This window comes from Halomonas salinarum (assembly GCF_012062845.1).
Lineage (GTDB): Bacteria > Pseudomonadota > Gammaproteobacteria > Pseudomonadales > Halomonadaceae > Onishia > Onishia salinarum.
Map to the genome: position 1 here is coordinate 114,935 of NZ_WWNB01000001.1, position 57,129 is coordinate 172,063.

52 protein-coding genes (1 of these 52 running past the window's edge) are annotated in these 57,129 nt (G+C 62.2%); 28 read left to right on the forward strand and 24 right to left on the reverse strand.

The genetic code is table 11. The annotated features are described in order from the left end of the window. Nucleotides 1–175: the 3' end of a catabolite repressor/activator gene (cra, locus tag HF027_RS00485; protein WP_168011871.1), read on the forward strand. The gene continues 818 nt to the left of window position 1, outside the view; 175 of the gene's 993 nt are visible here — the last part of the coding sequence; the start codon falls outside the window, past its left edge; its stop codon occupies nt 173–175. A 47-nt stretch (nt 176–222) separates the two neighbouring features. On the opposite strand, the gene HF027_RS00490 is transcribed toward cra, so the two are convergent. The 7 genes from HF027_RS00490 to HF027_RS00520 form a co-directional block, all read right to left on the reverse strand. Next, complete coding sequence (locus HF027_RS00490) at nt 223–2,508, reverse strand: ATP-binding protein (protein ID WP_168011872.1); 2,286 nt, start codon at nt 2,506–2,508, stop codon at nt 223–225. 39 nt (nt 2,509–2,547) lie between these two features. Continuing rightward, nucleotides 2,548–3,063, reverse strand: a complete 516-nt coding sequence (locus tag HF027_RS00495; RefSeq protein WP_168011873.1) for a putative pterin-binding protein — start codon at nt 3,061–3,063, stop codon at nt 2,548–2,550. A gap of 72 nt (nt 3,064–3,135) precedes the next feature. Next, a complete protein-coding gene (locus HF027_RS00500; RefSeq protein WP_168011875.1) occupies nt 3,136–3,951 on the reverse strand; it encodes an MOSC domain-containing protein in 816 nt (271 codons plus the stop codon). A gap of 132 nt (nt 3,952–4,083) precedes the next feature. Then, nucleotides 4,084–4,899 carry a DUF2189 domain-containing protein gene (locus HF027_RS00505; protein WP_168011877.1) on the reverse strand — a complete coding sequence of 272 codons (816 nt, stop codon included), beginning with the start codon at nt 4,897–4,899 and terminating at the stop codon, nt 4,084–4,086. Nucleotides 4,900–5,189: 290 nt separating this feature from the next. Further along, the gene (locus HF027_RS00510; RefSeq protein WP_168011878.1) at nt 5,190–5,618 is read right to left on the reverse strand and encodes a universal stress protein; all 429 of its coding nucleotides are present in this window, start codon (nt 5,616–5,618) and stop codon (nt 5,190–5,192) included. Nucleotides 5,619–5,632: 14 nt separating this feature from the next. Further along, complete coding sequence (locus HF027_RS00515; protein WP_168011879.1) at nt 5,633–8,227, reverse strand: TRAP transporter permease; 2,595 nt, start codon at nt 8,225–8,227, stop codon at nt 5,633–5,635. A gap of 140 nt (nt 8,228–8,367) precedes the next feature. After that, a complete protein-coding gene (locus tag HF027_RS00520; protein ID WP_168011880.1) occupies nt 8,368–9,342 on the reverse strand; it encodes a TAXI family TRAP transporter solute-binding subunit in 975 nt (324 codons plus the stop codon). Between the two features lie 387 nt (nt 9,343–9,729). Between HF027_RS00520 and HF027_RS00525 the strand changes: the two genes are divergently transcribed. Beyond that, nucleotides 9,730–10,266 (forward strand): macro domain-containing protein, encoded by a 537-nt coding sequence (locus HF027_RS00525; protein WP_168011881.1) that lies wholly within the window; start codon nt 9,730–9,732, stop codon nt 10,264–10,266. Nucleotides 10,267–10,337: 71 nt separating this feature from the next. Beyond that, the gene (locus tag HF027_RS00530) at nt 10,338–11,237 is read left to right on the forward strand and encodes a histone deacetylase family protein (RefSeq protein ID WP_168011882.1); all 900 of its coding nucleotides are present in this window, start codon (nt 10,338–10,340) and stop codon (nt 11,235–11,237) included. Between the two features lie 64 nt (nt 11,238–11,301). On the opposite strand, the gene HF027_RS00535 is transcribed toward HF027_RS00530, so the two are convergent. From HF027_RS00535 to HF027_RS00550, 4 genes are all read right to left on the reverse strand, one after another. After that, entirely contained in the window at nt 11,302–11,757 is a 456-nt protein-coding gene (locus HF027_RS00535) for a DUF4124 domain-containing protein (protein ID WP_168011883.1), read from the reverse strand. An 88-nt stretch (nt 11,758–11,845) separates the two neighbouring features. Next, entirely contained in the window at nt 11,846–13,141 is a 1,296-nt protein-coding gene (locus HF027_RS00540) for a TRAP transporter large permease (RefSeq protein ID WP_168011884.1), read from the reverse strand. Further along, nucleotides 13,131–13,610: a TRAP transporter small permease gene (locus HF027_RS00545; RefSeq protein WP_168011886.1), complete on the reverse strand. Its 480-nt coding sequence runs from the start codon at nt 13,608–13,610 to the stop codon at nt 13,131–13,133. The genes HF027_RS00540 and HF027_RS00545 overlap by 11 nt, the downstream gene beginning before the upstream one ends. A 94-nt stretch (nt 13,611–13,704) precedes the next feature. Continuing rightward, entirely contained in the window at nt 13,705–14,712 is a 1,008-nt protein-coding gene (locus HF027_RS00550) for a DctP family TRAP transporter solute-binding subunit (protein WP_168011888.1), read from the reverse strand. Nucleotides 14,713–15,015: 303 nt separating this feature from the next. Here HF027_RS00550 and HF027_RS00555 point away from each other — a divergent pair, with 303 nt between their 5' ends. Then, complete coding sequence (locus HF027_RS00555; RefSeq protein ID WP_168011890.1) at nt 15,016–15,876, forward strand: DMT family transporter; 861 nt, start codon at nt 15,016–15,018, stop codon at nt 15,874–15,876. Nucleotides 15,877–15,879: 3 nt separating this feature from the next. On the opposite strand, the gene HF027_RS00560 is transcribed toward HF027_RS00555, so the two are convergent. From HF027_RS00560 to modA, 4 genes are read right to left on the reverse strand one after another with little or no spacing between them, the layout of a single operon-like run. Continuing rightward, nucleotides 15,880–16,467: a DUF192 domain-containing protein gene (locus HF027_RS00560; protein WP_245184381.1), complete on the reverse strand. Its 588-nt coding sequence runs from the start codon at nt 16,465–16,467 to the stop codon at nt 15,880–15,882. 16 nt (nt 16,468–16,483) lie between these two features. Next, nucleotides 16,484–17,641 (reverse strand): ABC transporter ATP-binding protein, encoded by a 1,158-nt coding sequence (locus tag HF027_RS00565; protein ID WP_168011892.1) that lies wholly within the window; start codon nt 17,639–17,641, stop codon nt 16,484–16,486. Then, complete coding sequence (gene modB, locus HF027_RS00570) at nt 17,634–18,299, reverse strand: molybdate ABC transporter permease subunit (RefSeq protein ID WP_168011894.1); 666 nt, start codon at nt 18,297–18,299, stop codon at nt 17,634–17,636. The genes HF027_RS00565 and modB overlap by 8 nt, the downstream gene beginning before the upstream one ends. Further along, nucleotides 18,299–19,135: a molybdate ABC transporter substrate-binding protein gene (modA, locus tag HF027_RS00575; RefSeq protein ID WP_168011896.1), complete on the reverse strand. Its 837-nt coding sequence runs from the start codon at nt 19,133–19,135 to the stop codon at nt 18,299–18,301. The genes modB and modA overlap by 1 nt, the downstream gene beginning before the upstream one ends. Before the next feature lie 215 nt (nt 19,136–19,350). Here modA and HF027_RS00580 point away from each other — a divergent pair, with 215 nt between their 5' ends. From HF027_RS00580 to HF027_RS00595, 4 genes are all read left to right on the forward strand, one after another. Further along, complete coding sequence (locus tag HF027_RS00580; protein ID WP_342448690.1) at nt 19,351–21,081, forward strand: bifunctional diguanylate cyclase/phosphodiesterase; 1,731 nt, start codon at nt 19,351–19,353, stop codon at nt 21,079–21,081. Between the two features lie 256 nt (nt 21,082–21,337). Then, nucleotides 21,338–22,927 carry an ABC-F family ATPase gene (locus HF027_RS00585; protein ID WP_168012242.1) on the forward strand — a complete coding sequence of 530 codons (1,590 nt, stop codon included), beginning with the start codon at nt 21,338–21,340 and terminating at the stop codon, nt 22,925–22,927. Nucleotides 22,928–23,072: 145 nt separating this feature from the next. Further along, on the forward strand, nt 23,073–23,702 hold the full coding sequence (locus HF027_RS00590) for an ABC transporter ATP-binding protein (RefSeq protein WP_245184383.1): 630 nt from the start codon (nt 23,073–23,075) through the stop codon (nt 23,700–23,702). Next, a complete protein-coding gene (locus HF027_RS00595; RefSeq protein ID WP_168011898.1) occupies nt 23,693–24,505 on the forward strand; it encodes an ABC transporter permease in 813 nt (270 codons plus the stop codon). Before HF027_RS00590 ends, HF027_RS00595 begins: the two co-directional genes overlap by 10 nt. A gap of 113 nt (nt 24,506–24,618) precedes the next feature. On the opposite strand, the gene pdxR is transcribed toward HF027_RS00595, so the two are convergent. Further along, nucleotides 24,619–26,130, reverse strand: a complete 1,512-nt coding sequence (gene pdxR, locus HF027_RS00600; RefSeq protein WP_168011900.1) for a MocR-like pyridoxine biosynthesis transcription factor PdxR — start codon at nt 26,128–26,130, stop codon at nt 24,619–24,621. A gap of 86 nt (nt 26,131–26,216) precedes the next feature. On the opposite strand from pdxR, the gene HF027_RS00605 reads away from it, so the two are divergent. Genes HF027_RS00605 through HF027_RS00615 form a run of 3 tightly spaced genes read left to right on the forward strand, consistent with a single transcriptional unit; the run spans nt 26,217 to nt 28,095 of the window. Then, a complete protein-coding gene (locus tag HF027_RS00605; RefSeq protein ID WP_168011902.1) occupies nt 26,217–26,678 on the forward strand; it encodes a GNAT family N-acetyltransferase in 462 nt (153 codons plus the stop codon). Between the two features lie 14 nt (nt 26,679–26,692). Continuing rightward, a complete protein-coding gene (locus HF027_RS00610; RefSeq protein WP_168011904.1) occupies nt 26,693–27,442 on the forward strand; it encodes a GNAT family N-acetyltransferase in 750 nt (249 codons plus the stop codon). Nucleotides 27,443–27,480: 38 nt separating this feature from the next. After that, on the forward strand, nt 27,481–28,095 hold the full coding sequence (locus tag HF027_RS00615) for an FMN-binding negative transcriptional regulator (protein ID WP_168011906.1): 615 nt from the start codon (nt 27,481–27,483) through the stop codon (nt 28,093–28,095). A gap of 117 nt (nt 28,096–28,212) precedes the next feature. Here HF027_RS00615 and HF027_RS00620 read toward each other — a convergent pair whose 3' ends face one another. Continuing rightward, nucleotides 28,213–28,602 carry a phasin family protein gene (locus tag HF027_RS00620; RefSeq protein WP_168011908.1) on the reverse strand — a complete coding sequence of 130 codons (390 nt, stop codon included), beginning with the start codon at nt 28,600–28,602 and terminating at the stop codon, nt 28,213–28,215. 169 nt (nt 28,603–28,771) lie between these two features. Continuing rightward, entirely contained in the window at nt 28,772–30,760 is a 1,989-nt protein-coding gene (locus HF027_RS00625; RefSeq protein ID WP_168011910.1) for an ATP-binding response regulator, read from the reverse strand. A 186-nt stretch (nt 30,761–30,946) separates the two neighbouring features. Here HF027_RS00625 and HF027_RS00630 point away from each other — a divergent pair, with 186 nt between their 5' ends. From HF027_RS00630 to HF027_RS00645, 4 genes are all read left to right on the forward strand, one after another. Next, nucleotides 30,947–31,249, forward strand: a complete 303-nt coding sequence (locus HF027_RS00630; protein ID WP_168011912.1) for a pentapeptide MXKDX repeat protein — start codon at nt 30,947–30,949, stop codon at nt 31,247–31,249. A 137-nt stretch (nt 31,250–31,386) separates the two neighbouring features. Then, nucleotides 31,387–32,238 carry a cytochrome b/b6 domain-containing protein gene (locus tag HF027_RS00635; protein WP_168012246.1) on the forward strand — a complete coding sequence of 284 codons (852 nt, stop codon included), beginning with the start codon at nt 31,387–31,389 and terminating at the stop codon, nt 32,236–32,238. Then, on the forward strand, nt 32,219–32,989 hold the full coding sequence (locus HF027_RS00640; protein WP_168011914.1) for a molybdopterin-binding protein: 771 nt from the start codon (nt 32,219–32,221) through the stop codon (nt 32,987–32,989). Before HF027_RS00635 ends, HF027_RS00640 begins: the two co-directional genes overlap by 20 nt. Nucleotides 32,990–33,171: 182 nt before the next feature. Then, on the forward strand, nt 33,172–34,248 hold the full coding sequence (locus tag HF027_RS00645) for a type I restriction endonuclease (RefSeq protein WP_168011916.1): 1,077 nt from the start codon (nt 33,172–33,174) through the stop codon (nt 34,246–34,248). A gap of 392 nt (nt 34,249–34,640) precedes the next feature. Here the strand turns inward: HF027_RS00645 and HF027_RS00650 are convergent, their stop codons facing one another. The 3 genes from HF027_RS00650 to HF027_RS00660 are packed head-to-tail and all read right to left on the reverse strand — an operon-like array spanning nt 34,641 to nt 36,404. Beyond that, nucleotides 34,641–35,207, reverse strand: coding sequence for a hypothetical protein (locus HF027_RS00650; protein ID WP_168011917.1), 567 nt, complete (start codon nt 35,205–35,207; stop codon nt 34,641–34,643). Next, a complete protein-coding gene (locus tag HF027_RS00655) occupies nt 35,194–36,198 on the reverse strand; it encodes a hypothetical protein (protein WP_168011918.1) in 1,005 nt (334 codons plus the stop codon). The genes HF027_RS00650 and HF027_RS00655 overlap by 14 nt, the downstream gene beginning before the upstream one ends. 26 nt (nt 36,199–36,224) lie before the next feature. Beyond that, the gene (locus HF027_RS00660; RefSeq protein WP_168011919.1) at nt 36,225–36,404 is read right to left on the reverse strand and encodes a S24/S26 family peptidase; all 180 of its coding nucleotides are present in this window, start codon (nt 36,402–36,404) and stop codon (nt 36,225–36,227) included. A gap of 337 nt (nt 36,405–36,741) precedes the next feature. On the opposite strand from HF027_RS00660, the gene HF027_RS00665 reads away from it, so the two are divergent. The 4 genes from HF027_RS00665 to HF027_RS00680 are packed head-to-tail and all read left to right on the forward strand — an operon-like array spanning nt 36,742 to nt 40,062. Continuing rightward, the gene (locus HF027_RS00665) at nt 36,742–37,524 is read left to right on the forward strand and encodes an ABC transporter ATP-binding protein (RefSeq protein WP_168011920.1); all 783 of its coding nucleotides are present in this window, start codon (nt 36,742–36,744) and stop codon (nt 37,522–37,524) included. Beyond that, nucleotides 37,521–38,240, forward strand: a complete 720-nt coding sequence (locus HF027_RS00670; RefSeq protein ID WP_168011921.1) for an ABC transporter ATP-binding protein — start codon at nt 37,521–37,523, stop codon at nt 38,238–38,240. Before HF027_RS00665 ends, HF027_RS00670 begins: the two co-directional genes overlap by 4 nt. 2 nt (nt 38,241–38,242) lie before the next feature. Then, nucleotides 38,243–39,112 (forward strand): branched-chain amino acid ABC transporter permease, encoded by an 870-nt coding sequence (locus tag HF027_RS00675; RefSeq protein ID WP_168011922.1) that lies wholly within the window; start codon nt 38,243–38,245, stop codon nt 39,110–39,112. Further along, entirely contained in the window at nt 39,112–40,062 is a 951-nt protein-coding gene (locus tag HF027_RS00680) for a branched-chain amino acid ABC transporter permease (RefSeq protein WP_209316373.1), read from the forward strand. Before HF027_RS00675 ends, HF027_RS00680 begins: the two co-directional genes overlap by 1 nt. Nucleotides 40,063–40,245: 183 nt before the next feature. On the opposite strand, the gene HF027_RS00685 is transcribed toward HF027_RS00680, so the two are convergent. After that, the gene (locus tag HF027_RS00685) at nt 40,246–41,466 is read right to left on the reverse strand and encodes an ABC transporter substrate-binding protein (protein WP_168011923.1); all 1,221 of its coding nucleotides are present in this window, start codon (nt 41,464–41,466) and stop codon (nt 40,246–40,248) included. Between the two features lie 200 nt (nt 41,467–41,666). Further along, a complete protein-coding gene (locus tag HF027_RS00690; RefSeq protein ID WP_168011924.1) occupies nt 41,667–42,377 on the reverse strand; it encodes a glutathione S-transferase N-terminal domain-containing protein in 711 nt (236 codons plus the stop codon). Between the two features lie 273 nt (nt 42,378–42,650). On the opposite strand from HF027_RS00690, the gene HF027_RS00695 reads away from it, so the two are divergent. The 5 genes from HF027_RS00695 to HF027_RS00715 all read left to right on the forward strand — a co-directional run bounded on the left by HF027_RS00695 (nt 42,651) and on the right by HF027_RS00715 (nt 49,085). After that, nucleotides 42,651–44,351 carry an L-lactate permease gene (locus HF027_RS00695; RefSeq protein ID WP_168011926.1) on the forward strand — a complete coding sequence of 567 codons (1,701 nt, stop codon included), beginning with the start codon at nt 42,651–42,653 and terminating at the stop codon, nt 44,349–44,351. 266 nt (nt 44,352–44,617) lie between these two features. After that, nucleotides 44,618–46,117 (forward strand): glycolate oxidase subunit GlcD, encoded by a 1,500-nt coding sequence (glcD, locus tag HF027_RS00700; RefSeq protein WP_168011928.1) that lies wholly within the window; start codon nt 44,618–44,620, stop codon nt 46,115–46,117. Between the two features lie 128 nt (nt 46,118–46,245). Further along, a complete protein-coding gene (glcE, locus tag HF027_RS00705) occupies nt 46,246–47,358 on the forward strand; it encodes a glycolate oxidase subunit GlcE (RefSeq protein ID WP_168011930.1) in 1,113 nt (370 codons plus the stop codon). A 29-nt stretch (nt 47,359–47,387) separates the two neighbouring features. Then, complete coding sequence (glcF, locus tag HF027_RS00710) at nt 47,388–48,620, forward strand: glycolate oxidase subunit GlcF (protein WP_168011932.1); 1,233 nt, start codon at nt 47,388–47,390, stop codon at nt 48,618–48,620. A 63-nt stretch (nt 48,621–48,683) separates the two neighbouring features. Continuing rightward, entirely contained in the window at nt 48,684–49,085 is a 402-nt protein-coding gene (locus HF027_RS00715) for a GlcG/HbpS family heme-binding protein (RefSeq protein WP_168011934.1), read from the forward strand. Between the two features lie 103 nt (nt 49,086–49,188). Here HF027_RS00715 and HF027_RS00720 read toward each other — a convergent pair whose 3' ends face one another. Continuing rightward, nucleotides 49,189–50,085 (reverse strand): LysR substrate-binding domain-containing protein, encoded by an 897-nt coding sequence (locus tag HF027_RS00720; RefSeq protein WP_168011936.1) that lies wholly within the window; start codon nt 50,083–50,085, stop codon nt 49,189–49,191. A gap of 114 nt (nt 50,086–50,199) precedes the next feature. Between HF027_RS00720 and betC the strand changes: the two genes are divergently transcribed. From betC to HF027_RS00740, 4 genes are all read left to right on the forward strand, one after another. Then, a complete protein-coding gene (gene betC / locus HF027_RS00725) occupies nt 50,200–51,729 on the forward strand; it encodes a choline-sulfatase (protein WP_168011938.1) in 1,530 nt (509 codons plus the stop codon). Beyond that, complete coding sequence (locus tag HF027_RS00730; protein WP_245184387.1) at nt 51,729–53,378, forward strand: SulP family inorganic anion transporter; 1,650 nt, start codon at nt 51,729–51,731, stop codon at nt 53,376–53,378. The genes betC and HF027_RS00730 overlap by 1 nt, the downstream gene beginning before the upstream one ends. 164 nt (nt 53,379–53,542) lie before the next feature. Continuing rightward, nucleotides 53,543–55,192, forward strand: coding sequence for a BCCT family transporter (locus HF027_RS00735; RefSeq protein WP_168011940.1), 1,650 nt, complete (start codon nt 53,543–53,545; stop codon nt 55,190–55,192). Nucleotides 55,193–55,414: 222 nt separating this feature from the next. After that, complete coding sequence (locus HF027_RS00740; protein WP_168011942.1) at nt 55,415–57,064, forward strand: BCCT family transporter; 1,650 nt, start codon at nt 55,415–55,417, stop codon at nt 57,062–57,064. Nucleotides 57,065–57,129: the final 65 nt, after the last annotated feature.

The window sequence follows — 57,129 nt, forward strand, 5'->3', positions numbered from 1 at the left end:
CGATGACCGACTGCTGGATTTCCTGCCACTGCCGGTCAACTCACTGCCTCAGCAACACGAACGGATTGCTGAACTGACGCTGGATCGCGCCATTGCTGCCGCCCAAGGCGACTACCGACCCGGCCAGGTGGTCGTGGAGCGTGCTCTGCACCGGCGGCTCCCCCCCGGTGGATAAGCGACAAGAGGTAGCAGTAAGCAAGACATCGATACGCGAAACACCGGTCATTCCGCGTTACTTTCCCGCGAGTCTTGCATGTCAATGGGACGGAGGCTGGTGCCATCAAGCCAGGCTTCGAGGTCATCGAGCGATGGTGACAGGCAGTTTTCGAGCGCATCCAGCAGCATCGTCAGGTGATCGTGAGGTGCACGCTGAGCCGCACTCTCAAGCTCCCTGGCCCGCTCTCCCACCTGACAGAGTCCCAGACTCAGCGCTTCGCCTTTTACCAAGTGAGCAAGCTGCATCACCTGATCGACTTGTCCGTTATTGATAGCGAGTGACAGTGCTTCGAGACGCCCCGGCATCTGGCGGCGATAGACATTTACTAGCTTTCTGACATCCTCAAGCGCCAGATGCTCATGCAACTCATCCAGCACATCCAGCGCAAGTCTTGGCTCATTCCCTGAGTCAACAGCGCTGGCCTCGATAGGCTCGGATGCGCTTTCTTCTGACGCACCGTCCTCCCCGGCTCGTCCATCCTCCGACGGTATGCTCGTCGTCTCGTCCATACCGCCGATATGGTGATGCAGCGTCGCCTGTAGCTGAGCACTGGAAAGTGGCTTGATCAGATAATCGTTCATGCCAGCAGCCAGGCAACGAGCATGTTCATCACCAAAGGTGCCAGCCGTCATGGCAACGATCGGTACTCGGGCACACCAATCGGCCCTTCTGCGCAACTGGCGAGTCACTTCAAACCCATCCAACAGAGGCATCTGCAGATCCATGAAGATCAGCGCAAAGGGATCACCCTGAGTGATCCTCAGCGCCTCCTCGCCGGACGAGGCAATCTCGACTCGACAGCCCAGGCGAGTGAGCATGATGCGCGCCACCTGCTGGTTGATCGCATTATCCTCGACGACCAATAGCCGCTGACCGGATGGTAAGGCGGGCCAGAAGTGCGGCTCAGCACTCTTATTCGTCTGCTCCGGAGGGTTGGCGCGGCGCAATGGCACCTCGAACCAAAAGCGGCTGCCCTCGCCCACGCGACTGATAAACTCGATGTCCCCGCCCATGGCACTCACCAGGCGTCTGCAGATCACCAGTCCCAGACCACTACCACCGAAGCGACGCGCCGTGGATGCATCACCCTGCCGAAAAGGCTCGAATAGACGATGACGCTGCTCGTCGGAAATGCCTGAGCCACTATCTCTGACCGAGACCAGAAGCCGCTCATCTGCGGAGTAGCTCACTTGCACCGAGACATCACCGTGCTCCGTGAACTTGATGGCGTTGGAGAGCAGGTTGAGAAGCACCTGGCGAAGCCGGCCTGGATCCCCCTGCAACCGCTCGGGGACGTCATCAGCCAGTTGTGAGGTCAGTGTAATGCCCTTGTAGGCGGCTCGTGGCTCGAAAAGTCGCACGGCTGCTTCAATCAGTTCCTGTAACGAGAAGTCGACATGCTCAAGCTCAAGATGACCCGACTCGATACGCGAGAAATCGAGAATATCGTTGATCAACCCCAGAAGCTTGTCGGCACTGTCATGGATGATCTCGGCATAGCGTCGCGAAGAGGGATCAAGCGGACGACCTCGCAGCATCTCACTCATGCCAATGACGCCATTAAGCGGAGTACGAATCTCGTGACTGACGGTCGCCAGAAACTCGGATTTAGCTTCATTGGCGTCCTGCGCCTTTTGAGCAGACTCTTCGAGGCGACGTCTCAGCACCTCCTGAGCACGCCGTGATTCGGCATTTTCCCGGGCCTCGCGGAACAAGAACCGGGTTACCATCAGAATCGACAGACTCATCAACCCAAGCAGGCTCAGCAGCATCCAATGCAGCCATTGGAGTGCCTCTCTTTCCTGCTGCTTGGCCTTGCCCAAATGCGTATTGGTGGCGATCACCAACCGCTGGCTAAGATCGATCAAGGGATCAAGTGCTGCCTGCAAAGAACGCCGGGAGGCCTCATCCAAGCGTTCTAGTCCCCCGAACTGCAGGTCGAGAATATCCATCTGGCTGGCAATGGCGGGTATCAGCTGTGTCTGATCGTCAATACGCTGAAAAAGCTCACCGATATCGCCGCGTTGCAGAATATTGAGTCGACTGTAAAGCAGCTCAAACTTGATCCGTAACGCATCAAGATCATTGACCTCGTCGAGCTTATCACGCAACTGAATGGCCTCACGATCCAGCTTGTAGGCCGCCCAGGTAACATCTCCCCCAACACTGTTTGCCAGACTCTCCTGGCGCCATACGATCATACCGGCCACCACCAACGCGGCGATAAAGAAACCAAGCACTGCGGCAGCGCCGAGCTTCAGACGCAACGGGTAGCGAAGATAATTCACCATCACGTCGACTGCCACTGGGAAAGTCGATGGCAATCAGTCTTAATGGACATGGATCTTGGCAACCTGCCAGACACTGCGATAGCGGATATCCTCGGTATTGAGGTCAGGATTCTCGTCGAAGGGGTACAATACGAATAGTGGGCCGAAATTGCGGATCACCAAAGGCTTACCGTCCATCGACATGGCGAGAATGACATCGTAATCCACAACATCACTGATCGGGATCAGCCCGATATAACCGTTCATCGCCTCGACTCGCAGCTCGTCGCCATCAGCGCCGACCCGGGAAAGTACGTCCCGGATCAGCGGGCCGCGGAATTGCCGTTTCCCATCCGTCCAAGGGGTGTGAGTGGTCAGGACGTGGGTCGGCAAGGTATGCAGCATCTTCCGGTCGAATCGAGCCTTGTCGCCAGCATTGGTATAACGAATGTCACCGCTAACCTCGAGCAGGACGTTGCCCGTCGGTTGCGGTAAAGACAATGAACCGGCATGAGCAGGCAGAAAGCTGAGGCTGACAAGCAGGAACAACGCCAGTGAATAGGTAATCGAATTCATGAAAGGCCTTAAGATTTTCTAAGAAGAGTGATCCTTACGTGCGCGATTATCGTGTGCTTTTGAGTAACCAGATCACGCCAGGATCTCGACCTTGTCAGCAAGAGATAAACGGCCTTCTTTCACTACCACCAGGTTCTGTCCAAACAGCACCTTGCCGTTATTACCGCGCCGATAGGTCGCCAGTGTCTTGAGCGGTTCCTTGCCAGGCAGGAATGTTCCGGTAAGCGGATCAACAGTAATCATGGCGCAGCGTGAGCAGGGTTCCATCACGGCAAGCTCCACTTCACCGATACGCAGGCGCTGCCAATTGTCCTCGGCGAAAGCGTCGCTGCCTGCTACAACCAGATTAGGCCGAAACTGCGCCATGCTATGGGGCCTGGCCTGGGACTTGGCCATGCGCTCGTTGAGATCATTAAGCGACCCTTCACCTATCAGCAGCAGCGGATAGCCGTCGGCAAACCCGACCGACTGCTCAATCGATTGCCGGTAACGCGGGGACTGCTCGCCGATACATAGCAAATGCGCCGATTCACCCAGCACCTCGGTGCACCAGGCATCAGCTTCTCGCGTCGTGGTCAAGGCATCGAAGCGATCCCCCCAGACCTCGGTGCCAAAGGGCGTCAGGTCAAAATCAACCCTTGAGAGTGCTAGATCCGGGTGGCCGGGAAAACTCAGTGTCACGGTGTCTACACCCAATTGCACCTGTATCAGTTCGAGCCTTGGGTGAGTGCGGGCCGTGATAAAGCGGCCATCCGGGCGCGACATCATCATACGCCGATCCCCGACAATTCCCTCCCGTTGCACATCAGCATGTTCGAGAATCTCTCCCGCACAGGACTTTAGGGGATAGCGATAAAGAGCAGACACATGCAGGGGGGTGGCGATCATGGCAGGCGGTCCGTGCAGGCAATGGTTTGCATAGCGAGAGGTGATAAAACCTCTCGCTACATCACTTGTTAAACGTGATTCACCTGCACAGCTTACCGAAGATCGCCAATAGCGGACCAGCGGTCGCGTCAATCAGTTCTTGGATTGTTCAATGATCTCAACATTGACCAAATCTTCGTAGGCATGCCAGCTGGCATGGCCCAGCACCGGCAGGATCACGGCCAGGCCGATGTAGAAGGTCACCACGCCAAGCAGTACGCTGCCGGTAAGGATCACGGCCCACAGCAGCATGGGACGGAAATTCTGCGCAACCGCCTTTAGGCTCGCCTCGATGCCTTCCATGAAGGTCAGATCCTGATCCATCAGGGTGGGGATGGCCACCACGCTGATCGAGAAGGCACCGAAGGCCAGCACCGCCCCTACCGCCGTGCCCACCAACAGCATGCTCAAGCCCTCGGAGGTCGTCAGCAGTGCCGTATAGAGGGTATCGGGGCTTGGCACATCGAAGCCAAAGAAGAGCGCGAACAATAACGTGGCCAGACGAATCCAGGCGAGGAAGAAAATCATCATCATGAGGCCCATCATCGCCAACTGGCCTGTATGAGCGCTCCAGGCACCGAAGGCGTCCCCCATGGTCGGTGACCGGTTTTCCTCAAGGGCGCGGCTGATACCGTAGGAGCCAACCGCCACCAGGGGACCTAAAAACATGAACCCGGCAACCAGCGGCAGCAACCAGTGCCAGAGATCGAGGGTGAAGGCAGCCAGGGTTATGGCCAGGCTAAGTCCCACCCAGAACATGCCATAGGCCAAACTGACGGCCGTGGCATCACGAAAGTCCTGGAAGCCAGCAACCAACCAGCTTCTGGGCTTGTCCATACCTACCGAGTTGATGCTGATTTTAACGTTGTAGTCTGAAGGCTTCGGGCCCTTCGATGTGACTGCATTCATGGCATTCCCCTTAACCGTTCGCGGTAATGGTGTCCATCGAGCCTTGGCCGTGCTCCGCATCCTGCGATATCAATTAAACGCGTTGGCCAGTACGGCAAGATGCCTTAATGCTTGTTCCCGTTACTCTTCTCTCAATGTAGACGAGAGGGAGAAAGCTTGCCCCTGCAAAGACTTATCCTCTTCTACGCTCAAACCACGCTTCTCTGGCGAGTCGTGCAGAAAGGCCAACCCCCGACTGGCAAAACCAGTCGGGGGTTGGCGGCATGCAGAGACAGAGTGGCGTCGATGAATCAGCGTACGACCATCACCGACATCTTGCTGTGGTGCACCACATGTTCCGCATTGGGTCCCAGCAGATAATCGGCAAATTTGCGCTTGTTGTGCGAGGCCATCACCACCAGATCGATCTCCAGTTTCTTGGCGACATCGATGATGGCTTCCCAGGGTGAGCCCTCGGCGATAACACATTTTGCGCTGACGTCACTTGGTACGTGCTGCTTGACGAACTCCTGCTGAGCATCACTTATGGCCTGATGCGCCTTCTCACTGAAGTCGGCAGGAAAATAGGACCCCACCAGGGGCATGCGATAGTCAGGCAGTACTGTCACGAGATACAGCGACGCATCGAAAGTACGGCACAGCGCCAAGGCGGTGGGCAGCGCCCTTTCCCAGGACGCTTCCTCATTCAGATCCACCGGCAGCAGGATTTTCTGATACATGGTCTAGCCCTCCGTTACGCGGTAGCCGGCTTGGTTGAGGTGTCTCGACGGCGCCGCTGTAGCAGCACAATCAGGACAAAAAGCCCGAACGCCGGAATCCACATCCATTCCTTCGACCAACGATCCACCGGCGCCAGCACCTCGATGATTTCCTGATCGAAGTCGAAGCCAAGCTTCTCCGCCTGGCTGCCGAAGGCAACCATATCGACGATGACGCTCTCATCCTCGATCAGCAGCTCCAGGCCGAAATTAGCCAGACGCTCCTCACCCGTTTCGCCTTCAGGTACCGGCAATGTCATGTAGGTGGTCAAAGGATCACCGTAGGGATCTTTGCCTGACACCTGCAGGCGCAGCGTGCTGTCGTCATCCATTTCACCAAGCTGCTGCACGAACTGGGTCGGCGGCACCGACTGGTAAGGATCATGGATCATGTCCATCCAGAAACCCGGGCGGAACAGGGAAAAGGCCACCAGCAACAGCAGTACGCTTTCATACCAACGGTTACGGGTCAGCATGAATCCCTGTGTCGCCGCCGCAAAGATCAACATGGCAAGCGTCGATACAACGAATACCACAATGCCCTGCAGGAAGGTCACATCGATCAGCAGCAGGTCAGTATTGAAGATGAAGAGGAACGGCAGCGCTGCGGTCCGCAGGCTGTAGTAGAACGCCTGGAAGCCGGTTCTCAGCGGATCACCGCCCGATACGGCAGCAGCGGCAAAGGATGCCAGCCCCACCGGCGGAGTAACGTCGGCCATGATGCCGAAATAGAACACGAAGAGGTGCACGGCGATCAGCGGCACCAGCAGACCATTCTGCTCACCCAGCGTCACGATCACCGGCGCCAGAAGCGCCGACACCACAATATAGTTGGCAGTGGTCGGCAACCCCATGCCGAGGATCAAGCTGAGCACTGCCGTGAGCATCAGGATCAGCATCAGGTTGCCCATCGACAGGATCTCGACCACGTCGGCGAGCACAAGACCTACGCCGGTCTGCGACACGGCACCCACGATGATGCCTGCGGTAGCCGTCGCAATACCGATACCGATCATGTTGCGCGCACCGGTCACCAGCCCATCCCACAGGTCCAGGAAGCCTGACTTGATGTTCTCGACAAGCTCGCTCTGCCCCCGGAATATTCCCGAAATAGGACGCTGGGTCACAATGATGAAGGTCATGAACACCGTGGCCCAGAAGGCCGAAAGCCCTGGCGAAAGCCGCTCGACCATCAGACACCAGACCAGCACCACGACAGGCAGAATATACTGTAGCCCTACCATCACGGTCGGCCGCGTCTGGGGCAGCGTGATCACTGGCGAATTGGGATCGTCGATCTCGAGCTCAGGATAGTTGGCCCCCACCTTGAGCAGGCCAACATATATAGCTGTCAGTCCAGCCGCCACCACCCAGGGTGTCGCATCGCCGAGTATTGGCTTTAGCCACCCCAAGCCGTAATAAACCACCAGAGCGGTGATCATCATCAACAGCAGACCACCCAGAAATCCGACGGCCTTGCGGACCAGCGGCTTGGGCGGGTTGCTGCTCTGAAGTCCCTTCATGTTGGCCTTGAGGGCCTCGAGGTGGACGATGTAGACCAACGCGATATAGGAAATGAGCGCCGGCAGGAAGGCATGTTTGATGACGTCTACATACGAGATGCCCACATACTCGACCATCAGGAAGGCCGCTGCCCCCATGACCGGCGGCATGATCTGACCATTCACCGAGGAAGCGACCTCGACGGCCCCAGCTTTCTCGGAGGAAAAGCCGACACGCTTCATCATCGGAATCGTAAAGGTGCCGGTAGTGACGACGTTGGCAATGGAAGAACCCGAAATCAGGCCGGTCATGCCCGAAGCGACAACTGCAGCCTTGGCTGGACCCCCCTTGTAGTGGCCGAGTAACGAGAAAGCGACCTTGATGAAATAGTTACCGGCACCCGCCTTGTCGAGCAGGGCACCAAACAACACAAACAGGAAAACGAAGCTGGTCGACACCCCCAGCGCAATGCCGAATACCCCCTGGGTCGTCAGCCACTGGTGGTTGATCAACCCGGGAATGCTGACACCGCGGTGCGACAGAATGCCCGGCATGTAGGGACCTGCCAGCGAATAACCGATAAATACCATGGCCACGATCATCAGCGGCGGGCCAAGCGCCCGGCGGGTGGCCTCAAGCAGCAGCAGGATACCAATGACGCCGACAATCACGTCCTGCATGACCGGCGCCCCAGGGCGTTGGGCCAACTGCTCGTAGAAAATAAACATATAGGCCCCGGCGAGTGCCGCCAGCAGGCCCAGTACCCAGTCCTGGATAGGAATACGATCCCGCGGAGAATTCTTGGAGGCGGGATAGGCCATGTAGGCCAGGAAGAGGGCGAAAGCCAAGTGAATCGAGCGCGATTCTGTGGCGTTGAACACCCCGAATTCGAGTATGAAAGGTAGCGGTGAAGCAATCCAAAGCTGGAAAAGCGACCAGACCGCCGCCGTTACCACCAAAATTTTGCCGGGCATCCCGGGCGGCTTACGCGAACCGGAATCCGAGGACGCAACCATATCCTCGAGATCGGCACTCGAAGCCGAGGCTCTTGTCTTGTCTTCGCTCATGAAATCATCCTGATTGCCATCATCACCGGAAAAAGCCTAGTCGCCCGGGCCATGCCACGGGTCTAAAACCAAGATGCGCGACCTCCCTTTTGGAACGGCCGCGCACCGAGTCAAGAGCTTAAGCTCCTGTCAGGCCTGAATCACTCGATCCAGCCACGCTCACGATAGTAACGGGCAGCCCCCGGGTGCAGCGGCGCTGACAGCCCTTGGGTGACCATCTCTTCTTCCTTCAGGTTAGCGAAGGCGGGGTGTAGGCGCTTGAAGCGATCGAAGTTATCGAACACTGCCTTGACGCTTTGATAGATGATGTCCTCGTCCACAGAGGCCTTGGTGACAAAGGTTGCCGCCACACCGAAGGTAGTGACATCTTCATCATTACCCTTGTAGAGGCCGCCCGGGATCACCACCTCGGAATAGTACGGATACTCCTCGACCAGCCCCTCGATGGCGGGGCCATCCAACGGAATCAGGTTGGCATCGACGGTAGTGGTGGCTTCCTGAATGGAGCCGTTCGGGTGACCGACCACATAGACCATGGCATCGATGTTGTTATCGGCAAGGGCAGCAGCCTGCTCGGCGGCATCCAACTGAGAGGCCAGCGAGAAGGTGTCCTCGGTCCACCCCTTGGCGTCCATGACCTCTTCCATGGTGTTGCGCTGGCCAGAGCCCGGGTTACCGATATTGACACGCTTGCCCTCAAGGTCATCGAGGGTTTCGATGCCGGAATCGGCGCGAGCCAACAGGGTTAGCGGCTCCCCGTGTACGCGGAAGACCGCGCGCAGCTCGGGGTAAGCATCGCCATCGAAGGTGCCCGTACCGTTATAGGCTTGATATTGCACGTCGGACTGGGCAACACCCATGTCGAGCGCGCCGGACTTGATGCCGTTGATGTTAGCGACGGAACCGCCGGTCGACGGTGCGTTGCACTTGATATCAGAGTCTTCAAGACGGTTCACGAGACGACAGATCGACTGACCGACCACATAGTAGACGCCGGTCTGACCGCCGGTACCGATGGTGATGAAGCGCTCCTGAGCCACGACCGGCGAGGAGAACATGGCAGCACCCGTCAGCAGGCCCGTTACGGCTGCAGCAGTGATTGCATGGCGTTTCATTCAGACACCTCTTGATAGTGTTGATGTTGGATGGCTATGCCACCTCTGCGACATCTTCGCTCAGCCCTTTCGTCGGCGGGCATACCCGAATGGCGATATCTTTCTGCTTTTTGGCGATCATCGCATTCGTTGTATCAGTTATAGCTTGCCTGCGCGGGTCTGGCGACGTTGCGCTTTCAGCGTTTCCTGCCAATGATGCTTACAAGCAAATGAGTATGCACTACTTTAGATCATAGCGACCATACGATTCAGGTGTTTACACTAACTAGCCTAGTCATCCTTCGCGTTGAATCATGTAAAATCATGTCAACTCTCTTCGCGATAGTCGGATAGACCTGGATATTGCCGTTAGGCTTGATAGCACCCAAGAGGATTAAGGAGGACAGCATGACACCCACCGTCGAGATTGAATGCCGTCAGGGTGACATCGCCAACCAGCCCGACATGGACGCGGTGGTTAATGCCGCCAATGCACAGCTCATGTCGGGTGGCGGCGTCGCCGGCGCTCTGCATCGAGCCGCTGGCCCGGGCCTCGCCCATGAGTGTCAACCAGAGGCACCGATCCGGCCCGGTCAGGCGGTAATCACCGGTGCCCATGACTTGCCCAACCGCCATGTCATTCATTGCCTGGGGCCCGTCTATGGTCGTGATGAGCCCTCGGACGCCCTGTTGGCGTCCTGCTACCGGGAGGCCATCAGACTGGCCGAGGAACAGGAACTGGCCTCGATCGCCTTCCCTGCCCTATCCACTGGCGCTTTCGGCTATCCCATGAACGAAGCGACCCGGGTGGCGCTGACCACGGTCTTGAAGGAGACCCAGCACTGCGATCACCTTCGACAGGTGCGTTTCATCCTGCACGATGGCGAAAGCCTGGCGCTCTATCAGCAAACGCTGTCGATGCTTAAGGATGCCGAATCGTCCTGAGTGGCCTCGTCCCGGGGTGATGGGTAGAGTGGTAGCGACCTCGAACTAGCCACATCATCCTGACACCCGCCATGCTGCCACTGATTCACCACCCGGGTTACACCATCGAGATGCCACCACGGCATCCCTTCCCGATGGCTAAATTCCGGGTGCTGCGCGAGACATTAGCCGCCGAGAAGCTCGAGCATCTTGCCGAGTGGATCACCCCACAGCCAGCAAGCGAAGCCAGCCTGGCCCGCGTGCATACGGCCGACTATCTGCACGCCTTCCTTGGCGGCACCCTGAGTGAGTCGGCCCAACGTCGCAGCGGTTTTCGCTGGTCCGAGTCACTTGTCGTCCGCACGCTGCTTGAAGTGGGCGGCACCCAGGCAAGCGTCGAAGCGGCCCTTGATACCGGCCTTGCCTGCAACACCGCTGGCGGTACCCACCATGCCCATGCCGATGCCGCCAGCGGCTACTGCCTGATCAATGATCTTGCGGTCGCCGCGGCCCATGCCTTGGAGCGGAGATGGGTGAAGCGCATCCTGATCGTCGACCTGGACGTTCACCAGGGCGACGGGACCGCACGGCTTTTCCGCAACGATCACCGTGTCTTCACCTTCTCGATGCATGGGGCAGAGAACTTTCCGGCCCGCAAGCAGCATAGCGACCTGGACATCGCCCTGCCTCGTGGCACAGGTAATCTAGACTACCTGGCACGCTTGAGGGCGAGTCTGCCCCCATTACTCGTCCAGTTCGCCCCGGAGCTGGTGATATATGATGCTGGTGTCGACGTGCATGCCGATGACCGCCTCGGTCACCTGGCATTGTGCGATGACGGGCTGTTCGCTCGAGACCATTACGTGTTGGAGACCTGTCGAGACGCACAGATCCCGATAGCAGCGGTCATCGGCGGCGGCTATGATCGCGACCTAAAGGCGCTGGCCAATCGCCACGCTCAGCTACATCGCGCCGCCAGCACTCTGCTTTGAATCGACGTTGCCTATGTTCAAGCGATCCGCTCAGGCGTCACAGAAAAAGACATCATGATGGTGGTCAGGGCCCCACCAGGGAGTCGCGGCACTCACGTCGATGCGCGGCAGACATCTGGCGTCGACGCGCCCGCAGCCGATTGCCGCGAGGTTCCTGGTAGCCGGCGCGCAGCTCGCGCTGAACGGCCTCGAGACGGCGTTCGAGGCTATCGCAGCGAGCGTCCTGCCCACTTGCCGAGCGTTGCGATCGTTGGGCGGATGACCTGGGTGATGGCGGCTGATAGGGTGAGTCTTCGGGAGGACGCATGGTGTTGAGATCCGGCAGATCATCAAGCGCACGGCGCTCGGCCCCACCGACGGGGGCATGGTCGGCGAAGTGCCATTGGCCCTGGTCATCCTGCCAGGAATAGACCTGCGCCTGAGCGACCATCGCCCACACTGTCAACACAAGGCAAAGCCCTAGCCGACTCAGGCGCAGGCATGTCATTGCCTCATAACGCACTCGCGTCACTGCTTTCATAGGTTCCACCTCCCTGTGGTTCCTGTCTTGCTGCTTTCACTGCAAAAGTGGGCTCCCCTCTTCCGTGGGGAGCCTTCTCGGCATCTGGCTAGACGTTATAGCCCAGAACCCCCGGCAGCCATAGGGCGATGGCCGGAAATATCGCGACCAGCGCAAGTGCCGCGCCCATGGCCACGACGAACACCAGCGCCCAGCCCACGGTCTGCTCGAGACGAACCTTTGCCACCTCCGTGGTAACCATCAGGTTCACCGCGACGGGTGGCGTGAACTGACCGATGGCGATATTCATCGCCAACAGAATACCGAACCACACCGGGTGCCAGCCGAAATGCTCCATTACCGGGATCAGGATCGGCATCATGATCAGATAGATCGAGATCGCATCCAGCACCATGCCGGCGAGCAACACCGCCAGCATGATCAGTACCAGCAGCCAGACGCCGTTGTCGGAAAGACCAATGATCCACTCGGCCAGGTGCCGGAAGGTACCGAGCATGGTGCCGGCCCAGGCGAAAATGCCTGCAAGCGCAATGATCAACATCACCACTCCGGTGATGACCGCAGCCTCGCCGAACAGCCGCCACAACTCACGCCAGTCAAGCTCACGGGTCAGGAAGACGCCCACGATCACACCGTAGGTGACCGCCGCCACCGCCGCCTCGGTGGGCGTAAAGAGGCCCGAGCGCAGCCCTCCAAGGATCAGCACCGGCGCGAACAGCGCCGGTAGTGCCTGGCGGAAGCTCTCGCCCAGTGCCGGTCGCACCACGTTCTCCGGCGCCTCCCAGCGATAGCGCCGCGACAGCCACCAGGCCGGCACCAGCAGGGCCGCGCCAGCCAGCATGCCCGGGAAGAGCCCGGCCGCGAACAGCGCCCGCAGATCAACGCCGGGCACCACGATCGAATACAGGATCAGCGCCACCGAGGGCGGAATCAGGATCGCCGTTGAGGCGGATGCCGCAATCAGTGTTGCCGAGAAGGGCTTGGGGTAACCCGCCCGGGTCATGCTCGGCAGCATCACCATGGCCACGGCCGCCGCATCGGCAGGTCCCGAGCCACTCATGCCGCCCATGATCATGCACACCAGCACCGCCACCAGAGCGAGTCCCCCATGGCGCGGGCCTATCAATGCCTGGGCGAAACGCACCAAACGGGCGGCCACCCCCGCACGCTCAAAGATCAGACCCGTGAGGATAAACAGCGGTATGGCGATCAAGGGGTATTTGGCGACGCTGTTGTAGGTGTTGGTGCCAAGCGTCGCCAGCATCGTCGCCGGCAGCCCCAGCACGATACCCAGCGCCCCGGAGAGACCGAGCGAAAAAGCCACCGGCACGCCGGCGATCAGGAGACCGACGAAGGCCAGGATCATCCATACATCAGGACTCATCTTGGATGCCTCCGCGTAAGCGATCCAGGCACTGCTGACTGAGGCGTAACAGCATCAACGCGGCAAGCACCGGCAACCAGATGATGTACCACCATTGCGGCAGGCCAAGCCCCGGTGACAGCGATTGCCAGTGGTATTCCTCCCAGGCAAGCTTGCCACCGAACCACACGATCAGCCCAAGCACCGTGGCGCCACATAGCCACTGAAAGACGATCAGTGCCTTGCGCGGCCCCGCCGGCAGGGCACACTCGAGCAGGCTGATACGGATATGACCGTTGCGCCGCAGCGCCACCGAGGCACCGGCAAAGGTCAGCACCACCAACAAGAACACCGAGAACTCCTCGGTAAAGGCGAAGGAGGCATCGGTCACGTAGCGCACCACGACATTGGCCAGGCTGATCAGCGCGATGATCACCAGCGACAGCGTGGCCAGCACCCGTTCGGGCCGGGCATCAGGGAAATGTTTCATGGAGACCTCGAGCATCAAAGCAACGGCCCCCTCAAGGGGGCCGATCAATCGGACACACGCCTTTATCTCTTCACAACGGCAGGGAACCTGATCTTCAGTTGGCCGCCATGTCGTCGCGGGCAGCCTGTACCAGCTCCTCGCCGATCTGCTCATTCCAGGTCGCATAAACGCTCTGGGTCGCCTCGACGAAGGCCTCGTGCTGCGCGTCGGTGAGCTCCACGATCTCGACGCCACGTTCCTCGATCGCCGCCCGACGCTCGCTCTCTTCGTCGCGCGTCATGGCGATCTCCCACTCGCCGGCGTCAACGGCGGCCTCGCGCAGCAGGGCCTGATCCTCGGCGGAAAGCGAGCCCCAGACCCGCTGATTGGCCGCGAACACCAGGGGGTCGTTCATGTAATTCCACAGCGTCAAGTTTGTCTGGCCGACCTGGTCGATGCGTGCCACGTCGAAGACCGAGAGCGGATTCTCCTGTCCGTCGACGGCGCCGGTGGTCAGTGCCGGCTTGGCATCCGCCCAGCTCATTTGCGTGGGGTTGGCGCCCAGTGCCTCGAAGGTATCCTGAAACAGCGGCGAGCCCACCACACGAATCTTCAGGCCCTCGAGATCACTCGGCTCATCGATGAGGCCTTGTGAGTTGGAAAGCTGGCGAAAGCCGTTTTCGCCCCAGGCAAGCGGTATCACACCAGCCGATTCGATCGCCGCGAAGACCTGCTCGCCGGCTTCCCCACCGGTCACGGCATCGACCGCTGCGTTGTCGGGCATGAAGAACGGCAGCGAAAACAGGTTCAGCTCCGGTACCTGTGGCGACCAGTTGATGGTCGACCCCACCGCCAGGTCGATCAGCCCCGAGCGCATGGCCGAGAACTCGCGGGTCTGATCGCCAGACACCAGTTGGGCATTGGGGTAGACGCGCAGTGTCAGGCGACCGTCAGAGCGCTCCTCGACGAGCTCGGCCCATTTCTCCGCCGCCTGGCCCCAGGGAAAAGCATCCGACAGCACGGTCGAAACCGACAGTTCCCGAGCCTGAGCAGACAGTGCCGTACACAGTAGCGCCGTACCGGCCAGGGCCGTGGTCAGGCGAGAAAAGCGAAACGTCATCATGTCGTGTCCTTATTGAGGCACCATGACACCCGATGGCCAAGCCTGAGGTGCGGGCCTTCATTATTGGTATGGATTCATTAGCGAGTCCACTTGCAGTGTAAATAGAAGCCGAACGAAATGATGCCAAACCAAGGTATGAGGCAATCCTTCAAGGTGTCTCACCTGCTGGTCGCCTTTTTGGCGGACGCTGAACGCCCTCTCATCCATGCCTCGTCTTTTCCACACATACCACCTCGGGCAAACGCAGGCCGTAAACTGCTATGCTGCTAACTTTTGTCCGCCGACCACTCTTAAGGATGAGCCGTGCCACTCCGCGACCTGCTACTGGGCCTCTTCGTCATTGCCATCTGGGCGCTGAACATCATCGTCATCAAGCTTGGTGTGGCCGACCTGCCGCCCCTGCTGCTGACGACCCTACGCTTCGCGCTGGTGGCCGTGCTGCTGGTACCCTTTCATCCTGTGCCGCGCCACCAGATCCCTTTCTTGATGCTACTGTCACTGACCTTTGGCAGCCTGCACTTCGCCCTGCTGTTCATCGGCCTGGGTCAGGCCGAGGCCGGCACCGGTGCGCTGCTGGTGCAGATGGGTACGCCTTTCGCCACGCTGCTGGCGGTGATCTTCCTGCGCGAGCATCTGGACGCGCGCCGGCTGGGCGGCCTGTTGCTGTCCTTCGCAGGCGTCGTGGTACTGGCCGGCGGCCCTACCCTGCCCTCGCCGCTGCCGCTGGCTCTCTTGCTGCTCAGCGCCCTGGGCTGGGCGATCTCGCAGCTGTTGATCAAGCGCGGGCCCAAGATTCCACCACTGGCCCTGGCGGGCTGGATAGCCCTGTTCGCGGTTCCCCAGGTGGCACTTGGTTCCTGGTGGTTCGAGACCGGCCACCTCGACGCCCTGCGCAACGCCGGCTGGGCCGGCTGGGGAGCGGTGGGCTATACCGCGGTGATGTCATCCATCGTCGCCTACGGTATCTGGTACGGGCTGCTGCGACGCCACCCGGTGAGTCGTGTCACTCCGCTGACGCTGTTGATGCCGGTGGGGGCGGTACTGCTGGGCGCCTGGCTGCTCGGCGATAGCCTGGGCATCAACAAGCTAGCCGGCGGCGGTCTGGTGCTTGCCGGGCTGGCGTTGATCATCCTCCAGCCGGCACGCCGAAAAGCCACCTCTTGAGCGTCAGGGGCGGCACTGCTCATGCAAATGCTCGTCCGCCAGGTGCTTTGCCTGAGCGGGCAGGCTGACACAGTCTCCGACCTTGATGCCACGCTCGGCAAAGTAGCCGGCATTGACCTCCAGTGCCGCCAGATATGTCACACCGGCGCGATAGGCACGGCACTCTCCCGGCGCCTCAGAATTGCAGGGGGGCATCTGGCGGATGGCGGCGATACGCCCTTGGCTATCGATGAAGGCGATATCCAGGGGAATCAGGGTGCGATACATCCAGAAGCCGCTGTCCGGCGACTGGGGGCGAGAATAGAGAAACAGCATGCCGGCCCCTGGCGCCAAGTGTTCGCGTCCCATCAAGCCATTGGCCCGCTGCTGCGGGCTTTCCGCCAGTTCCACCTTGAGGCGCGACGGCCCATGAGCGCCGTGAATGGCCAGAGTCGTCGTCTCATAGTGGATTTCCTCGGCAAGCGCCACGCCCCCTGACCAGCCGGTCAGCGGCAGCAACGCACTCACGCCAAGGACGCCGCCGGCGGCGGCCGCCCCTGTCAGGAAACGACGACGGCTCATACCGATGGCAGTGGTGATGGTCTCGTTCATGCGTGGCTCTCTCGAATCATGATGATGCTCCTTGCATCAGGTGGATACCGCTCGCTAGCAGCGAAACCTGCACGATTTCGCCTCTCGCCAGCCCATTGCGACGGGCGGCATGAGTGGTGATATCAAAACGCAGCGTCTCTACATCATGCCCGAAGGCCAGGGTGATTTGCGTCACTCCCCCCAGCATCACCATTTCCTGCACGCGGCCTGCTACCGGGTTTTCTCGCTCGCCCCGTGATGGTCGGCCACGCCGATGCATCACCACATCCGAGGGAGGCAGGTACCAGCGCAGGGTCTGGCCGAGCGTTGCCTCCTCGAGGCCTTGATCGACTTCCAGCCAGTAGGAGCCCCAGGCCAGCCGACGGACACCGTTAACCTCGACCACCTCGCCACTGAAGATGTTGTGGCGATCCAGCAGCCGGGCGACCTGCGGCGAGGCGGGGGCCCGAAACAGGGTTTCCGGCGGCCCGCTCTGCAGCGTCCTGCCCCCGTGCAGCACGCACAGCCGGTCGGCCAGGGCGCTGGCCTCCTCGAGATCATGGGTGACCAGCACCATGGGAATGGTCAGGGTTTCACGCAACAGGGCCAGTTCGCGCTGCAGGCGTCGCCGAGTTACCTGATCCACCGCCGAGAAGGGTTCGTCGAGCAGCAACACTTGCGGCTTTCGGGCAAGGGCTCGGGCCACGGCCACCCGCTGGCGCTGGCCACCAGAAAGCTGGTGGGGAAAGCGGTCTTCGAGTCCCTCGAGGCGCACCCGGGTCAGCCAGGCGTGAGCCGTGGCTAACCGCGCGTCCCCAGAGCTCTCTTCCACCGCCAGCAGGACATTGTCACGGGCGCTCAAGTGAGGAAAGAGGGCATAGTCCTGAAAGACGAAGCCGATGCGTCGGGCCTGAACGCTGAGTGAATGCCCGCGCTCGGCATCGAACCAGGCCTCGCCACCGCAGTGAATATGGCCGCCATTTACCCGGGTCAGGCCGGCGATCGCCCGAAGCAGCGTGGTCTTGCCGCTGCCGGATGGCCCGACAAGTCCCAGAAGTTCACCCGGTGCGCAGCTAAAATCAGCCGCCAGCGGAATGGGGCCGGCCTGATGCAGCGAGACATTGAGCCCCTTGCAATGGCCCTCCTCGAGAACGGCTCCCCCGGCCTTCTGATCATCGTGTCCGCGCTCAGCCATGGCGACGCCCTCCTCGCCGGGAAAGCCCATAGACAATGCCGATGGTCAGAAACGAGATACCCAGCAACAGCAATGACATACGAGCGGCACCGGCCTCGTCGAAGGCCTGGACGCGGTCGTAGATAGCGATCGACAGGGTGCGCGTCTCGCCATCGATGGCACCGCCCACCATCAGGATCACCCCGAACTCACCCAGGGTGTGGGCGAACGTCAGGGCCAACGCCGACACCACGCCAGAGCGTACCAGGGGCAGCTCGATGCGCCAGAAGGTCTGGCGTGGCGATAGGCCACTGCACCAGGCAGCCTCACGCAAGGTATCCGGCACCGCTTCAAAGGCCCGCTGAATGGGCTGCACGGCGAAGGGCAGGTTGACCAGCAGCGAGGCCAGCAGGATGCCGGTAAAGGTGAAATTCAGACTGGTGCCGGTAAGCGACTGCCAGAGCCCGCCCAAGGGACCATCGCCGGCAAAGGCCAGCATCAGATAGAACCCGAGCACCGTCGGCGGCATCACCAGCGGCAGCGCCACTAGCGCCTCGAACAACGCTCGACGACGCTGTATCCGGGCCAGACGTCGCCCGAGCCACAACCCAACCGGCAGCAGAATCAGGCAAGTACCCAACGCCAAACGCAACGAGACAGACAGGGCGCTCCAGTCCATCAGGACGCGTCCAGGTCCGGCACGCCGAAGCCGTAGTCGCGCAACACACGCCTCGCAGCGTCACTCTGGAGGTAGGCATAAAAGGCCTCGGCGGTTTCCCCGGCTCCCTGCACAAGCGCCATGCGCTGATGCAGCGGCGCATGCCAGGCCTCGGGAATCAGCCTGTAGTCACTTTGCTTGGCAAGCATTGGTGAATGCACCAGCGAATAGGCCACCAGACCGCCGCGGGTGTCCGCGGAAAGCGCGAAGCGTGCCGCCTGGGCCACGTTCTCGCCCATCACTTGCAAGGGCCGACTGGCGTCCCATAGTCCCTCGTGTTCAAGGACTTGACGCGCCGCCACGCCATAGGGGGCATGCTCGGGGTTGGCCAGCGCGATGCGGGAGCGCGTGCCGTCAGCCCGCCAGGTCTTAACGGCTGCCTGCACCGCAGCAAGCGGAGCCTCTACGGGGGGGAGCTCGCTATCCTGGTCCTCGCCTTCTTGCCCCTGCCGCCCCTGGCGTTGCAGCCAGACCAGACGACCGCGGGCATAACGCACCCCGGCATCACGGGTCTTGCCTGCCTCATGAAGGGCCTGAACATAACCTTCGTTGGCCGACAGAAAGAGCTCGAAGGGCGCGCCCTGAGCGATCTGGCGGCGGAAGTTGCCCGACGAGCCCATGTTGAGGATCACCTGGCGTCCGCTGGCGTCCTGGAAATCCTCGGCAATTTCGGTCAGGGCGAACTGCAGGCTCGACGCCACGGCGATGCGCGGCACCTCCTCGGCCATGGCGGCTGGCGCGACGGCCAGACCCGCGATCATCAGCCACTGTGCCAACCGCCGCATCAACGAGCGCATAGTGAAATCCTTGTCTGAGGCTCAAGGGGGAAAATGGAAAAACCGCAGGTGCATATCATCACAGCGGCTCTGCGGCAGCAACGCGGCCGGCAACGCTGAGCGGCAAGGTCACGGCATGCTGTCACGTCAATGCAATGAGACTAATACAACCTGGCAGTCATGATGCCAACTCACGAGAGTCTCAATTTCCCCGCATGCCACGTCCCGCTCAACCCATGATGCAGCAAAGCGACGCTCACTGGCTTGATGCCATTATCAAGGCCGAGGCGCTGACGGTGCTCTTTCAACCCATTGTCGATGGCGAAAGCCAGTTGATCTTTGGTTACGAGGCCCTGGTGCGTGGGCCGTCGGATTGCCCACTGCACTCCCCACTGATGCTATTCGGCGTTGCCGAACAAGAAGGGCGACTGGTTGAACTCGACCTCCTTTGTCGACGGTTGGCCATCCAGCACTTTGTCGAACAGGACCTGCCAGCGCACCTGTTTCTCAATGTGATGCCGGCGACCCTCCTTGAACGGGATTTCCGCGAAGGCGCCACCATCGAGTACCTGGGACAACTCGGCCTTTCTCCACAACGGGTGGTCATCGAACTGACCGAGCACGCACCGATCCACGACTACGATTTGATGCGTCGGGCCGTCGGCCACTATCGGGACATGGGCTTCCAGGTGGCGCTTGACGATCTCGGCGCCGGCTATTCGGGACTTCGCCACTGGGCCGAGCTGCGTCCGGATTTCGTCAAGATTGATCGCCACTTCATCGAAGGCATCGATAAGGACAGCCCCAAGCAGCAGTTCCTGCGTTCGATCATCGACGTCGCTCGCAACCTGAACTGCACGCTTATCGCCGAGGGCATCGAAACCCGCGAGGAATATCATACGCTGTGGGGCATGCAGGTAACCTACCTGCAGGGCTATCATTTCGCTCGTCCCAGCGACCAGCCACCCCAGAGCATCGCAAATCTCATGCCCACTGGCGGGCGCCACTACAACAAGAGCGTCACAGCTGCCTCGATCTGCAAGCCGATTGCGGCAATCGATGCCAAGGCCAAGCTGCAGGCGTTGCTTGATCGCTTCAAGAGTGAACCCAATCTTCGCTGCGTGGCACTGGTCAGCCAGGGCCGCCCGACGGGTATCATTCGTCGCAATACCTTTCTGACGCTATTTGCCAACCCCTTCGGTCACTCGCTTTATGCCAAAAGCACCTTGGACGAGCTGAGCGAAAAGCACATGATCCTGGCCCGTCTCAACACTCCATTGGAACAGTTGAGCCAATGGATCACCGAGACAGAAGGCGAGCGCCATGAAGATGTCGTGATCGTCGACGATGCCGGTGAATACCAGGGGATGGGCAATATCATCGACCTGCTGCGTGAAATCACGGCCTATCAGGTACGCCTAGCCCGCCATGCCAATCCCTTGACCGGTCTACCCGGCAACGCCCTGATCAATGACGCCCTGGCGACACGACTGAACGATGGACGTGACTTCGTCGCGGCGTACTGCGACCTGGATCAGTTCAAAGCGTATAACGATGGCTACGGCTATGCCCATGGCGACGAGGTTATCATTGCCGTGGCGAACCTGCTGCAGGACACCCTGCGGGAACATGGCCACTTCGTCGGTCATATCGGCGGTGACGATTTCATGCTGCTGCTGAGCGGAGACGACTGGCAACAACATTGCCAGCAGGTGTTGGACCGCTTCGAGGCGATGACACCAAGCTTCTACCGACCCAGTGATCGACAGGCCGGCGGACTGACAGGCGAAGATCGTCAGGGCCAGCGACGCTTCTTTCCCTTTATCAGTCTCAGCATCGCCGCGCTGCCGGTTGACCCACAGCACTTCAAGAGTGCCGTGGCCATCTCCGACAGGCTCTGTGAACTCAAACGCCATGCCAAACGCACACCTGGTAATTACCTGCTGATCGAGCGCCGACGCCAATAACCTGCCATGGTGGCCTTCAGAGGCACGCTCTCACCTGCCAGAGGACTCCCCAGGGAGGCCTGGGTAACCAGACGCCAGTTCGGGACTCCTTCGCATGCCCATGAGCCCTGCGTGGCGGAGTCGCTCGGCGATCCGCGGGAAGATCGCGATCCAGCAGTGAATCGATTGTGAAGAAGCGGGCGCGAACCGGTACAATACGCGCCCACTCTTTTGCCACTTGCTCGGCCACGCTGAGCCCTTTCGATTGGACCGCCTTTTGATCTCCACCGCCAATATCACCATGCAGTTCGGGGCCAAGCCCCTGTTCGAGGATGTCTCGATCAAGTTCAATAACGGCAATCGTTATGGACTGATCGGCGCCAACGGCTGCGGCAAGTCGACCTTCATGAAGATTCTCGGTGGCGATCTCGAGCCGTCCGGCGGGCAGGTAATGCTCGATTCCGGTACCCGCCTGGGCAAGCTGCGCCAGGACCAGTTCGCCTATGAAGACCACCGGGTGATCGACACCGTGATCATGGGCAACACCGAACTGTGGGAGGTCGCAGACGAGCGCGAGCGGATCTACTCGAACCCGGAGATGAGCGAAGAAGACGGCATGCGCGTCGCCGATCTCGAGACCCGCTTCGCCGAACTCGACGGCTACACCGCCGAGGCCCGCGCTGGCGAGCTGTTGCTGGGGCTCGGCATTCCCGAGGCCCAGCATTTCGGCCCGATGAGTGCCGTATCGCCGGGCTGGAAGCTACGTGTACTGCTGGCTCAGGCCCTTTTCGCTGATCCCGATGTGCTGCTGCTCGACGAGCCCACCAACCATCTGGATATCAACACCATCCGCTGGCTGGAAGACGTGCTCACCGCGCGCAACAGCACCATGGTGATCATTTCCCACGATCGCCACTTCCTCAACAGCGTCTGCACCCACATGGCCGACCTCGACTACGGCGAGATCCAGCTGTTCCCGGGTAACTACGACGACTACATGACCGCGGCCACCCAGGCTCGCGAGCGTCTGCACGCCGATAACGCCAAGAAGAAGGCCGAGATCGCCGACCTGCAGGCCTTCGTCAGTCGCTTCTCGGCCAACGCCTCCAAGGCCAAGCAGGCGACATCTCGCCAGCGCAAGATCGACAAGATCCAGCTCGAGGAGGTCAAACCCTCGAGTCGCGTCAGCCCCTTCATCCGTTTTGAACAGAACAAGAAGATCCACCGCGGTGCGGTACAGGTCGAATCGCTGGCCAAAGGCTTCGACGAAGGCCCGCTGTTCAAGAATCTGGGCATGCAGATCGAGGCCGGCGAACGCGTGGCGATCATTGGCCCCAACGGCGTCGGCAAGACCACCCTGCTGCGCTGCTTGAGCGGTCACCTGACACCGGACGAAGGCGAGGTGAAATGGACCGATAGCGCCGAGCTTGGCTACTTCGCCCAGGATCACGCCGACGACTTCGCCAACCCGGCCACCCTCTATGAGTGGATGGCCCAGTGGACCGACGGCGGCGAACAGATGATCCGCGGGGCCCTTGGCCGCATGCTGTTCTCCAACGACGAGATCGGCAAGTCAGTGAAGGTGATCTCCGGTGGCGAGCAGGGCCGCATGCTGTTCGGCAAGCTGGCCCTGCAGAAGCCTAATGTGCTGCTGATGGACGAGCCCACCAATCACCTGGACATGGAATCCATCGAGGCCCTCAACTTGGCCCTGGAGCACTACCCGGGCACCCTGGTGTTCGTCAGCCACGACCGCGAGTTCGTGTCCTCGCTTGCCACCCGCATCCTCGACATGAGCGGCGAGCGGATCGTCGATTTCAGCGGCAGCTACGACGACTACCTGAAGAGCCAGGGCGTCTACGGCTGACCGACAGGAGCTGTCGGACTGTCACGCCAGCGCCATGCGGCATCGGGTATGCTGAGCGACAGTGGCTCGGTGATCGACTCGGCTCGCGAGATAAAGGCCCTGTCGAGAACCGAGCCGACACCCCATCGTCACGGGAGCCTGCTGGATGCCCGCTGCGCCCGATCTGAATAAAGCGATGCCCCTGAGCCTCGAAGGCGTCGCCATCGGCGCCCTTGAGGACATATCCCTGTGCCTTGCCCCGGGCGAGATCACCTGCCTGTCCGGCGTCAGCGGCTCGGGCAAGAGCCGCCTGCTGCGTGCTATCGCCGACCTCGAGCCTCATGAAGGCGAGATTCGGCTGGGCCATCAACCCCAGACGGCGCTGACCGGCCATGCCTGGCGTCAGACAGTGATGCTGGTGCCGGCCGAAAGCCAATGGTGGGCCGAGGATGTCGGGGCGCATTTCACGCATGACTGCCGGGAAGGCCTTGCCGCCCTCGACCTGTCCCCGGAGACGCTCGACTGGCCGGTGGATAGGCTCTCTTCCGGCGAGAAACAACGGCTTGCCCTGCTGCGGGCCCTCTCCCGTCGCCCCCAGGCTCTGCTGCTCGACGAACCCACCGCCAACCTGGATCACACCACGACGCTTGCCTGCGAGGCCTGGCTCGTCGAGCAGGCGCGCCAACATGGCATGCCGGTGCTGTGGGTTGCCCATGACCCCGAGCAGATCAAGCGGGTCGCTCGGCATCATGTCCGGATCACGGGATCGCGCCTGGAGGCGGCATCATGGACGTGATCACACTGGAATGGTGGCAGCTGGGCCTCGCCGCCGCGATGGTGGTGGCGCTTTCAGCCTGTACGGTCGTCGCGCGCCTCGGCGTCGGCCGGTCGTTACTGATCGCCGCCGTGCGCACAGCGGTACAGCTGACGCTTATTGGCCTGGTGCTGGAAGCACTGTTCGCTTCATCCCGCTTTCAGTGGGTGGCGCTGATGGCCCTGGCCATGGTGCTGATCGCCGGGCGCGAGGTGATGACGCGCCAACAGCGACGCCTCAGCGGCGGTTGGGCCTTCGGCATTGGCACCCTGGCGATGTTCCTGTCGTCCTTCAGCGTCACGGTGCTGACCCTAACGGTGATCGTCGGCCCCACCCCCTGGTACGCCCCCCAATACGCCATCCCGCTGCTTGGCATGCTACTCGGCAACACCATGACCGGCGTGTCGCTTGCAATGGACAGGCTAACCACAGGCGTCTGGCAACAGCGCAGCGTGATCGAGAACCGGCTGATGCTGGGTCAACCCTGGCAGGAGGCCATCAGTGACGTGCGCCGCGAGGCCATGCGCAGTGGCATGATCCCCACCATCAACGCCATGGCCGCGGCCGGAGTGGTCAGTCTACCCGGCATGATGACCGGCCAGATCCTCGCCGGCAGCCCCCCGGCACTGGCGGTGAAGTATCAGATACTGATCATGTTCACCATCACCGCAGGTACCGGCTTCGGGACCCTGGCCGCCGTCGCCGCGGGCAGTCGCCGGCTGTTCGATCATCGAGAGCGGCTGCGCCTGGACCGGCTGCATTCACCCAAAAGTCATGGCCGTTGAAGCGGCGGCCCGGCGGTCCGGCGGTCCGGCGGCCTGGCGACATAGCGATTCCTCACACTAGCCATTCTCGCGCAGCCGGGTGGAGAGCATCCTGATGGCGCGGCGACGGACGCCTAGTGCCTGAGCGCCAGCCATTCCCGACACAGCCAGCCGCCGGCCCGGGCAATCTCCGCCTCGCTCGCCCCGGCGTAGCCCAGCACCAGGCCGGGCCGGCCAGGGGGCGTCAGGTAGTACGCCGACAGCGGCGACAGCCCGATCCCATGGTCGACACCGCGGGCCACCAGCGCCGCCTCGCTGGCGTGGTCGTCGAGCCAGGCCACCAGGTGCATGCCGGCCTGCCCCTCCGACAGCTCAAGCCCCGCACTGACGGCCGGCGCCAAGGCCTCGCGCAGTCGCGCCTGGCGGTCGCGGTAGCAGTCGCGCATGCGGCGCACATGGCGCGAGAAGTGGCCAGCGGCGATGAACTCGGCCAGCGCCGCCTGCATGACGTACTGGCCCTCGCGATGCAGCCGGGCGTTGGCTCGCCGGCACGGATCCACCAGGGGCTCGGGCAGCACCACATAACCCAGCCGCAGTCCCGGGTAGAGCACCTTGCTGAAGGTGCCGACATAGAGCACCCGCCCACCGTCGTCGAGGCCCTGGAGCGCGGCGATGGGCCGCTGGCCATAGCGGAATTCGCTGTCGTAGTCGTCCTCGATGATCCAGGCCCCATGCCGCTCGGCGGCTTCGAGCAGGGCCAGACGCCGCCCCAGGGTCATGGTCACCCCGCTGGGGTACTGATGCGAGGGCGTGACCTGGATCAACCGCGGCGCGGGCAGGTCCGCCGCCACCCGCAGGCCCTCGTCATCCACCGGCACCGGCAGCATCTCGAGCCCAGCGGCCTCGAAGCAGGCCTTGGCGCCGCCATAGCCGGGCTCCTCGACCCAGGCCCGATCGCCGGGGTCGGTGAGCAGCCGCGCGATCAGCTCGAAGCCCTGCTGGGCGCCCTGGACGATCAGCATCTGTTCGGGGCGGCAGCGCACCGAGCGCGACAGCCGCAGGTAGTCGCATAACGCCTCGCGCAGCGCCGGCACGCCGCCCTCAGCCTGATAGCCAAGCCAGTCAGTGGGCGCACGATGCAGATGCCGCCTCACCAGTCGCTGCCAGAGCGCCCGAGGGAAGCGATCCAGCGCCGGCACCCCCGGCGTGAAGACGCCGGGGCGCGCGTTCGGGCCGGCGCTGTAGCCGAGCAGCCGCGTGCCCCGTGCCGACAGCGCGGCGGCGGCCGTTGCCGCCCCGGCGCCCACCCGGGACGGCACCGATGCCGGCTCTGATGCCGGCGAAGCCCCGGCCAGCCGTTGCAGGTCGGCGACGAAGGTGCCGGCGCCGGGGCGCGTCTCCAGGAAACCCTCGGCGACCAGTTGCTCAAGGGCGGCCAGCACCGTATTGCGCCCCAGGCACAGCTCCCGAGCCAGGCGACGCGAAGATGGAAGCCGGCTGCCCGGGGCCAGGAACCCCGCCTGGATGCGCTCGCGCAGCCCCCGATAGAGCCGCCGGCTGAGCGGTGCCGGCGCGGCTTCGGCGAGTTCCATGGCGAGGGCATCGATGACCCAGTCCAGCGCGGCCTCTGGTGAAAGCGGTTCCATGATGTTCCCCAAAACTGGTTCTTATCCTGGAACCACTATGCCGCCAGACTGGTTCTCGGTCACCTCTCACCATCAGGAGAACCGCCATGCCCGTGCGCCCTGCTACCCATGATGACCTGCCCGCCCTTGGCGAGCTGGTCGACGGCTACCGCCGCTTCTACGGCCAGACCTCGGATCTCGCCGCCGCCCGCGACTTCGCGGCGAGCCGCCTGGCGCTCGGCGACTCGCACCTGCTGGTGGATGAAGGCCCTGACGGTGCGCTGCGGGGCTTGGTGCAACTCAACCCGACCCTGTCGACGGTGCGGTTGGCCGTGCGCTGGATCCTCGGCGATCTATACGTGGCGCCCGAGGCGCGCCGCCAGGGCGTCGGCCGGGCGCTGATGAACGCCGCCCGAACGCTGGCCGAGTCGCGGGGTGTTTCCCAACTGCGGCTGCAGACCCAGGTGGAGAACCATGCCGCCAAGGCGCTCTACGCATCGTTGGGGTGGCGTTGCGACGACGACTTCGATCACTACGCCTTGTCGCTTCCGGCCGCCACCACACACTAAGGGAGATGTTCAGGATGACGACGACCAATGCTTTCGGCCAGCCGGTGGGCCGGGCGCTGCCGGGCTGGCAGGGCGCCCGGGCTCTCACTCCTGTCACGCTGACGGGCCGCTGGGTTCGCATCGAGCCCCTCGATGCCGACCGCCACGCCGACGCCCTATTCACGGCCTGGCAATCTCCCAATGCGGCGCCTGAGCCCCCGCCGAACGATGCCCCGGCGGCGCGCTGGACCTACCTGGGCGGTCGGCCCTTCGACGATGGCCTAGGCTGTCGCGCCTGGCTGGCCGACCGGGCGACAAGCGCCGATCCACGTTTCTACGCCATCGTCGACGCCGCCAGCGGCCAGGCGCAGGGCGTCGCCGCCTACCTGAACATCGTGCCCGAGCACGGCAGCATTGAGGTCGGTCACCTGAACTTCTCGCCGCGCCTCGCGCGCACGGCCGCCGCCACCGAGGCCATGGTCCTGATGATGGGCCACGCCTTCGCCCTAGGCTATCGGCGCTACGAATGGAAGTGCGACGCCCTCAACGCGCCGTCGCGGCGCGCCGCCGAACGGCTGGGCTTTCGCTTCGAGGGCGTCTTCCGCCAACACCGGGTGGTGCAGGGCCGCAACCGCGACACGGCCTGGTTCTCGGTGCTCGACGGCGACTGGCCGGCACTGGAGCGTGCCTTCGCGCGCTGGCTCGCCCCCGACAACTTCGACGCCTGCGGCCGCCAGCGCTGCCCCCTCGGCGAGCTGACCGAGGCGGCGCTGGCGGCCACCTAACGACACGGCTAAGCTCCGTCACGACGAGGAGACGCTCGATGTACGTACCCCCCACGCTGCGAATGGCCACGCCTAAGGCCCAGGCCTTGATCGAGGCGCATCCCTTCGGAGTATTGATCGGCGACGACCTGCAGGCGACCCACCTGCCGTTGCAGCTGAGTCGCGACGAAGGCGAATTCGGCACCCTCTACGGCCACCTTGCCCGAGCCAACCCGCACTGGCAGGCGCTGGAGGATCGCCGGGTGCTGGCAATCTTCACCGGCCCCCATGCCTATGTGTCGCCCACCTGGTACGCCACCCGCCCGGCCGTGCCGACCTGGAACTATGCCGCCGTGCACGCCGAGGGGCGCTTCGAGCGACTCGATGGGGCCGCCACCGCCGCGCTGATCGAGCGCAGCCTGGCTCACTTCGAACCTGGCCTTGTCGACGACAAGGCGACTCTCGACGACAGCTTCCGCGACCGGCTGCTGGCCGGCATCGTCGGCTTCCGGGTCCCCATCGCCTCGCTCCAGGGCAAAGCCAAGCTCGGCCAGCAGCGCAGCGCCGCCGACCAGGCCGGGGTGGCAGCCGGGCTTGGCGACAGCGCCGCTCCCGAGGCTCAGGCGCTCCTGCGCTACATGCACGACCAGGCACTGGGCACGGGAGAATACTGACCTTGGCATCGGCGCCCTGCCCCAACGAAAAACGCCGCTACCCCAAGGGGTAGCGGCGTATATCTTCATCTTGCTTATCGGCGGGGAAACGCCCCGCCGATCATCGACCCAGTTGCGTTACTTGGACACCGGCTTGCTGGCCGATGTAGCCTCGCTTGCGGCCTTGGAAGCGCTGGAGACGCTCTCTTCGGTCAGCTTCTGCGCCTGCTGGGCGACTTCCTGATTCATGGCCACAACCTTCTCGGCATCGGCCTTGACGCGCTCGCCAACGTCCTTGACGACTTTCTGCTGGCCTTCGACATAGCTGCGCAGGCCTTCGGCATCCTTGACGTTCAGGGCAGCGCGCGCCTGGTTGAGGCCAAGATCGCTATAAGCCTTGGCGGCATCGAACTGGGCGGCCATCAGCTTTTCGGTGTAGTCGATGCTCATGGCGGCGTAGGCGCGTGCCGGGCCGAAGAACATGGATTCAAACTGCTGAGTGACTTGATCGAAATTGGTATTGCTCATGGTTCACCTCATTAGCGAACGGTTTCAAAAGGAGGGGCTTCCTGCCCCTCTTGCAATGCAACATAGCAAAGCATTTGTTGCAGTGCAACATGGATTTTCATCTCGGGGCGACGGGCGACCCTACCCAGTTCGCCAGCCACTCATGACACCGCAATGAAGCCCGCCGACATCAGGCGAAGGGCAGCACCAGGCTCACCCGCGTGCCCTCCCCCTGACGACTGTCGACCTCGAGCCGGGTGCCGTGCCGCTCGCAGATCTCGCGCACGATCGACAGGCCCAGCCCCGACCCCTCGCCCTTGGCGATGCTGTCACGGGTGCGGTAGAAGCGCTGGGTGATCACCGGCAGTTCCTCGGCGGCGATGCCGACGCCGCTGTCGACGACCGATATCCGCACGCCATCGTCACGCGCCTCGGCATCGAGCCGCACCCAGCCGCCGGCCGGGGTCGCGTGCAGGGCGTTATCGATCAGATTGCAGAGTACCCGGTCGATCAGCCCCAGGTCGGCGTCGACCCAAGGCAGCGCGGGGTCGCAGGCCACGCTCAGGGCGACCTCGGCCTGGCCCGCCTGATGCCGGAACTTGCCGGCGATGTCATGGGCCAGCTCGGGCAGCGAGAAGGGCTCGCGCTGCAAGGGCTTGTCGTAAGCGTCGAGCCTCGCCAGCGTCGACAGCTGCTGGGCCAGCCGGGTCAGTCGATCGGCATTGTCGAGGATCGAGCAAAGCGCCTGGCGACGCTCTTCCTCCGAGCCTTGCGGGGCGGACAGGAGCTGTTCGGCGTAGCCTCGCAGGGAGGTCAGCGGGGTACGAAAGTCATGGGTCAGGTTGGCGATCAGCTCGCGGCGTTGGCGGTCGGTCTCGCGCATCGCCGCCAACTGCGCCTCGATGGTCCCGGCCATATCGTTGAAGGCCCTTGCCAGGCGACCCAGCTCGTCGTCGCTGGGCGCCTCGATGCGCTGGCTGTAATCCCCACCGGCGAGGCGCTGCACCGCCGTCGTCAGGCGGGTGAAACGCCGGGTCAGCAGCGCGAACCACACCAGGCCGAAGATCCCGCAGACCAGCAGTGCCATCAGGCCCGCGGCCACCAGCGTACGAGTAATGGAGCTGGTGCGCAGCATGGCGAACATCGAGGCCTGGCCGGCGTTGGTGAGATCGGCGTAAAGATAGCCGCGCTCCCCCGTCGAGCCATAGCTGATACGCGCCACCGAGAACACGCCGGGCTCGCCCCCGCAGGGAGAGACCGCCAGCACCGGCAGCATCGGATCCTCGCCGAGCAGGGTCTCTAATGCCTGTGGCGAGACCCGATGCTCCTGATGACAGGCCGGCTCGGCGTAGTCCGCGACCACCCGCCCTCGTTCATCGAGCACGTACAGCGCCAACGAGGGGTTGATCGAGGCGATATGCCGAGCCATCTCCCGCGCGCCGGCATCGGGCGACGCCGCATCACACCGCGAGGTGAAGCGATAGCCCACGCCCCAGACCGTCTCGATGAAGCGCGGCCGGGCCGGATCGGCCTCGATCTTGTTGCGCAGGCGATTGATATGGGTATTCACGGTGTGGTCATAACCGTTGAATTCCTCGCCCCAGACGCGGTCAAGCAACTCGCCGCGGCAGAAGCTGTGCCCCGGGTGGCGGGCGAACAGCGATAGCAGCGCGAACTCCTTACCGGTGAGCTGCACCGGCTCGCCTTCGAGCTGGACCCGATGCTGGTCGGTATCGATGACCAGCGGGCCGCACACCAGCGGCGGGGTACCACCGATGTCGTCATCGCCGCTCGCCCGCTGCTGGCCGCGTCGCAGCAACGCCTGCACCCGGGCCAGCAGGATCGGTAGCTGGAACGGCTTGGTGACGTAGTCGTCGGCGCCGATCTCGAGGCCCTCCACCACATCGCGCGTCGCCGCCTTGGCGGTGACCATCAGCACCGGGGTCAGGCTATCGCGGCGCCTCAGGCGACGACACACCTCGAGACCGTCCATCCGCGGCAGCATCAGGTCGAGCATCACCAGATCGTAGCGCGGCCCCGTCGTGTCTCTGTAGAGCGCGGTCAGCGCCGCCTCGCCATCGGTGACCCAGTCGCAGGCATGCCCCGCATTGATGAGTTGTTCGCTGAGCAGTTTGCCGATCTCGGGGTTGTCCTCGACACAGAGGATCCGGTAGGCCATCGCGCCTGACTCCTGGCTTTTCATGTCCCTACTCTAGAGGCGCCGGACGAGCCGTGCATCACGAAAACGTCACGTCGCCGCCTCGGGACGTGATGATTTCGTGATGAATTGCCAGCACCCGCCAACTAGCTTGATAAGGGCCGGCGAGGTGATCGTCGGTCGCTCATACAAGATTGGAGGTTCACGATGATCAAGCTATCGCAACACCCCAAGACCGTACTGCTCGCCGCCCTGTTGGGCACCGCCCTGCTGCTGCCGGCGACCGCCCTGGCCGAGCAACATGAAGAGGGCATGCAGGAAGGCGAAAGCATGGAGCAGGATGCCATGTCCGGCGAAAACAGCATGGAGCATGACGCCATGGAAGGAGACAGCATGGAGCATGACGCCATGGGCGAAGACAGCATGGAGCATGACGCCATGGGCGAGGACAGCATGGACCATGACGCCATGGGCGAGGACGAGATGATGGAGGAAGACGACAAGATGTGATGCTCGCCGCTTGTCTGGCCGACCGGTGCCGGCGCCATGCCCACCGGTCGGCGTTTTCCTCGATCTCCACTTCAAGGAGGGTCTCCCATGCCACTCTTCGGCAAGTCTCGGCCTGATCCAACGGGGCCCCGACGCTCATCAAACGGCATAGCGCCTTCACCCGCCTCTGGCACTGGGTGATTTTCGCCTGCCTGATCATCCTGCTGATGAGTGGCCTGCAGATCTTCAACGCCCACCCCGCGCTCTACTGGGGCAAGGATTCTCACTTCGACAGCCCGGCGCTGTCGATCGGCGCCGAGCGAGACGCGAGCGGCGCCTGGCAAGGCATCACCCGCATCGGCGGCTACCGCTTCGATACCACCGGCGTGCTGGGGATCTCCGGCCCGTCCGACGACCTGGAGCGTCGCGCCTTTCCTGCCTGGGCCACCCTGCCCGGCCCCCGCTGGCTCGCCAAGGGGCGCCAGTGGCACTTCCTGGCCGGCTGGATCTTCGCGCCGATGCTCACCGCCTACCTGCTCTACCTGGTGTTCAGCGGGCAGCTCAAGCGGCGCCTTCTGCCTCGCCGTGACGAGTGGCGCCACCTCGGCGAGACGATTCGCGACCATGTCCGGCTGCGCTTTCCCCGCGGCGAGGAGGCCCGCCACTACAACCTGCTGCAGAAGCTCACCTACCTGCTGGTGCTGCTGGGGCTGCTGCCGCTGGTGGTGCTCACTGGCCTGACCATGTCGCCGACCATGGACGCCGCCTGGCCCTGGCTGCTGGACGCCTTCGGCGGCCGCCAGAGCGCGCGCACCATCCACTTCCTGTGCGCCCTGGCGCTGCTGGCCTTCTTCCTCGTGCATCTCGCCCTGGTGCTGGTCTCCGGTGTCTTCAACAACCTGCGCTCGATGATCACCGGGCGCTATGCGCTTCCCCCTGCGCTACCCCATGCCCCTTACTCGGCGCTGCCCCCGCAGCAGGAGACCCGCGATGACCAGACTCACCGATAGCGGCCGCCGCCGTTTCCTGACCCGCACCCTGCTGGCCGGCGGTGCGACCCTGCTCGCCGGCTGCGACCGGCTGACGCGCAGCGACGCCATGGGCAAGCTGTTCGATGCCAGCAGCACCCTGACCCAGCAGGCCCAGCGCCTGCTGGCCTCCCGGCAGTCGCTGGCCCGCGAGTTCACGCCCGCCGATATCGCCCCGACCTTTCGCGCCAACGGCACCACCGACCCCGACGAGGCGGCCTACCGGACGCTGGCCGAGAACGGCTTTCGCGACTGGCGGCTCGAGATCGGCGGCCTGGTCGAGCGGCCCCTGGCCTTCTCCCTCGACGAACTCAAGACCATGCCGGCGCGCACCCAGATCACCCGCCACGACTGCGTCGAGGGCTGGAGCTGCATCGGCCAGTGGCAGGGCGTGGTACTCGGCGACTTGCTCGACCGGGTCGGCGTGCGTGACCAGGCCCGCTTCGTCGTCTTCCACTGCGCCGACCGCTACCGCGGCGGCGACGCCTACTACGAGAGCCTGGACATGCTCGAGGCCTACCACCCGCAGACGCTGCTGGCCTACGCCCTGAACGGCAACGACGTGCCCGTCGCCAACGGCGCCCCGCTGCGACTGCGCGCCGAACGCCAGCTCGGCTACAAGATGGCCAAGTACGTCATGCGCATCGAACTGGTCGAGAGCTTCGCGCATATCGGACGCGGCCGCGGCGGCTACTGGGAAGACCGTGGCTATAACTGGTGGGCGGGGATCTAGGGCACGCCCAACGCCAAGGCTCAAGCCACACAGTGAAGGTACGGCAAGTAGTGATCTTGCCCAACAGCCAGGCACCATCGAAAAAACTAGCGTTTATTTCGTAAGACTATGGTCCTTTGTGACTAGTATGAGGATAGGTATAGCCTTGAGCTACATCACTCCACCAAACGCAAGGACGCACCATGGAGCTCAACGAGAAGCTGTCGCATATCGCCCGCCGTGGCGAGGAGCAGGTCGATCACATCCTGAACGAAGAAGCCACCAAGACCGCTCTGGTGTTGCCCTTCATCAGCGCCTTGGGGTTTGATCCCTTCGATACCCGCGAGGTCATTCCAGAATTCACCGCCGACGTGGGCACCAAGAAAGGCGAGAAGGTCGATTACGCCATTCGTGCCGATGGCAACCTGTCGATCCTCATGGAATGCAAGCCGCTGGGCACCAACCTCGCCAACGTCCAGTACAACCAGCTTTACCGTTACTTTGCTTGCACGGATGCCAAGTTCGCCATCCTGACGAACGGCTTTGAGTACCGCTTCTATTCAGACCTGGATTACGAGAACAAACTGGACACTCGCCCCTTCTTCACCTTCGAACTCGACGACTTCAACGATCAGGATATCGATGAGCTCAGGAAGTTCACCAAGCCCAACTTTGATGTTGATGCCATCCTCGGCACCGCCAATCGGCTCAAGTACACCAGCCTCGCCAAGCAGGCCATCGATGAAGTCTTCCGAGATACACCGGAAGAGTTCGTCAAGTTCATCGTTGGCAAGGTCTACGAAGGCCGCCAAACTCGGCAGGTTATCGAGGAGTTCACGCCGATCATCAAGGAAGCAGGCAAGCTCTACATCAAGGAACAAGTCGCCCAGCGCCTGCGTGGCGCCCTTGCCAGCAACGATATAGATGCGTCCCAATCCGCTTCGGCGCCCGAAAGCACATCGCAAGAACCCGAGCCCGATGATGATGGCATCATCACCACCCAGGAAGAGATCGATGCCTATAACATCGTCCGCTCGCTGCTCGCAGAACAGGTCGATGTCAGCCGTATAGCGATGCGCGATGCCAAGTCCTACTGCGCAGTGCTTCTCGACGACAACAACCGTAAGCCGATCTGTCGCTTCCACTTCAACGCGAAGTCAGTCAAACGTGTAGGCTTCTTCAGCGACAAGAAAGAAAACCGGATCGAGATAGACTCAGTAAGTGATCTCTTCCAGCACAAGGACCAATTGAAAACGACCGTGGGCGAATATCTCGAGTAGTAGACCAACGGCAGGCACACGCTCAATCAAGCTGCCGTCGTCATTCCCTGGCCGGTTCACGCGCCTGCTCACCGGCCAATGGATGACCCGCTCGGCGGGCAGGTGATGGGCGAACGCCCCGCAGAAATAGTTTAGAGGTGGCCACCTTCTCGACGGTGGAGTTGATGGGCCCTGGCGCCTTCTCCTTCGCACAGTGCGGCCGGTAGCCCAACCACACCTCGTCCATCACCAGTGGCGCCTCATCGATGGGATGACGCGCCGTTGGTGATCCAGGTGCCCGGCGCCACGTTGTAGCGCGGCGAAAGCTCTTCCGATTCCAGGGGCAGGCGCAGGGCCTGGGAGAGCTTAGGGTATGGGCCATGAAGGGCGAAGCGGCCGCACATAAACAATCGTCAGTAATGAACTCTATCACCCAAGTAATACAACCCATACAGTGTAGAAACAACCAGCTGAAAGAAAAGTATAAAAAAAGAAAAGAGATAAAAAATGGCAGATAAAAATGAAATATTTAGCTCACCATCAGACAAAAAATCAAAAGCAACGGGGGTCAAGCCAATAACTGACAAAACAATACTCAAGGCAGTCAGATAGGAAAAAAGCATACAGAGAAACCTTCTCCTCGTCAGGACTACCTTAACCTTTCTATCTCCAACCAAGGTTTCAACTGTTGGTGGATTCTCGCCAGCCATATCCCTATCTATATCTTTACGATTAAAGGTTGCAACGGCAGCAAGGGCCGCAATAAAAAAGCCAGGAAGACCACTAACAAAAGAAGCCAAACCAGAAGAATATTTAATCAAATTTACCAAATCTGCATCAAAAAAATGAACCAGACCGGAGGCTAAAGCCAAAACCAACAACGGAAAAACCCAGTCATAAAGATACTTATCTTCATGATCTATAGCCAGATAGCTTAAAGGCCGTGTTACTTGATAACGAATAACCCTAAAGTTCTTCATCTTCTATTAGCCTTTCCATGCGCGTTGTAAATGCGGCTCGGATAGAGTTATAGGCCAACCTCGGCCTAAAGCTAAACGAAATCCTCCTTGTAAGCACATAATAGTCGCTTTCAGCTAAAGAGCTATCTTCAACATTAATTTTCTTAGTATGGGTCGCTCCCGACCCATCACGGAAACGAACTCTCAACTTTTCCATGTCGAATTCTCGACCACGCTCTAACACCCGACCAATATAATCTATAGCAGAATTAGTAGCGAGAGGGGCCCTATCAACACCAACCTCCCAAGTTTTAAATTCCGGGGGCGGCTCATGATCCATGCCAGCAACCTTCTTCATTCCCGACAGCAAGACAATTTCATCAACAAAACCGTTATTTAAATCCTGATAAAAACGCTCGGATATATAACCATGCAGCTCAACAACCGGCTTTTTAACAGGCCTCTTCAACTCACCTTTTGAATTTCTTTCGCCAAGTGGATGATCTACTTTAAACCCGTTCTTTACAGCCTTTCCAGAGTTAATATAGTTTGCAGTAAGCTTGTTAAGGAAAGAAATGAGCCGCACAATGGTTATGCCATTGGAACGCTCCACCACAACTAAATTTCTATTATTTTCAACTCTTTTCTTTATTATTATATGAGAAGAAGAATTTGGCCCCTCTGCCGGCTGATAAGTTAGATCTTGGGTCTGGCCACTGCTAATATCTCTTGATGAATGATGAGCACCGGTTGCATTGGTACAATTCACGAGAAGATAAAAATAATCATTATTTTCTTGTATATCTACAAGATAGAGCTCAAGCTTATTCTTTAAGTAGGTCTTATGGGCAAGATCCGCACCCAACAAAGATCGCCAAAACCCAACCAAGTCTCCAACGGTATATTGGCATAGGTAGCGAACAGGCCCAGAACCATTTGATACACCTCTTACAGTCGAGAAACGGTGAAGATCAAAAAAAAGAACAGTTTTCTCGTAAACATCCTGCGCCATGAAAACACCTAATAATTATAAAAAACTTAGCTAACCCGTCCAATCCGAATCTCACACCACCCCAGGACCAACACATCCATCATATCTTGCGGCTTGATCAATTCCTTCTCATCGCGCGGGTTATCGCTGATCAGCAGCCAGGCGACGCCAGCAACGCGCTGCACGCGATTGATGCGCCGTTCACCGCTGATCAGCAGCAGAAACACCCCTTCCGGGTGCGGGTCACAACTTCGTCGTCAGCTAATGTCTCTGCCTCTTGTGTAATGAAGGAAGCCTAACCGATGAATACGGCCGACACCATCGCTTCCCCCAACGTAATCCGTGCGCCGAATGGCTGACAGCGCCCGGTGCCGTTCACCGTCACCGGTGCGATGCGCAACCAAGTGCAGGCACACCGCCCCCCTTGCCTTGAGACGAGCGTTTAAATCACGTCTGTTCGTCGCCTTGATGCGCCCGGGGCACGGCGATACTGTCTTGCCATCGGGCGAGTGCTGCCCGCTCCACCATAATTTCAAGAACAATCTCAAGGCAGGAGCTCCCACCTTGATCCGAATCGAAAACGTCTCCAAGTCCTTCGGCGGCTTGCAGGCGGTGAAGGACGTGTCCTTCGAGGTTGCCCAGGGCAGCATCACTGGCTTGATCGGCCCCAACGGGGCCGGCAAGAGCACCCTGTTCAACATCGTCGCCGGCCTCTTCCCGCCTACCAGCGGCCGCATCGTGCTCGATGGCCAGGACATCACCGGCCTGCCCACCCACGAACTCTTCCACCGGGGGCTGGTGCGCACCTTCCAGATTCCCCATGAGTTCTCGCAGATGACCGTGCGCGAGAACCTGATGGTGGTGCCGCCCGACCAGAGCGGCGAGAACCTCTTCAACAGCTGGCTGCGCTGGGGACAGGTCCGCAAGGAAGACGCCCGCGTGCTCGAGCGGGTCGACGAGGTCCTCGACTTCCTCGAGATCTCGCACGTCGCCGACGAGCTGGCCGGCAACCTGTCGGGGGGCCAGAAGAAGCTTTTGGATCTGGGTCGCACCATGATGACCGACGCCAAGATGGTGCTGCTCGACGAGCCCGGCGCCGGCGTCAACCGCACCCTGCTCGGCAAGATCCGCGAGGCGATCCGTCGCCTCAACACCGAGCGCGGCTACACCTTCTGCCTGATCGAGCACGACATGGACCTGATCTCGCAACTCTGCGACCCGGTACACGTGATGGCCAACGGCGAGCTGATCGCCTCAGGCCCGATGGAGGAGATCCGCCAGAACGCCGAGGTCCGCGAGGCCTACCTGGGTGGCGGCGCCAGTGGCCAGATGGGAGAAGACGCATGACCGCCTCAACCACCAGCCTGCTCGACGCCCGCGACCTCTACGGCGGCTACGGCGGCGCCGATATCCTCAAGGGCACCAGCCTGCGCGCCGAGGCCGACGAGATCGTGGTCATCGTCGGCCCCAACGGGGCCGGCAAGTCCACCGCCATGAAGGCGATCTTCGGCCTGCTGAAGATCCGCCAGGGCCAGGTGCTGTTCCATGGCGAAGACATCACCAACGCCAAGCCGGAACAGATGGTGCGCCGGGGCATCGCCTACGTGCCTCAGGAGCAGAATGTCTTCCCGTCGCTGACCGTGCAGGAAAACCTCGAGATGGGCGGCTATCTGATGCGCGGCGATCTCGGGCCACGCATGGAGAGGGTCTATGAGCTCTTTCCCAAGCTCGCCGAGCGCCGGCGCCAGCCGGCCGGGCTGATGTCCGGCGGCGAGCGCCAGCTGGTCGCCATGGGCCGGGCGCTGATGGTCGACCCCAAGCTGTTGATGCTCGATGAGCCCACCGCCGGCCTGTCGCCGAAGCTGATCGACGAGACCTTCGAGCGCATCAAGGAGATCAACGCCCAGGGCATCGGCGTGCTGATGGTCGAGCAGAATGCCAAGCAGGCGCTGGCCATCGCCAGCCGCGGCTATGTGCTGGCCACCGGCGCCAATCGCCATGAGGACACCGGGCCCAATCTGCTGGCCAATCCGGAAGTCGCTGAAATGTTCCTGGGGGGCTAGCCATGAATGACATCGTACAAATCCTGATCTACGGCATGGTGCTGGGCAGCGTGCTGAGCATGGGCGCCATCGGGGTGTCGATGATCTTCGGCATCCTGCGCTTCGCGCACTTCGCCCACGGCGACTTCATGACGCTTGGTGCCTATATCGGCCTGACCTTCATTGCCGTGATGGGGCTCAGCCCCTGGTTCGCCCTGCCGGCCGCGATGATCGGCATGGCCGTGGTCGCCGTGGTTATCGACCAGTTGCTCTACCGGCGCATTCGTCGTACCCAACCGGTCATCCTGCTGATTTCCTCCTTCGGCATGGCGCTGATCCTGCGCAGCCTGATCCAGTTGATCTGGGGTTCGGAGAACCAGACCTATGCCAGCGGCATCCAGTTTCCCTGGCGCCTCGATGTACTCGGCGGCCTGCGCATCAAGCCGGATCATGTGTGGATCGTGCTGATCTCGCTGGGTCTGGTGGCCGGCGTGCACCTGTTCTTGACCCGCACCCGGATGGGCAAGGCGATGCGCGCCATGTCCGACAACATGGACCTGGCGCTGGTCAGCGGCATTCCCGCCGAGCGGGTGATCATGGTCACCTGGATCATCGGGGGGGCGCTGGCGGCGGCCGCCGGGGTGTTCCTGGGCATCGATACCCGCCTGCACCCGGTGATGGGCTGGACAACGCTATTGCCGGTGTTCGCGGCCGCCATCCTCGGCGGTATTGGCAGGCCCTATGGGGCCATCGTCGGTGGCATGATCATTGGTATCTCGATGGAAATGTCGACGCTGTTCATCTCCGCCGCCTACAAGCCGGCCGTGGCCTTCGCCATCATGGTCATCATGCTGATCGTCAGGCCTCAGGGCATCTTCAAGGGGACACTGTGATGGAACTTGCCAGTCTGTTCGCGTACCTCGTCTCGTTTCTGACCTTTGCCGGGATCTATGCGGTGCTGGCCATGGGCCTCAACACCCAATGGGGCTTCACCGGTCAGTTCAATATCGGTATCGCCGGCTTCTTCGCGGTCGGCGCCTACACCAGCGCTATCCTGACTACCCCGGAGAGCCCTGCCTACCTTGGCGGGCTGGGCATGCCATTTGCGGTCGGCCTGGTGGGTGCAACACTTGCCTCGGCGCTGATCGGTCTGGTCATCGGTCGCATCACCGCCAAGTTGCGCACCGATTACCTGGCCATCGCGACCATCGGCATCGCCGAGATGATCCGCCTGTTCATCAAGAATGAGGACTGGTTGACCAACGGCGTGCGTGGCATCGCCGGTATCGAGCGTCCCTTCGCCGGCACCCCGCTGGATACGCCCTTTGGCTATCTGTTGGTGGTGGTGGCCTTCGTGGTGCTGGTCTACTTCCTGCTTGAGCGCGCCTATGCCTCGCCCTGGGGGCGGGTGCTGCGGGCCATTCGCGAGAACGAACCGGCCACCGCTGCAGCTGGCAAGTCGATCGCTCGCTTCCGCCTGCAGGCCTTCGTGCTAGGTGCGGCCATCATGGGCCTGGGGGGCGGCCTCTATGCCCACTTCTTCGGCTTCCTGAGCCCTGAGGCTTTCATGCCGCTCTATGGCACTTTCCTGGTATGGGTCATGCTGATCGCCGGCGGCAGCGGCAATAACCGCGGGGCCATTCTCGGCGCCGTCGTGGTGTGGGGGGTCTGGACCCTGACCGAGCTCACCACTGACCTGCTGCCCACCGAGTACGCTACCCAGGCCGCGGCCCTGAGGGTGCTGCTGATTGGCGTGCTGCTACAGGTCATTCTGGTGACTCGGCCGCAGGGTATTCTGCCCGAGAAGCCACCCAAGCTGATGGCGACCAAGCACAAGGACTGACGCAAGATCGATATAGAAACGCTAGCGAGGGCCCAGCCAATAGCCGGGCCCTCGCTGTTTGGGACTTAACTCAACGGTTCACGCCCGCTTCTTCCGTCCAGCCTCCCTCATCCGCACATAAAAAAAACTGCCCCGACCATTGGCCGGGGCAGTCTCGTTATCATGGCATCGAGCGCGACTGGATTACTCGGGCATGGTGGGCTCGAAGATGCGGTTGGTCATGATCTCGCCATCCTTGAACATCCACTCGCCGAAGGTACCCGGCACATCACCATTACTGTCGAAGTTCACCGAGCCTGAAGCGCCCTCATAGTCGATATCTTCGCCAGCGGCAATCAGTTCCGCCGCCTTGGCGAACTCACCCGGGCCAACCATGACACCCGGCGGGTTGGCGACTGCACGCACGCTGTCACGGATCGCCACGCGATCGGTGGAGCCGGCATGTTCGGCGGCCAGCGCGATCACGTAGAGGGCGTCATAAGCGGTATCCAGATAGGGCTTGGGCGGTACCTCGCCGTATTCGCCGTCATAGGCGCTGGCAAAGTGCTGAGCACCCGGTGAATCGCCGCGTGCCTGAGGCACGGTGCCGATAGCGCCCTCCAAGGCCTGGGCACCCAGATTATCGATCAGCTCAGGCGCCTTCATGCCATCGGTGAACACGAAGTCGCGGAAGAAACCGCCTTCGAGGGCCTGACGCAGGATAGTCTCGCCGTTTTCCGGATAACCGATCAGCACCAGTGCCTCGGTGCCCCCGGTATCGGCCTGCTGCAGCTCGCCGCGATAGGCGGCCTGGCCCTGCTCGTAGGCAACACTTGCCGCCACGCTGCCGCCCTGAGCCTCGAAGGCCTCGCTGAAGGCATCGGTCAGGCCCTTGCCGTAATCGTTGTTGACGTAGATGACGCTGACGGTGTCATAGCCCTTGGCGGCCGTGATTTCGGATAGCGCCACACCCTGGAAAGCATCCGAGGGTACCGTGCGGAAGAGGAAGTCATCGTCGTCGAGGGTGGTGATCACCGGGGAGGTGGAGGCGTTGGAGATCTGCAGCACCTGTTCGGGCTTGGATACGCTCTGTGCCACCGGGATGGTCACACCGCTGGACAATGCACCGAAGATGGCATGTACGCCCTGTACGTTGACCAGTTTCTGAGCGGCCGCCACCCCAGGCTGTGGTGAGGTCTGGGTGTCACCGGCGCTGATTTCCATGGGCTCACCCATCACGCCGCCAGCGGCGTTGATTTCCTTGACTGCAAGCTCCGCCGAGCGCAGGGACGGTTCGCCATAGCTCTGCAGGTCGCCGGTCAACGGCACCAGCACCCCAACGTTCAGGGGCTCAGCGGTGGCGGCGAGGCTGGTCGCCATCGCCATGGCGGAAATAGCGCCGATCAGTGGTTTCTTGACGATCATGGTTTAGATCTCCTTGAGCTGACCTTTGATTGTTCGTTATCGACAGTCCAACGGCGGGCGCGACACTTCGCATCATGACGGCCCCTGCTCTGCAGCATAAGCGCAGCCTAAACATTAAACAAAATGTCTGAGCGGCGCCCTGTCAACGGTGATGGCAACGCCCTACAGGGCACCAGCAGCCTCCAGCGTTCACCACGACCTCACGGGTCGTAGGCGCCTTCAATATCGACGATCCTCATGGCATTGCGGCCAAGACCGCCGTGTGCGTCCAGCATGCGCTCTATCCAGCCATAAACCGGGTCGGCATTGGACACCAGATCGGCAGTCGACACCGTCCGCGCCCACATGAAGTTACCGAACAACAGGTAGTCCGAAGCGCCGGGGGCCTCGCCATCCATGTAATCACTCTCCTCGAGCCGCCCGCGCAGCGGGGCCAGCGCCTGATCAAGCATACTCAGCCCCTTGGCGGGCGAATGCATCTCCTCGAGGGTGCAGCCGAAGCGCTTCTCTCGGGTGGTCCGGAAGTACTCACGGTCATCGGGGTGAATGGCGTTGTAGAGATCCATGATGATGGTGCGCATCATGCCAGGCGCCAACGCACGCTCGGCATAGTGCTTGAAGAAGCGCGCCCTCGCCTCGGCCTCCGGGCTGCCAAGCAGGGATTGCTCGGGATAGGTCCGGTCCAGATAGCGCATGATCTCGAAGCTGTCGCTGACGACCTCGTCACCATCGACCAGCACCGGCACCTGTCCTTGGCCCGAGAAGGCGATGGCGTCTTTCTCGGTAAAGCGCCAGGGCCGGGTCTCTGCGTCTATGCCCTTGTGCGCAAGTGCATAGCGCGCCCGCCAACAGAAGGGTGAAAAAAGCAGCGCGTCATTGACCCCGCACAGTTCGTAGAGCTCTCGACTCATGTGGTCTCCTCACTTGTCCATTAGTCTAAACATTTTCACCTATTACAAGCTCGATTACGGCTGAAAAAGGCGGAATGAAGGTACCAACCTCCTATCTATCAAAAAGATACATCTCACCTTCGACTGAATCACTATTGGTATTACCAATTTCCCAGGGATGGTAAAGCGCGCTATCTGACCTTATCGTGCAACCACTCGTACCAGCTGCCAAAGTCACCGCCCCGCGTCTTCGGCATCTCCCTTCCTCGCAACGATAAAAAGGATTGCTGCCTCATGAGTCAAACCCTACTCGCCCTGCTCGCCTTCACGCCACTATTGCTGGCGGGCGTGCTGCTGATTGGGCTTCGCATGCCTGCCCGCAGGGCCATGCCCATCGTTTATGTGGTCACGGCCGCCATCGGCCTGTTTGCCTGGGACATGACCGCTAGCCGAGTGCTGGCCTCGACCCTCCAGGGATTGATGCTGACAGTCGCGATCCTGTGGATCATCTTCGGCGCCATCCTGCTGCTCAATACCCTGAAGCATTCCGGCGGCATCACCGCGATCCGCAATGGCTTCTCGGGCATCAGTCCTGATCGCCGGGTTCAGGCGATCATCGTCGCCTGGCTGTTCGGCTGCTTCATCGAGGGTGCCTCAGGCTTCGGCACGCCTGCTGCCGTGGCCGCCCCCTTGATGGTGGCACTCGGTTTCCCGGCGCTCGCCGCGGTAATGGTGGGCATGATGATCCAGTCTACTCCGGTGTCCTTCGGCGCCGTGGGTACGCCGATTGTAGTGGGTGTCAGCGGCGGGCTGGACAAGATCGGCATTACCGAACAGCTGACCGCCGGCGGCGGCACCTGGCTCGAATACTTCCGTCTAATCACTTCTGAGGTGGCCATCATTCACGGCATCGTAGGCCTGCTGATGCCGCTTCTGATGGTGATGATGATGGTGCGCTTCTTCGGTACCAACCGTTCCTGGAAGGAAGGCCTTTCCATCGCGCCCTTTGCGCTATTTGCCGGCGCCAGCTTCTCGGTGCCCTACATGCTGGCCGGCGTTCTGCTGGGCCCGGAGTTCCCCTCGATGATCGGCGCCATGATAGGCCTCGCCATTGTCGTGCCAGCGGCTCGCCGCGGCTTCCTGATTCCCAAGGACACCTGGGACTTCCCGGCCTCGAACGCCTGGCCGGATCATTGGCTCGGCAAGCTCGACATCAAGCTCGATGACGTCACCGGCAAGGCCCCGATGTCGGCCTTTATGGGCTGGGCACCCTATGTACTGCTGGCTATCTTCCTTGTCGCTTCGCGCACTATCGCTCCGCTCAAAGACGCACTGACGTCGTTCAGCCTGTCCTGGAGCGATATACTTGGCGAGGCGGGCGTATCGGGCAGCATTCAGCCTCTGTATCTGCCCGGCGGGATTTTGCTCGCCGTGGTGCTGGTCACCATTGTCATGCATCGCATGCGCACCGCCGAGGTCAAGGCCGCCTTCCATGAATCCTCCAAGACACTGCTGGGAGCTGGCTTTGTGCTGCTGTTCACCATTCCCATGGTGCGCATCCTGATCAACTCCGGCGTCAATACCGCCGACCTGGCGTCCATGCCAGTGGCCATGGCACAGCTGGTCGCCGACAGTGTGGGCGACATCTACCCGCTGTTCGCACCGACAGTGGGCGCCCTGGGCGCCTTCATCGCCGGCTCCAACACGGTCTCGAACCTGATGCTGTCGGACTTTCAGTTCAACATCGCCCAGCAACTGGGACTCTCCACCGCCATGATGGTGGCCCTGCAAGCGGTCGGCGCCGCTGCCGGCAACATGATCGCCATTCACAACGTGGTCGCCGCCTCGGCAACCGTCGGCCTGCTGGGCCGCGAAGGCGTTACCCTTCGCAAGACGATCCTGCCGACGCTCTATTACGTGATCGCGGCGGGACTGATTGGCCTGTTCGCCTTCTATGGCCTCGATATCAGTGACGGCCTGCTGACGCTTGGCTAACCGACACCCGGCCTGAACAAGCACGATGCTCGCACCCCGCGAGCATCGTGCTCTTTTTTCTATCTCGACACGCCCTCTCACACGCCCTCTCGCTTGCCTTCCCGACGTTCTCGCAACGCCCGATATAAATTTGGAAAACATTTCCACCACATCTCATCCATTGGTCATACCAGCGACCCAAGAGCCTTTACAGGCGTCGATAGATTGGAGAGATTGGAGAGATCGCCCTTGCGTGGCGCATGTCCACGACCCTTTGAGGCATAGCCATGAACATCCTCTACGACGAACATCTCGACGGCCCCATTGCGCCCCAGAATAAGGCCGATGTGCTCGCCGACCTGAGCCAGGCCATTCCAGACATGACCCTCCTGCACCGTGAGGAGGATCTGCGGCCCTTCGAGTGTGATGGGCTCTCGGCCTATCAGGTGCTGCCGATGCTGGTGGCGTTGCCCGACTCACTCGACCAGGTCGAGACGCTGATGCGTCGCTGCCATGCCATGGGTGTGCCGGTGGTGACCCGTGGCGCCGGCACTGGTCTTTCCGGCGGCGCCCTGCCCCTCGAGCAGGGCGTGCTGCTGGTAATGTCGCGGTTCCAGCGCATCCTCGCGGTCGACCCCGAGGCCCGTATCGCCCAGGTGCAACCCGGGGTGCGCAACCTCGCAATTTCGGAAGCCGCCGCGCCTCATGGTCTCTACTATGCGCCGGACCCCTCATCGCAGATCGCCTGCTCGATCGGCGGTAACGTCGCCGAGAACGCCGGCGGCGTGCATTGCCTGAAATACGGACTGACCGTGCACAACGTGCTCAAGGTCGAGGTGATTACCATCGAAGGCGAGCGCATGACGCTTGGCGCCGAATCATTCGACGCACCGGGTTTCGACCTGCTGGCGCTATTCACCGGCAGCGAAGGCATGCTCGGTGTGATCACCGAGATTACCGTCAAGCTGCTACCCAAGCCCGAGACCGCCAAGGTACTGATGGCAAGCTTCGACGACGTCGAAAAGGCCGGCCGTGCGGTGGGCGAGATCATCGCCGCGGGCATCATTCCCGGCGGGCTTGAGATGATGGACAAGCTGGCCATCCGCGCCGCCGAGGACTTCGTCAAGGCCGGCTACCCGGTCGGAGCCGAGGCCATCCTGCTCTGCGAGCTAGACGGCGTGGAGGCCGATGTGGCCGACGACTGCGAGACGGTGCGTCGCGTGCTGGAAGCCGCCGGCGCCACAGACATCCAGCAGGCCCGGGATGATGCCGAGCGCGCCCGCTTCTGGGCCGGGCGCAAGAACGCCTTCCCCGCGGTAGGCCGCATGTCCCCTGACTACTACTGCATGGACGGCACCATTCCGCGCCGCGAGCTACCCAGCGTTCTCAAGGGCATCGCCCGGCTCTCCGAGGAATCGGGCCTGCGTGTCGCCAATGTCTTCCATGCCGGCGACGGCAACATGCACCCGCTGATCCTCTTCGATGCCAACCAGCCCGGGGAGCTCGAACTCGCCGAAGAGGTCGGCGGCAAGATTCTCGAGCTGTGCGTGGCGGCCGGCGGCAGCATCACCGGCGAGCACGGGGTGGGGCGCGAGAAGATCAACCAGATGTGCGCCCAGTTCCAGCCCGACGAGATCAGCGCCTTCCATGCGGTGAAGGCCGCCTTCGACGAGCAACGGCTGCTCAACCCGGGCAAGAACATCCCGACCCTGCAGCGATGCGCCGAGTTCGGCGCCATGCATGTCCACAACAACGAGCTACCGCATCCCGAGCTTCCGCGGTTTTAATCGAGAGCTGCCAGTTCTGATCAAGGCATCGACCACCATGACCAGAGCATGCAGGCGGGAGCCGATAGCGAGAGTGGCGCCCACCGCACGTCATCGGCGGCGCTGGCGCAGACGTAGAAGGATTCATCATGGCTGACACCTACGCATCACCCCACGATCAGAACATGAGTGCCGAGATCGGCGAGCAAATTCGCCACGCCGATAAGGCAGGCTCGCCGCTGCGGATCGTTGGTGGTGACACCCGAAGCTTCTACGGCCGGGCAGTAGATGGCACTCCGCTGTCGCTGTCTGCTCACCGCGGCATCACCCATTACGACCCGGTCGAGCTCGTCGTCTCGGTGCGCACCGGCACACCACTTGACGAGCTCGAGTCGGCGCTTCAAGCCGAAGGCCAGATGCTTGGCTGCGAACCGCCTCGCTTCGGCGAGGTTGGCACTGTCGGTGGCATGATCGCCACCGGACTCTCCGGGCCACGCCGTCCCTGGGCCGGCGCGGTGCGTGACTTCGTGCTCGGCACCCGGGTGATCGACCGCACCGGTCGTGAGCTGCGTTTCGGTGGCGAGGTAATGAAGAATGTCGCCGGCTACGACATCTCGCGACTGATGGTCGGCGCCCAGGGCACCCTCGGGGTGGTCAGTGAGGTCTCGATGAAGGTACTGCCAAGGCCTGCCGCCAGTGCCAGCCTGCGCCTGGAAATGCCGCTGGAGAAGGCCCTGGATCGCCTCACCCAATGGGGCCGCCAGCCGCTGCCGATCACTGCCTCCGCCTACACGGATGGCGCCCTGCACCTGCGCCTGGAAGGCGGCGCAAGCTCAGTGGCCGCAACCCGCGAGCGCCTGGGCGGCGATGAGCTCGAGGAAGACTTCTGGCAGACGCTGCGGGATCTGCGTCTGCCCTTCTTCACCGATGACGCTCGCCCGCTGTGGCGGCTCTCATTGCCCAACCACACCCCGCCGCTGCCGCTTGCCGGCGAAACGCTCCTCGATTGGGCCGGCGCCCAACGTTGGCTGAAGAGCGATGCCGCTGCCGAGGAGATTCGCGCCGCCGCCAGCCGAGTGGGTGGCCACGCCACCTGCTTGGGCGCCAGTGACGGGCAAGGCGAAGGGCATCACAAAGCACAGGGCGCGGCCGAACCTTTCACCCCCCTCGCCCCTGTCATCGCCAAGTATCATCGTCGGCTCAAGGCCGAACTCGACCCGAACGGGATATTCAACCCCGGCCGCCTATACGGCGACGTCTAAGCCCGGCGAAAGCCCGAAGGGAGAGCCCGATGCAGACGCATTTCAGCCAAGACGATCTCAAGAAGCCCCATATCCGCGAGGCCGACCGTGTCCTGCGCAGCTGCGTGCACTGTGGCTTCTGCAATGCCACCTGCCCGACCTATCAGCTGCTCGGCGACGAACGCGATGGTCCCCGCGGGCGCATCTACCTGATGAAGGAGCTGCTTGAGAGCCGCGATGACGATGATCAGGTCACCGAGGAGACCCGGCTGCACCTGGACCGCTGCCTGACCTGCCGCAACTGCGAAACCACCTGTCCATCGGGCGTCGAGTATCACAAGCTGCTCGACATCGGTCGCGCCGAGATCGAGCGCCGGGTGCCCAGAAGCCTGCCGGAACGCGCCCTGCGCCTCGGGCTGCGTAAGGCCCTGGTCGAGCCCACTCGCTTCAAGGCTCTGCTCGCACTGGGCACCACCTTCAAACCACTGATGCCCGGCCGACTCAAGAGCAAGATGCCGCCGGCGCCGGTGGATGCCGGCTCGCGCCCGGATGGCAAGCACCATGCGCGCCAGATGCTGATTCTCGAAGGCTGTGTGCAACCGGGCCTTTCACCCAATACCAACGCCGCCACGGCGCGTGTGCTGGACCGACTCGGCATCGGCCTGACCCCGGCACCCGAGGCGGGTTGCTGCGGCGCCATCGATTTCCACCTCAACGCCCAGGAGGCCGGACGGGCCCGCATGCGCGCCAATATCGATGCCTGGTGGCCGCACCTGGAAGCCGGCTGTGAAGCCATCGTCCAGACCGCCAGCGGTTGCGGTGCCATGGTCAAGGAATACGGCGAGGTGCTCGCCGACGACCCGACCTATGCCGAAAAAGCCGCCCGGGTCAGCGCCCTGGCCAAGGATCTTGGCGAACTTCTGGCCGATGAAGACCTGGATACCCTGAGCATTCAGGACAAGCAGCGACTGGCCTTTCACTGCCCCTGTACACTGCAGCACGCGCAGAAGCTGGCCGGAAGCGTCGAAGGCGTGCTCAGCCGGCTGGGTTTCTCACTCACACCGGTTCAGGATAGCCATCTGTGTTGCGGCTCGGCAGGCACCTATTCGATCACACAGCCAGAACTGGCCACTCAGCTGCGCGACAACAAGCTCGACGCATTGGAAGCCGGCGACCCGGAAACGATTGTGACAGCCAACATCGGTTGCCAGACCCACCTGGCCGGCGCCGGCCGCACGCCCGTTCGCCACTGGATCGAAATCGTCGATGAGGCGCTGACATAAGCGCCCGGGCGCCCCTCGTTCAGACACCCAACCCCAATATCGAACACACCCAAGGAGCATCCCATGCAGACCAAATCCGTGCTGACCCTTTCAGACGCCAACCTGATTCTCGACGCTGCTCAAAAGGAAGCCGAAGCCAACGGCTGGGCCGTGACGATCGCCGTCGCCGATGATGGTGGGCACCTGCTGGCCCTGCGTCGCCTTGATGGCGCCGCGCCGATGACGCCGACCGTGGCCTCAGAGAAAGCCCGCAGCTCAGCACTGGGCAAAAAGGAAACCCAGGTCTTCGAGGACATGATCAATAACGGTCGGACCGCCTTTTTGTCCGCCCCGCTGACCGCCACCCTCTCCGGCGGTGTACCGGTGCTCAACGACGGTCACGTCGCTGGCACCGTCGGCGTCTCCGGCGTCAAGCCAGACCAGGACGTACAGATCGCCAAGGCAGGCATCGCCGCTCTGGGCTAACGCAACGCCCAAAAAGTATGTCGATTTGCCCCTTTTCCCCCGCCGCCGTATGGCCCAGCGGGGATTTTTTTATTGATCCAGCATCCGTCACTCGACCGCGCGCTCAGTTGCTGGCCAGGATCCAATCCAGAAAGGCCTGCTTGGCCGGGCTTTGACCCTCCGCATGAACATCGATCACCCCATAGCCGTTGTCGGTGCTCAGGCTGAGAGACTCAAGCCCCACCAGCATGCCGCGATCGAGCTGGTCCTCGACCACGCCCCGCCACCCTAGGCCGACGCCCTGGCCGGCGATCGCCGCCTGCAACAGCAGCGGATAGTTGTTGAAGATCAGCTCCGAAGGCGCCTGGTGCGCCTGCCCCCCCATGCGCTCGAAATACCCGGGCCAGTCCAACCACTTCTGGCCCTGGTCGGCGGTCAGGGTCAGCAGCGGCACCTCACCGAGACGCGCCAGATCATCGATCGGCCCGTACGCGTCCAGGAACCCGGGACTGCACACTGGAAATACCTCCTCGTCGAGCAGCCGCGGTATCCCCTCGAGCTCTCGCTGGTCGGCGAACACGATGGCGATATCGACCTCCTGCTCCCGCCAGTCGAAGACCCCCTGATTGGTCATGATCCGGACGTCGATATGGGGATGTTGCTGACGAAAGGCCGGCAGGCGCGGCAGCAGCCAATACGAGGCCAGAGAAAAATCGGTGAGGAGGGTTAGGCGCGGGTTGCGGTGACGCTGCTGCAAGCGGTCGATGGTGCCTTCGATGGTCGCGAACCCAACCTGCACGGCCTCGCACAGCGCCTGGCCCGGCTCGGTCAGGCGGACGCCGCGATAGATGCGATCAAACAGTTGCAGGCCGAGCTCTTCCTCGAGGGCCCGCACCTGCTGGCTGACGGCCGACTGGGTGGAACGCAGCTCCTTGGCGGCGGCGGTGAAACTCAGGTGTCGGGCCGCCGATTCGAAGACCCGCAGCCCATTGGGCGATATCCGCTTGCTGGTTAATAACATTAGATGAACTAATCCCACCCATAAAAAATTAGCGAGTTTACAGGGTATGAGATTAGCATAGAGACTGTCTCCCGACCGCAAGCAATCCCTGCACCCCTCGGGAGGCACGTCCCCATGTCCAATAAGAAGCCCAATATTCTCTTCCTCATGGCCGACCAGATGGCTGCGCCATCGCTGTCGTTCTATGGCCACGAGGTCACCAAGACACCGAACCTGTCGCGCCTGGCGGAAGAAGGCGTGGTCTTCGACTCGGCCTACTGCAACAGCCCGCTGTGCGCGCCGTCGCGCTTCGTCCTGATGGCCGGCCAGCTGCCGTCGCGGATCGGCGCTTTCGACAACGCCTCCGAGCTGGCCGCCGAAACGCCCACCTTCGCCCACTACCTGCGCGATGCCGGCTACCAGACCGCGCTTTCCGGCAAGATGCACTTCTGCGGCCCGGACCAGCTGCACGGCTTCGAGGAGCGCCTGACCTCCGACATCTACCCGGCCGACTTCGGCTGGTTCGTCGACTGGGAGAACTTCGAGGAGCGTCCGAGCTACTACCACAACATGTCTTCGGTCACCCAGGCCGGGCCCTGCGTACGCTCCAATCAGCTCGACTTCGATGACGAAGTGACCTTCCGCGCCCAGCGCTTCATCTATGACTATGCGCGCAGCGATCAGGAGCGTCCCTTCTGCCTCACGGTCTCGCTGACTCACCCCCACGACCCCTACACCATCCCGCAGGAATACTGGGATCGCTACGATCACGACGAGATCGATATGCCCAAGGTGCCCTACTCTCGGGACCTGATGGACCCGCATTCCAAGCGCCTGCGTCAGGTCTATCAGTGCGACGAGGACACCATCAACGACGAGCAGATCCGCAATGCGCGTCGTGCCTACTACGGCGCCATCAGCTATGTCGACGACCAGCTCGGCAAGGTGCTGACGGCCCTGAAGGAAAGCGGCCTGGAAGAGGACACCATCATCGTCTTCTCCGGCGACCACGGCGACATGCTCGGCGAGCGTGGTCTCTGGTACAAGATGAGCTGGTTCGAAGGCTCCGCCCGCGTACCAATGATCGTGCATGCCCCGGGACGCTTCACCCCCGGCCGCGTCAAGCAGTCCGTATCCACCATGGACCTGCTGCCGACCTTCGCTGAATGGGGCAATGACGGCCAGGCCCCGGACTACGCGGTGCCCATCGATGGCCGCAGCCTGAACCCGCACCTGACCGGTACCGGCGGCCATGATGAGGTGATCGGCCAATACTGCGGTGAAGGCGCCATCGCCCCGCTGCTGATGATTCGTCGCGGTCGCTACAAGTTCGTCCATACCAGCCCGGACCCGGACCAGCTGTTCGACCTCGAGGCCGATCCGCAGGAGCTGACCAACCTCGCCGAGGATCCCGAGCACCAGGACCGGTGCAAGCAGTTCCGTGAGGAGATCGCGAGCCGCTGGGATCTCGAACAGCTGCACCAGGACGTGCTCGACAGCCAGCGCCGTCGCAAGCTGGTCGCCCGCGCCAACATGAAGGGCAAGGTGACCCCCTGGGATCACCAGCCATTCTTCGATGCCAGCGTCCAGTACATGCGCAACACCATCGACCTGGATGACCTCGAGGCGCGTTCACGCTTCCCGCATGTGACCGACGAACGGTAATGCCAATGCCATCGCTCGGTCGCGAATCGGCAACGGGCCAGGGCAGCCAGCGACGCTGGCTGCCTTTCATGAGCTGGCTGCGTCACCAGTCCCCCGGGACGGTGCGCCGCGATGCCATGGCAGGCCTGACCGGTGCCGTCCTGGTGGTACCGCAGGGCGTGGCCTATGCCATGCTCGCCGGCCTGCCTCCCCAGTACGGTCTGTACACGGCGATCGTACCCGCGGCACTGGCCGCCTTGTTCGGCTCATCGAAGCAGATGGTCAGCGGCCCCACGGCCGCGCTGTCAATCGCACTGTTCGCCACCCTGCAGCCGATGGTAGAGGGTGGGGAAGCCGACTTCCTCTCGCTCGCCCTGACACTGACCTTTCTGGTCGGCGTCTTTCAGCTGGCGTTGGGGGTCACGCGGCTCGGTGTGCTGGTCGACCTGGTGTCCCACTCCGTGGTCACCGGTTTCACCGCCGGCGCGGCGGTGATCATCGCCACCAGTCAACTGCCCTACGTGCTCGGGCTGTCGTCGCTAGATAGCAGCGGCTTCCTCGCGCTCTGGCCAGCGCTGCTGGCACACCTCGACCGCGTGCACCCCGAGGCCCTGCTGGTCGCCGCGGTCACCCTGGGCCTCTGCCTGGCCATTCGCCGCTGGGCGCCCCGCTGGCCTGGCATGTTGCTGGCGCTGGCGGGCGCCTCGCTGCTGGCCGGCATACTCGATCCCGGTGGCCAGCAGATTCCCCGGATCATGGCGATGCCCAGCGGCCTGCCGCCGCTCTCGATGCCGGACCTATCGCTTGAGACCGTGCAGATGCTGACCCCCGGCGCCGTCGCCCTGGGGCTTCTCGGTCTGGTCGAGGCGGCGGCGATCTCGCGGGCCTTCGCGGCGCGCCAGGGAGAGCGCGTAAATGCCAATCAGGAGTTCATCGGCCAGGGGCTGTCGAACCTCGCCGGGGCCTTCTTCTCGAGTTACATCTCGTCGGGCTCCTTCACCCGCTCGGCCATCAATGCCAGTGCCGGGGCCGGCTCGCCACTCGCCGCGCTGCTATCGGCCATCATGCTGGTGCCGATCGTGCTGTTGGCGGCACCGCTGCTTGAACACGTGCCGATGCCCGCCATGGGCGCCCTGTTGCTACTGGTGGCCGTCAATCTGGTGGATCGGCACAGCATTCGGGAAGCCTTCGCGACCAGCCGGTCGGAGACCGCCGTCCTGCTGATCACCTTCGCCTCCACCCTGATGCTGGCCCTGGAGTTTGCCATCTACTTCGGTGTGCTGGCCTCGCTGACGCTCTACCTGCGCCGAACCACCCGTCCGCCGGTGGTGGCAAGCGAGCTGGTCCATGCCCCCTTCGCACTCCAGGAGGCCCTGGAGGCGCCAGAGTGTGAGGTCATCAGGATCGACGGATCGCTGTTCTTCGGGGCCTGCGAGTCGGTGGCGCAACGGCTCGAGAAAACCGCCCAGCCGAATCTGGTGATTCTCGCCGCGGGGATCAACTTCATCGATCTCAGCGGTATCCACCTGCTGCAACGACAGGCTCGTCGCTGCCGGGCGCAGGGCGGACGGCTCTACCTGGCCTGGCCCAAACCCGATGTCGCGGCACGACTGACACGCGCCGGCATCCCCCAAGACACCCTGGCCCATGACCACGTCATTACGCTGTAGGAGGCATTAAATGACACGACGACCGTTGTCCCTGGCTTTATGCCACGAGGAAGGCCTGGCACGCCTTACCCCACTCGCTGATGGCCAACACCGGCGCGACATGATGAGTGTTGCATAAGGAAACATCTGACTGTTCTATCCCTAACAATAAGGAGAAGTACCCCATGAGTCTTCCTAACGACCCCGTACCTCCCGCGACAGCGTCGGTGGCAATCGACGATATGCAGACCGATTACACGGTCGGCCAGGACAATATCGAAGGCCGTCTCGGCCCTTTCGACTTCGATGTCCATAACCGGGTCTTCGTCGTCTCGGCGATCGCCTCGGTGCTCTTCATCGCCCTCACCCTGCTGTTCCCGGAGCGGGCAGGCAATATCTTCCAATCGGTTGTCGCCTTTTCCACCGGCACCCTGGACTGGTACTTCATGATCCTGGTGGATTTCTTCATCCTGTTCTGCCTGGCACTCGTCGTGCTGCCCTACGGCAAGGTCCGGCTTGGCGGACCGGATGCGCGGCCTGAACACAGCTATCTCTCCTGGTTCGCGATGCTGTTCACCGCCGGTATCGGCATCGCCCTGCTGTTCTTCAGCGTGCTGGAACCGGTCTACCATGCCAATGTCTCCTCGCCGCTGGGCACCCCCTCACCTTTCGGTGCCGATGGAGCGCTGAACCCGGAGGCCATCGCCGAGGCCACCGCCATGGGTCTGGCCGGTACCTTCCTCCACTGGGGCCTGCATGGTTGGGCGGTCTATGCCGTCATGGCACTGGCCTTGGCGCTCTTTTCCTTCAACAAGGGATTGCCCTTCTCCATCCGTTCGGTCTTCTTCCCGATTCTCGGCGACCGCGTCTGGGGCTGGTGGGGCCATGCCATCGATATTCTGGCGGTGTTCTCCACCCTGTTCGGCCTGGCCACGGCGCTCGGGCTCGGGGCGCAACAGGCCAATGCCGGCATGAATTTCGTCTTCGGCATTGAGGTCAACGTCACCACCCAGGTCATCGTCATCGTGGCGGTCACGGCAGTGGCCCTGATCTCGGTGTGGCGTGGCCTGGACGGCGGCGTGAAGAAGCTCTCCGAGTGGAACATGATCGCGGCCGTGCTATTTTTCCTGTTCGTGGTGTTCGCCGGCCCGACTCTGGTGGGGCTGACCGGGCTCTGGTCAGGGCTTAAGAGCTATGTGACGGAGTTCATTCCCCTCTCGGCGCCGTTCGGCCGTGATGACGACGCCTATCGCCAATCCTGGTCGGTCTTCTACTGGGCCTGGTGGGTCAGCTGGGCCCCGTTCGTCGGCATGTTCGTCGCTCGGGTGTCAAAGGGCCGCACCGTGCGGGAGTTCGTGATCTGCGTGCTGCTGGTCCCCAGCCTGTTCATCTTCATCTGGATGGGCGTGTTCGGCAGCATCGCCCTGGAGCAGCTCTACGCCGACCCGGCCGGCAGCCTGGTCAAGCAGTACGTAATCGACAGCTACCGTCCGGAGCTGGCGCTGTTCGGCATGCTGAATGAACTGCCGTTGACGAGCCTGATGTCGACCCTCGGCATCGTCCTGGCGCTGGTTTTCTTTGTCACCTCGTCCGATTCTGGCTCACTGGTCATCGATACCATTACCGCCGGTGGCAAGATCGACGCCCCCCGCCCCCAGCGCATGTTCTGGGCGACAGTCGAGGGCCTGATCGCCATCGTGCTGCTGATCGGCGGCGGCCTCTCGGCTCTCCAGGCCGGGGTGACCGCGACGGCGATTCCGTTCTCCGTCGTGATGCTGCTGATGTGCTATAGCATCATCAAGGCACTGAACGGCGAACTGCGTCGCCTCCGCTGATCCTCCTGCGCTTCCTCTAAGGCTTCCGCCTCCTGGTCCCATGCCCATACGAGGTTAAGGTTCCAGGAGGACGGTTGCGTCCGGTTCCCATATCGACGCCATGAGGCCAACCTTCCGACACAGGCAGTCCTCCCCCTCTCGACACCTCCCTCTTTAGATGCGACAGCCGACTTGTGAGAGGCTCTATCGGCCAAGGTGTCTTCATCCACAGGAGCAACCTTCATGAGTAGCCCACACGAACCGGCCCCACCCCCGGGATCGGATGACATGCAGACGGATTACGTCGTTGGCCAGGACAATATCGAGGGCCACCTCGGGCCCATCGGCTTCGATATCCATAACCGGGTCTTCGTCGTCTCGGCCCTCGCCTCCATCATCTTTATCGCGCTCACCCTGCTGTTTCCGGAACGGGCGGGCAGCGTCTTCCAGTCCATCGTCGCCTTCTCCACCGGCACCTTGGACTGGTACTTCATGATCGTAGTGGATTTCTTCATCCTGTTCTGCGTGGCGCTGGCCTTCCTGCCCTACGGCAAGGTCAGGCTGGGCGGGCCCGATGCTCGACCGGAGCACGGCTACCTGTCCTGGTTCGCGATGCTGTTCGCCGCCGGCATCGGCATCGGGCTGCTGTTCTTCGGCGTGCTGGAGCCGGTCTACCATGCCAACGTCTCGCTGCCTCTGGGCGTCGCCTCGCCGTTTGGAGCCGATGGCGAGCTCAACCCGGAGGCCATTTCCGAGGCGAGCGCCCTGGGCCTCGCCGGCACCTATCTCCATTGGGGCATCCATGGCTGGGCCGTCTATGTGGTGATGGCCCTGGCGCTGGCCCTCTTCACCTACAACAAGGGCCTGCCCTTCTCCATCCGTTCGGCGTTCTTCCCGATTCTCGGCGATCGCGTCTGGGGCTGGTGGGGACATGCGATCGATATCCTGGCGGTGTTCTCCACCCTGTTCGGCCTGGCCACCTCGCTCGGCCTCGGGGCCCAGCAGGCCAATGCGGGGATGAACTTCGTGTTCGGCCTCGAGGTCACCACCGCCACCCAGGTCATCATCATCGTGCTGGTCACGGCGGTGGCCCTGGTCTCGGTGTGGCGTGGCCTGGACGGCGGCGTGAAGAAGCTCTCCGAGATCAACATGGTCATGGCCGTACTGTTCTTCTTCTTCGTGCTGTTCGCCGGCCCGACCCTGGTAGCCCTGAGCGGGTTCTGGACGGGTCTTTCGACCTATGTAACGGAGTTCATCCCGCTATCGGCCCCGTTCGGGCGCGACGATGACGCCTACCGCCAGGCCTGGACCATCTTCTACTGGGCCTGGTGGGTCAGTTGGGCGCCGTTCGTCGGCATGTTCATCGCTCGAGTGTCGCGAGGGCGCACGGTGCGCGAATTCGTGATCTGCGTGCTGCTGATCCCCAGCCTGTTCATCTTCATCTGGATGGGCATCTTCGGCGCCACGGCGCTCGACCAGCTCTATGCCGATCCCGCCGGCAGCCTGGTCAAGGAGTATGTGATCGACAACTACAGCCCCGAGCTGTCGCTGTTCGGCATGCTCAACGAACTGCCGCTGACGGGGCTGATGTCGACCCTTGGCATCATCCTGGCGCTGATCTTCTTCGTCACCTCCTCGGATTCCGGCTCGCTGGTGATCGATACCATCACCGCCGGTGGCAAGATCGACGCGCCGCGTCCCCAGCGCATGTTCTGGGCCACGGTAGAAGGCCTGATCGCCATCGTGCTGCTGATCGGCGGCGGCCTCTCGGCGCTCCAGGCCGGGGTGACCGCGACGGCGATTCCGTTCTCCGTCGTGATGCTGCTGATGTGCTATAGCATCATCAAGGCACTGAACGGCGAGCTGCGCCAGCTCCGTCGGGGGGGCGACTGATCCCCTCCTGCCCAGCCCGATGGCGCCGGGCAGGTTCCCTGGCCTACTCGCGGGAAGGGGCCCGG

What these genes read in the sequence shown, in the direction of transcription:
- HF027_RS00645 (WP_168011916.1), top strand. Translation starts at nt 33,172, where the DNA reads ATGGAGCTCAACGAGAAGCTGTCGCATATCGCCCGCCGTGGCGAGGAG.
- HF027_RS00695 (WP_168011926.1), top strand. Translation starts at nt 42,651, where the DNA reads ATGAGTCAAACCCTACTCGCCCTGCTCGCCTTCACGCCACTATTGCTG.
- HF027_RS00530 (WP_168011882.1), top strand. Translation starts at nt 10,338, where the DNA reads ATGCTGCCACTGATTCACCACCCGGGTTACACCATCGAGATGCCACCA.
- HF027_RS00560 (WP_245184381.1), bottom strand. Translation starts at nt 16,467, where the DNA reads ATGAACGAGACCATCACCACTGCCATCGGTATGAGCCGTCGTCGTTTC.
- HF027_RS00495 (WP_168011873.1), bottom strand. Translation starts at nt 3,063, where the DNA reads ATGAATTCGATTACCTATTCACTGGCGTTGTTCCTGCTTGTCAGCCTC.
- HF027_RS00735 (WP_168011940.1), top strand. Translation starts at nt 53,543, where the DNA reads ATGAGTCTTCCTAACGACCCCGTACCTCCCGCGACAGCGTCGGTGGCA.
- HF027_RS00595 (WP_168011898.1), top strand. Translation starts at nt 23,693, where the DNA reads ATGGACGTGATCACACTGGAATGGTGGCAGCTGGGCCTCGCCGCCGCG.
- HF027_RS00625 (WP_168011910.1), bottom strand. Translation starts at nt 30,760, where the DNA reads ATGGCCTACCGGATCCTCTGTGTCGAGGACAACCCCGAGATCGGCAAA.
- HF027_RS00615 (WP_168011906.1), top strand. Translation starts at nt 27,481, where the DNA reads ATGTACGTACCCCCCACGCTGCGAATGGCCACGCCTAAGGCCCAGGCC.
- HF027_RS00740 (WP_168011942.1), top strand. Translation starts at nt 55,415, where the DNA reads ATGAGTAGCCCACACGAACCGGCCCCACCCCCGGGATCGGATGACATG.
- HF027_RS00605 (WP_168011902.1), top strand. Translation starts at nt 26,217, where the DNA reads ATGCCCGTGCGCCCTGCTACCCATGATGACCTGCCCGCCCTTGGCGAG.
- HF027_RS00650 (WP_168011917.1), bottom strand. Translation starts at nt 35,207, where the DNA reads ATGAAGAACTTTAGGGTTATTCGTTATCAAGTAACACGGCCTTTAAGC.
- HF027_RS00620 (WP_168011908.1), bottom strand. Translation starts at nt 28,602, where the DNA reads ATGAGCAATACCAATTTCGATCAAGTCACTCAGCAGTTTGAATCCATG.
- HF027_RS00630 (WP_168011912.1), top strand. Translation starts at nt 30,947, where the DNA reads ATGATCAAGCTATCGCAACACCCCAAGACCGTACTGCTCGCCGCCCTG.
- modA (WP_168011896.1), bottom strand. Translation starts at nt 19,135, where the DNA reads ATGCGCTCGTTGATGCGGCGGTTGGCACAGTGGCTGATGATCGCGGGT.
- HF027_RS00535 (WP_168011883.1), bottom strand. Translation starts at nt 11,757, where the DNA reads ATGAAAGCAGTGACGCGAGTGCGTTATGAGGCAATGACATGCCTGCGC.
- modB (WP_168011894.1), bottom strand. Translation starts at nt 18,299, where the DNA reads ATGGACTGGAGCGCCCTGTCTGTCTCGTTGCGTTTGGCGTTGGGTACT.
- HF027_RS00500 (WP_168011875.1), bottom strand. Translation starts at nt 3,951, where the DNA reads ATGATCGCCACCCCCCTGCATGTGTCTGCTCTTTATCGCTATCCCCTA.
- HF027_RS00565 (WP_168011892.1), bottom strand. Translation starts at nt 17,641, where the DNA reads ATGGCTGAGCGCGGACACGATGATCAGAAGGCCGGGGGAGCCGTTCTC.
- betC (WP_168011938.1), top strand. Translation starts at nt 50,200, where the DNA reads ATGTCCAATAAGAAGCCCAATATTCTCTTCCTCATGGCCGACCAGATG.
- HF027_RS00680 (WP_209316373.1), top strand. Translation starts at nt 39,112, where the DNA reads ATGGAACTTGCCAGTCTGTTCGCGTACCTCGTCTCGTTTCTGACCTTT.
- glcF (WP_168011932.1), top strand. Translation starts at nt 47,388, where the DNA reads ATGCAGACGCATTTCAGCCAAGACGATCTCAAGAAGCCCCATATCCGC.
- HF027_RS00730 (WP_245184387.1), top strand. Translation starts at nt 51,729, where the DNA reads ATGCCAATGCCATCGCTCGGTCGCGAATCGGCAACGGGCCAGGGCAGC.
- HF027_RS00590 (WP_245184383.1), top strand. Translation starts at nt 23,073, where the DNA reads ATGCCCGCTGCGCCCGATCTGAATAAAGCGATGCCCCTGAGCCTCGAA.
- HF027_RS00715 (WP_168011934.1), top strand. Translation starts at nt 48,684, where the DNA reads ATGCAGACCAAATCCGTGCTGACCCTTTCAGACGCCAACCTGATTCTC.
- HF027_RS00675 (WP_168011922.1), top strand. Translation starts at nt 38,243, where the DNA reads ATGAATGACATCGTACAAATCCTGATCTACGGCATGGTGCTGGGCAGC.
- HF027_RS00505 (WP_168011877.1), bottom strand. Translation starts at nt 4,899, where the DNA reads ATGAATGCAGTCACATCGAAGGGCCCGAAGCCTTCAGACTACAACGTT.
- HF027_RS00550 (WP_168011888.1), bottom strand. Translation starts at nt 14,712, where the DNA reads ATGATGACGTTTCGCTTTTCTCGCCTGACCACGGCCCTGGCCGGTACG.
- HF027_RS00580 (WP_342448690.1), top strand. Translation starts at nt 19,351, where the DNA reads ATGATGCAGCAAAGCGACGCTCACTGGCTTGATGCCATTATCAAGGCC.
- glcE (WP_168011930.1), top strand. Translation starts at nt 46,246, where the DNA reads ATGGCTGACACCTACGCATCACCCCACGATCAGAACATGAGTGCCGAG.
- HF027_RS00655 (WP_168011918.1), bottom strand. Translation starts at nt 36,198, where the DNA reads ATGGCGCAGGATGTTTACGAGAAAACTGTTCTTTTTTTTGATCTTCAC.
- HF027_RS00540 (WP_168011884.1), bottom strand. Translation starts at nt 13,141, where the DNA reads ATGAGTCCTGATGTATGGATGATCCTGGCCTTCGTCGGTCTCCTGATC.
- HF027_RS00515 (WP_168011879.1), bottom strand. Translation starts at nt 8,227, where the DNA reads ATGAGCGAAGACAAGACAAGAGCCTCGGCTTCGAGTGCCGATCTCGAG.
- HF027_RS00640 (WP_168011914.1), top strand. Translation starts at nt 32,219, where the DNA reads ATGACCAGACTCACCGATAGCGGCCGCCGCCGTTTCCTGACCCGCACC.
- HF027_RS00520 (WP_168011880.1), bottom strand. Translation starts at nt 9,342, where the DNA reads ATGAAACGCCATGCAATCACTGCTGCAGCCGTAACGGGCCTGCTGACG.
- HF027_RS00685 (WP_168011923.1), bottom strand. Translation starts at nt 41,466, where the DNA reads ATGATCGTCAAGAAACCACTGATCGGCGCTATTTCCGCCATGGCGATG.
- HF027_RS00720 (WP_168011936.1), bottom strand. Translation starts at nt 50,085, where the DNA reads ATGTTATTAACCAGCAAGCGGATATCGCCCAATGGGCTGCGGGTCTTC.
- HF027_RS00510 (WP_168011878.1), bottom strand. Translation starts at nt 5,618, where the DNA reads ATGTATCAGAAAATCCTGCTGCCGGTGGATCTGAATGAGGAAGCGTCC.
- glcD (WP_168011928.1), top strand. Translation starts at nt 44,618, where the DNA reads ATGAACATCCTCTACGACGAACATCTCGACGGCCCCATTGCGCCCCAG.
- HF027_RS00490 (WP_168011872.1), bottom strand. Translation starts at nt 2,508, where the DNA reads ATGGTGAATTATCTTCGCTACCCGTTGCGTCTGAAGCTCGGCGCTGCC.
- pdxR (WP_168011900.1), bottom strand. Translation starts at nt 26,130, where the DNA reads ATGGAACCGCTTTCACCAGAGGCCGCGCTGGACTGGGTCATCGATGCC.
- HF027_RS00545 (WP_168011886.1), bottom strand. Translation starts at nt 13,610, where the DNA reads ATGAAACATTTCCCTGATGCCCGGCCCGAACGGGTGCTGGCCACGCTG.
- HF027_RS00610 (WP_168011904.1), top strand. Translation starts at nt 26,693, where the DNA reads ATGACGACGACCAATGCTTTCGGCCAGCCGGTGGGCCGGGCGCTGCCG.
- HF027_RS00670 (WP_168011921.1), top strand. Translation starts at nt 37,521, where the DNA reads ATGACCGCCTCAACCACCAGCCTGCTCGACGCCCGCGACCTCTACGGC.
- HF027_RS00690 (WP_168011924.1), bottom strand. Translation starts at nt 42,377, where the DNA reads ATGAGTCGAGAGCTCTACGAACTGTGCGGGGTCAATGACGCGCTGCTT.
- HF027_RS00525 (WP_168011881.1), top strand. Translation starts at nt 9,730, where the DNA reads ATGACACCCACCGTCGAGATTGAATGCCGTCAGGGTGACATCGCCAAC.